The sequence below is a fragment of the Pseudomonas lurida genome (assembly GCF_013522705.1).
Lineage (GTDB): Bacteria > Pseudomonadota > Gammaproteobacteria > Pseudomonadales > Pseudomonadaceae > Aquipseudomonas > Aquipseudomonas quebecensis.
Map to the genome: position 1 here is coordinate 1 of NZ_JAAMRE010000026.1, position 54,666 is coordinate 54,666.

A 54,666-nucleotide genomic window follows, 5' to 3' on the forward strand; every position below is an offset into this window, starting at 1 on the left:
GCGCCAGCAACTGGTCAAACTCGGCCTGGGACAGATACCGCAGCCATTGCTCGGCATGGGCCACCGGGTCCGACAGCCACTGGAACAGTTGCTTGAGGTTGTCCCACAGCGAGTACAGCGCTTCGCCGAATCCGCGCGCGTAGGCGGCGTGGAGCGAGAGGTAGCGCTTAAGGAAGTTCGCCTCGGAGTAGCCCTGCCACAGCGGTTCGAAGGTGGCGGACCATTCGCTGCGCAGCCACGCCTCCAATGGGGTGATCAGCGCCTGGTAAGAGGCGTACAACGCCTTGAAATGCGCGGCGGATACATTCGGGTAGAAGTGGATGCGGTAGCGCTGGTTACGCTCGCATTCCTTGACTTCAAGAATGCCGCTGGACCCCATGGTTTTATGGATCGGCTCGCCCAGCAGCGTGCCGTCTGCATCGACGCGCTGGAGGATTACCGGTGTATTGCCGATGGGTACGAACCGTGAACTCTGGAACCGATGCACCAAGGTCAAGGTGCCGTCGGCCCGGCATGCTGCAACGGTCCTGCTGGGGAACAGCGAGCGGTTGATCGGCGCGACCCGCTCCGCTTCGTCCCCGGCCTTGAACACCTGCTCGATATTCAGCGCCGAAAAGCTGAGGACACTCTCGGCCCAGGCGTCGTAACTATTGAGGCATCCGCGAAAATCCCTGAGCACGGACTCGACGTCGCGGGTCTTTGCATCCAGGGCGGCGAGTACCAGAAAGCCAATGGCTTCGCTGGTCGCGCCTATCATGAGGCGGCCCTATCAATCAGGGCCATAACGAAAAAAACCATCTGCAATCCTTCGCACTGTGTGATCAGGCGAGGGACTTTGCAGAGGTTTATGGGGCAGGGGAGTAGAGCTTATCCGGCGCTTGCGTGGGATGTTTCGGCAGCTGTCACATCCGGTCGTAACGGACGAGCCTACCGAACCCACGAACCCTGGTTAGACTTACCTGTCGAAACGTGCAACTCACGGCCCGCCGTCACTCAAGGAATCTTCATGTATTCAAGCCGCCTGATCCTCTGCCTTTTGCCCTTGCTGGTACTGGCGGGTTGCTCCACCGCCCGAGGTCCGCAGCAACCGGAACGCAGCGAAGCCGAGGTCAAGGCGCAGATCGTGCGGTTGCTGCCGGCCAACGTTACGGACCGCAATGGCTGGGCCCAGGATATCTACACGGCCTTTGATACCCAGAAAATTTACCCGAGCACCGAAAATATCTGCGCGGTGCTGGCGGTGACCGAGCAGGAGTCCACCTTCCAGGTCGACCCGCCGGTGCCCAATATGGGCAAAATCGCCCAGGATGAAATCTTGCGCCGTGCCGGCAAGGTGCATGTGCCGGCCTTTGTGGTGCGCAGCGCATTGCAACTGAATTCGCCCACCGGCAAGAGCTACGCCGAGCGCCTGAGCGCCGCGCGCACGGAGAAAGACCTGAGCGGTATTTTCGATGACTTCATCAGCATGGTGCCGTTGGGCAAGACGCTGTTCGGCGGTTTCAACCCGGTTCACACGGCCGGACCGATGCAGGTGAGCATCGACTTTGCGCAGAAACAGGCGCGGAATTATCCCTACACCGTGGACGGTTCGATCCGACGCGAAGTGTTCACCCGTCGCGGCGGCATGTACTTTGGTATTGCCCATTTGCTGGGCTACCCGGTGAACTATGATCAGCCGCTGTACCGCTTCGCCGACTTTAACGCCGGCTGGTACGCCAGCCGCAATGCGGCGTTTCAGGCGGCGGTCAGTCGGGCTTCGGGGCTCGAACTGGCACTGGATGGGGATTTGATACGCTACGGCTCATTGCTGCCCGGCACCACTGAGCTGGCGGTGCGTTCGTTGGGCGCGAAGCTGGACATGCGCAACCCCAGCATCCGCAGCCAACTGGAGCAAGGTGAACAGTTGGATTTCGAGGAAACCACCCTGTACCAACGTGTGTTTGCGCTTGCCGACAAGGCCGCGGGCAAACCCATGCCGCGCGCGATTCTGCCGGGGATTGTGCTCAAAAGCCCGAAGATCACTCGCAACCTGACCACGGCGTGGTTTGCCAAGCGCGTGGATGAGCGTTATCAGCGCTGCATGAAGCGCTGAGGGCTGGTCATTTCAATCCCGTCAGGTGTTTTTGCGCTTCACCACAACCCGGCGCCACAGCCACACCCACAGCCATACCACCGGGAATGCCAGGATCAAGAACGGCAGCACATAGCTGGCGCGCTCCAGGGCGTCTGCGGTGCCGTCCACCAGGTTAGTGCCCAGGTTGCTGAACATTCGACTCAAGCGTGACGACTGGTTCGCGCCGTCGTAAGAGCGGAAGTTGAGAGTGACGCGGTTGGTGTCCAGGCGGCGCTGCTGGCCGGCGGCAACCTGGGCGAGTGCCTGCAGTTCGTTTTCAATGCTCGCCTGTTCCTTGCTCAAGGCGATCAGGTCGCTGACGCTGATGTCCTTGCGCTTGGCCAGTTCATCGAGGCGCTGTTGCTGGGCTTGCAGGCGATCCCGGCGGCGACCTACATCAGCCACCGCGTCGGCCAGATCTTCGGCCGTGGTGACGCGCTGTCCGAGCGTTCCACCTTCGGCGGCCAGCCTGACCATCGGTTCCACACCGGTCGGCGCGATCCGCAGGATGATTGCCCCGCCATTGCCGTCTTCGGTAATGCCGAGGATATTGCAGGCGCCGAACCGTGCCGATTCACAAGCCTCACGGGTGGCCTGCATGCGCGGCGCGAGCAGGGCGCCGGGCAAGGCCAGGGTCAATTCATGTTCGTAGGCCAGTTGTGCCCCGGCTTGGCCTTGTTCGCCATTGATGGCGGCGGCGCGGGAATGCTCCTTGGGCGAGCAGCCGACCAGTACCAGGCCAGCCAGCAGAATCAATAACGGGACGCGAAGCGGGCGAGGGTTGCCGTCCAGATGGCGCATTGCGGTTCCTTGGGGGAGTGCGGAGACGTTGGCGGCGATTAAAGCGGGTCCGGCGTATTAACGCAAAGCCTCGTGCAATAGGGCTGACGGTGATGGCTTGGAATGCGGAGTTCGCAGTGCCTCACCCTGACCAGCCATGACGATCTAATGTGGGAGGGGCAGCCCCTCCCACACGTGAGCTGCGCTGCGCTTTTATCAGCTGCGTTCGAGCGCCAGGGCTACGCCTTGGCCGCCACCGATGCACAGGGTCGCCAGGCCTTTCCTGGCATCGCGCTTGATCATTTCGTGCAGCAGGGTCACCAGCACACGGCAACCCGAGGCGCCGATCGGGTGGCCGATGGCGATGGCGCCGCCGTTGACGTTGACCTTGTCCGCATCCCACTCCAGCTCCTTGCCCACCGCCAGGGATTGCGCGGCGAAGGCTTCGTTGGCTTCGATCAGATCCAGGTCGCTGAGCTGCCAACCGGCCTTGTCCAGGCAACGGCGGGTGGCCGAGACCGGACCGATACCCATGATCGCCGGGTCCACGCCCGCATTGGCGTAGCTGGCGATTCGGGCCAATACCGGCAAGCCCAGGGCCTTGGCTTTGTCGGCACTCATCAACAGCACCGCAGCGGCGCCGTCGTTGAGACTGGAGGCGTTGCCCGCCGTAACGCTGCCGTCTTTCTTGAAGGCCGGCTTGAGCTTGGCCAGGGACTCGGCCGTGGTGCCGGCGCGCGGTTGCTCATCCACGGCGAAGGCAATCGGCTCGCCCTTGCGCTGAGGGATCAGGATCGGCGTGATCTCATCGACAAACCGCCCGGCCTCGATGGCGGCGGTGGCCTTTTGCTGCGAGGCGGCGGCAAAGGCGTCCTGGGCTTCGCGGCTGATACCGTATTTGTCCACCAGATTCTCGGCGGTAATGCCCATGTGATAATCGTTGAACGCGTCCCACAGGCCGTCGGTGATCATGCTGTCGATCATCTTGGCGTGGCCCATGCGCAAGCCCGTGCGCGCGGCAGGCAGTACGTAGGGGGCCAGGCTCATGTTCTCCATGCCGCCGGCGATGATGACGTCGGCGTCGCCGCAGCGGATGGCCTGGGCACCGAGATGCAGCGCCTTGAGGCCCGAGCCGCAGACCTTGTTCAAGGTCAGGCTCGGCACCGCGTGGGGCAGGCCGGCGAGTATCGAGGCCTGGCGTGCCGGGTTCTGGCCCGAACCTGCGGTGAGCACTTGGCCGAGGATCACTTCATCGACCTCGGCCGGGTCCAGGCCGGTCTGCTCCAACAGGCGACGGATCACGGCAGCGCCCAGTTCCGGAGCCGGGATGCTGGCCAGCGAACCTTGAAAGCTGCCCACGGCGGTGCGGGTGGCAGCAACAATCACGACGTCTTGCATGGAATCTGTCCTCACTGGAAGTGCATTTCTGGAACGTGGTCCGGGACGATCAGTTTACCGGCGGTCTTGCTCACAATCTCTTCAACGCTGACGCCAGGTGCGCGTTCCTTGAGGACAAAAGCGCCATTTTCGATTTCCAGGTACGCCAGGTCCGTTAGCACGCGCTTGATGCAGTGGGCACCGGTCAGCGGCAGGCTGCAACGATCGAGCAACTTGGATTCACCGTCCTTGGACGCGTGGGTCATGATCACAATGATGTTTTCCGCGCCGGCCACCAGGTCCATGGCGCCGCCCATGCCCTTGACCAGTTTGCCGGGGATCATCCACGACGCGATGTTTCCCTGCACGTCCACTTCAAACGCGCCGAGCACGGTGAGGTCGACATGGCCGCCGCGAATCATCGCGAAGGATTCGGCGGAAGAGAAAATCGACGCACCGATGCGCGCGGTGACGGTCTGTTTGCCGGCGTTGATCATGTCGGCGTCGATGGTGTCTTCGGTCGGAAACGGACCCATGCCGAGCAGGCCGTTTTCCGATTGCAGCATGACTTCCATGCCGTCTGGGATGTAGTTGGCTACCAGGGTCGGAATGCCGATACCGAGGTTGACGTAAAAGCCGTCCTGCATCTCGCGGGCGACGCGCTGGGCCATTTGTTCGCGGGTAAGAGCCATTTTGTGTGTCCTTATTGTTCGGGCTGGAGGCGGATTATTTGCGCACGGTGCGCTGTTCGATGCGCTTCTCGAAGGTGCCGCAGATGATCCGATCGACGTAGATGCCAGGAGTATGGATCTGCGCCGGGTCCAGCTCGCCCGGTTCGACGATTTCCTCGACTTCGACCACGGTGATCTTGCCGGCGGTAGCGGCCAGCGGGTTGAAGTTCTGAGCGGTGTGGCGGTAGATCACGTTACCGAAGTGGTCGGCTTTCCAGCCTTTGACGATGGCGAAGTCGCCGGTGATGGATTCTTCCATCAGGTAAGGGCGACCGTTGAACTCGCGGGTTTCCTTGCCTTCAGCCACTGGGGTGCCGACGCCGGTGGCGGTAAAGAACGCCGGGATACCGGCACCGCCTGCACGCATTTTTTCGGCGAGAGTGCCTTGGGGCGTCAGCACCACTTCGATTTCGCCGCTGAGCAACTGCTTCTCGAACAGCGCGTTTTCACCGACGTAGGACGCGATCACTTTGCGAATCTGTTTTTCTTCCAGCAGCACGCCCAGGCCAAAACCGTCGACGCCGCAGTTGTTGGAGACCACGGTCAGCTCACGGGTGCCTTTGCGCTTGATTTCGGCGATGAGATTTTCCGGGATGCCGCACAAGCCGAAGCCGCCGGCGAGTACCGTCATGCCATCTTCCAGGCCTGCCAGCGCCTCTTCATAGGACGCCACGCGTTTATCGAAACCTGCCATATGCACCTCTTTTATTGTTTGTGGGCCAGCCAATGGCCCGAGTGTTGCGCTGATGAATTGATTTGTTAAGTTGTTTTTTAAGGTTGATTGATTTAGAAAACAGCATAGTCGAAGCGTCGCTCGGAGAACCGTCATGACCGTGAAACAGCTGCGTGCCTTCCTCGCCGTGGCACAGAGCCTGAGTTTCGCTGCTGCCTGCGAGCGTCTGCACCTCTCCCAGTCGGCGCTGAGCCTGACCATCAAAGGCCTGGAAGAGGGTTTGGGCGGGCGATTGTTCAGCCGCAATACACGCAACGTGGCGTTGACCCCGGAGGGTGAATCGCTGCTGCCCCTGGCGCGCCGACTGATGGCCGATTGGGATAACGCCGAGGATGAGTTGCGCCAACGCTTCACGTTGCAGCGCGGGCGCGTCACAGTGGCGGCGATGCCGTCGTTTGCTGGCAACCTGTTGCCACCGATCCTGAAGATATTCCGCGCGCGTTACCCACAGGTGAACGTGACGGTGCACGACTTGATCAACGAGCAGGTATTGGAGATGGTGCGCGATCGCCAGGTTGAGCTGGGCGTGGCGTTCGAGCCGTCTGAAGGATCGTCGCTGGCTTTTACTCCGTTGTATCTGGATCGCTTCATTGCGGTCGTGCCTGGGGATTCGCCGTTGGCGCAGTGCGACGAGATCGGTTGGGAAACCTTGCTGGAACACCCCTTCATCACCTTGCAACGGCCGTCCACGGTCCGGGTGATGCTGGAGGAGCATTTGGGTGCGCTACGGATGAAACTGCCGGTCGCACTGGAAAGCCATCAATTGGCGACTGTGGGCAAAATGGTAGCCAGCGGCTTGGGCGTCAGTGCCGTGCCGGCGTTGTGCGCCAGGCAGATGGAGGAGGCCGGCGCGCATTGCATTACCTTGCGTGATCCGGTGATCGAACGACCGATTGGTGTGCTGACCAAGCCAGGGCATGAATTGTCGGCGGCGGCACAAGTGATGTTCGATATTTTTCGCGATGAGGCGGGCAAGGGCCGATTTCCAACGTTTTGACCCGCGGCGCAAACAAGTGTGGGAGATGGCTTGCCTGTTATAACACTTTAACTTCAACACTGTTGTTGAACGTTAATGGCTATCGCAGGCAAACCAGCTCCCACATTGAACGAGGTGTTTCTAGTAGTAGCGATCAATCACTTTTACTTGAGAACTGTCTTTGAAAGACTCCCAGGCATTGTTAAGTGTGTCGAATACTTGTTCGATAAAGTTGCGATCGGCAGCGGCCTTCTTGCCGACATAACCCTGGCCGCGGCGATACATCTTCAAGCGCGCCGCCAGTTCACGGTTGTTACGGTCGAACTCGGCTTCTTCGGTGTGGGGCGCCAGGCAGTCGATCTTGACTTCGCCCGATTTGCCAATCCACAGGATATGGTCGTCGAGTGTGTCTTTCTGCGCTGCGAACATCTCAGCCAATTCATCGATAGTTGGTTGGTTGTTCAGATTCATGTGTAAGCCCCTTGACCAGTTGGCGATCTATCAGTTGGTTCCGTTAAAACTGCTTAGTTGTCTCCGGCTTCAATAACCGGGCGTCAGTAACTGTCTGCCGAATACGGGCAGGGTCTTGAACCTGATGCATGTAGTCTTGCTGATGAACTGCTACGCAATGCTTTCATAACGAAGACAAGGAGCATTCGAGCTTCTTGTACCGTGCTCTTTCGAGGTCGGTCAGCTTCATCAATCTGCCTTGTGGGCAGTGCACATCCGGAAAAAACAGCTCGGCGGTCAGACGAGCTCTTTCAAAACGCTTGTTACCAACGCTCCCGATCCGGGAGACGCCTTGATCATGCAAGGACAAAAAGGTTACGTCAACGGTTATGTAGTGATTATTTTTTCTCACTACATAATTCGTCGTGGGGACGGGGAGATACGGCAGGGGCGTGACTCAAGCGTCATTTTTTGCGCTGGTCGGTCGCTGCGGTGGAGAAGGGGAGCTACTGCAAACGGTCCGCCAGCAAGGGGAGAAGCTGCTCGCACGAGCCTTCGATCTTTACCTGCAACAACTCATCGCCTCGGGTCTTACCCAGGTTGATGGCGATGACCGGTTTGCCTTGCTCGACCATGGCCTTGCACAAGCGAAACGCCGAATAGGCCATCAGCGAGGAGCCCACCACCAGCAATCCTTCAGCCTGTTCCACCGCCGCCATTGCCTTGGCGGCAGTAGGCGGGGCGACGTTCTCACCGAAAAACACCACGTCCGGTTTCAACCGTTCGCCGTTGCAATGCGGGCAGTGGGGCACCTCAAAGCGCGCTTCGAAGGCCGGGTCGAGCAGCGTGTCGCCATCGGGCGCCTGTACGGCATCGACGCCCGCCAGGTAGGGATTCTGGGTTTCCATCAGATGCTGGATCGCATCGCGCTGGCTGCGCTGCTGGCAGTCCAGGCACAGCACGCGGTGCAGGCTGCCGTGCAGTTCGATCACTTCCTGGCTGCCGGCCTGATCGTGCAGGGCGTCGACATTTTGCGTAATCAACCCGCTGATGCGCCGGCGTTGTTGTAGCGTCGCCAGCGCCCGATGCGCTGCATTCGGTTGTGCGACGCGTACGCGCGGCCAGCCCAGCATGGCGCGCGCCCAGTAACGCCGCCGCGCCTGCGGGGTGGCCAGGAATTCCTGGTACATCATCGGCGCCTTGCCTCGGCGCACGCCTTCGCGGTCGCGGTAGTCCGGGATGCCTGAGGGCGTGCTGATGCCTGCACCGGTCAACACCAGAAAGCGCCGATCGGCCATGGCCCGATACAGGGTGTCGAGGTGGTCCTGCTGATGCGCCAGGGATTCGAGCATGGTTTCTCCTATTCGCCGCGGATGTACTGCTCCAGTTGCCTGATCAGGTCAGCCTGCTCGGCGATGGCCTCCTTGACCAGATCACCGATAGAGAGCAGGCCCAGCAATTTGCCGTCTTCGACCACGGGCAGGTGACGCAGGTGACTGTCGGTCATGATGTTCATGCATTCTTCGACGCGTTTATGGGTATCCACCGTGATCACCGGCGCGCTCATCACCTCGTGCACCTTGGTGGTCAGCGACGACAGGCCCTTAAGCATGATTTTGCGCGCGTAGTCACGCTCGCTGATGATGCCCACCACTTCGTTGTCTCGGACGACCGGTAATGCCCCCACGTTTTTTTCCGACATCCGCATCAGGGCTTCAAACACAGTGTGATCCCATTGGATGGTGTGGACGTCCTGGTTTTTCTGGTCTTTGGCTTTCAGCAGCTGTGCAACGGTTTTCATGGCGGCCACTCCGGTGTTGTTGTTATCAGGAATTCAGTGCAACCCCTACAGAATCCTAGACGGCCTGCGTGCTAGCAAGGACCAATGCGGCGTTAAACCTGTCGAAAAACGTCACTGGCCCGCTTTTTTTGGTGTTTATCCGCTATTTACCGGTTTTTTTGCCCGTTTTGGGCTGGTCGATGTCTTGCGAGCGGCTGCCTTGCGTTTGTTTTTCCACGGCGTCGCTCCTCGGCCTGCCGGGCTGGCCGGGCCGGTGATGGTCATGCGCAGGCCATTGCAACGCGCCACCTGCTTGCTCATCCAGGCCGCCTGTTTGGCGACGAATTCCTCCAGACTCATTTCACCGCTTTGCACCATGTCCAACGCTTGTTCCCAGATGGCGGTGGTGCCGGGGTCGGCGATGGCGCGGGGCACCGCGTCGATCAGGCTGAATGCCGCTGGCGTGGCGGCCAGCGCCTTGCCGTTCTTGACCAGGTAACCGCGGTCGAGCAGCCCCTGGATAATACCGGCGCGAGTGGCTTCGGTGCCGATGCCGGTGGTGTCCTTGAGCTTTTGCTTGAGCAGCGGGTCCTCCACCAGTTTGGCCACGTTTTTCATCGCCTTGATCAGGTCGCCTTCGGTAAAGGGTTTGGGTGGCTGGGTCCACAGGTCCTTGAGCGTGACCTTGGCTATTGCGTAATCCTGGCCCTGCACCAGCGCCGGTAGGGCCTGGGGCGCTGGCGCTTCGCGGCCCTTGGTGGGTGCGAGTGCTTCGGGCAGGGCGCGTTTCCAGCCTGGCTCGATCACCACTTTGCCCACCGCGCGCAGGGCAAAACCGGCGCAGTCGAAATCCGCCTGAGTGCGATCGTATTCGTGGTTGGGCAGGAACTGCGCCAGATAGCGTGCGCGAATCAAGGTGTACACCGCGCGGTGCTTGCCGCTGAGCTGGCCCACATCCTTGCCGGCCCCGGTGGGAATGATGCCGTGGTGGGCGCTGACTTTGGCATCGTTCCATGCCCGCGAGCGTCGCTGGGGATCGATATGCGGCATCAGGTCGCCGACCGCCGGATCGGCACGTCCCAGCGCGGCGAGAATCTTCGGTGCCTCGCCGTGCTGGCTCAGCGGCAAGTAGCCGCAATCGCTGCGCGGGTAGGTGATGACCTTGTGGGTTTCGTAGAGGGATTGGGCAATGTCCAGAGTTTCCTGTGCGCCGAGGCCGAGTTTCTTCGAGCAGATTTCCTGCAGAGTGCCCAGGTCGAAAGGCAAGGGCGCCACCTCGCGCATGCGTTCGGTGCGCAGCTTTACCAGGCGCGCGCTGGTGGCGTTGCCCATGGCATCGGCGGCGGCCTGCGCCAGTTGCGAGTTGAGACAGCGGCCCTGGTCGTCGCAGGCATCCTCGGCGGCGCGCCATTGGGCCGTGAAGATCATGTGTGCGTGGCGCAGGTCCACATCGATGGCCCAGTAAGCCACCGGGACGAAATCGGCGATGCTGCGGTCGCGGTCCACCACCAGGCGCAAGGTGGGCGTTTGCACCCGGCCCACCGGCAACACGCCTTGATAACCGGACTGACGCCCCAGCAGCGTGAACAGACGACTCATGTTCATGCCGATCAGCCAGTCGGCGCGGGAGCGGCCCAGGGCCGAGTGGTACAGACTGAAGGTGTCGGCGCCGGGCTTGAGGGCGGCCAGCGCCTTGCGAATCGAAGCGTCGTCCAGCGCCGACAACCACAGCCGCTGGATCGGCCCCCGATAGCGGCAATGCTCCACCAGCTCGCGGGCGATCATCTCGCCCTCACGGTCGGCGTCGGTGGCGATCACCAGTTCCTGGGCTTCCCCCAGCAAGCGCTTGACCGCCTTGAACTGGCTGGCGGTCTTGGGTTTGACCAGCATCTTCCATTTGTCCGGCACGATCGGCAGGTCGGCCAGCACCCAGCGCTTGTACTTGGCGTCGTAGGCATCGGGCGGGGCGGTTTCCAGCAGGTGCCCAATGCACCAGGTGACGGTGACCCCATTGCCCAGCCAACACCCATCGCCACGACGACCGGCACCGAGCACCGCCGCAATGTCCTTGGCCTGGGAGGGTTTTTCACAAAGGTACAGCCGCATGGTCATCACATCAGATCGGGTTGATGCTTTGCAGGATGCTCAGTCGGATGGATTTGAGCAACCATTATCTGTATGGATGTACAGCTTTGAGTTTCAAGCTGCAAGCTGCAAGCGGCAAGAAAGAGCCGATTGGCTTTTACTTGCAGCTTGAAGCTTGCCGCTTGCCGCTTATTCAGTTGCTATCGATATCCACGTGCCGCGTTTCCTTAAGGCAGAACAACCCGACAATCAGGCTCACCCCCGTCACCACCACCGGGTACCACAGGCCGTAGAAGATATCGCCGGTGTATACCACCAGCGCAAACGATACGGTCGGCAGGAACCCGCCGAACCACCCGTTACCGATGTGGTAGGGCAGGGACATCGAGGTGTAGCGGATGCGTGTCGGGAAAAGCTCCACCATCAACGCCGCCAGCGGGCCGTAGCACATGGCCGCGATCAGGATCAGCAGCACGATCAGCGCCACCACCATGACTTTGTTGACCTGCGCCGCATCCGCCGAAGACGGGTAACCGGCCAGGGTCACGGCGCCACGCAGGGCCGCTTCGTCAAAACCGTCGATGCGCACATCGCCCACGCTCACCTGTACCGGGCTGCCGGCCGGCGCGGCGGCGCTGGTGTAAGGCAGGCCTTGTTTGACCAGAAAGGTCTTGACCTTGTCGCATGGGCTATCAAACCGCGCCTTGCCCACCGGGTCGAATTGGAAGGTGCAGGTGGCCGGGTCGGCCAGCACGGTGATCGGCGCCTGGCGGCTGGCCTGGTCCATCGCCGGGTTGGTGTAGTGCGCCAGGCCCTTGAAGATCGGGAAATACAGCGCAGTGGCAAGCAGCAGGCCGAGCATCAGCACCGGTTTGCGCCCGATTTTGTCCGACAGCCAGCCGAACAGGATGAAGAACGGCGCGCCAATTACCACGCTGATAATCAGCAGCATGTTGGCCAGGGCCGGGTCCATCCGCAGGAACTGGGTGAGGAAGAACAGCACGTAGAACTGCGCCGCGTAGAAGGTCACGGCCTGCCCGCCGTTGATGCTGAACAGCGCGATCAGCACCACTTTGAGGTTTTCCCATTTACCGAACGACTCGCGGATCGGCGCCTTGCTGGCCTTGCCTTCCTCTTTCATTTTCAGAAAGGCCGGCGACTCATGCAGGCTCATGCGGATCCAGGTGGAGATGCCCAGCAGCACGATGGAAAACAGGAACGGAATCCGCCAGCCCCAGACTTCGAACTGGTCGCCGGTGAAATAGCGGCATGCCAGTACCACCAACAGTGAAAGCAGCAGGCCGATGGTGGCGGTGGACTGGATCCAGCTGGTGTGGAACCCGCGCTTGCCGACCGGTGCGTGCTCGGCGACATACGTGGCGGCACCGCCGTATTCACCGCCCAGCGCCAGGCCCTGCAGCATGCGCAGCACGATCAGGATGATCGGCGCGGCAATGCCGATGCTGGCGTAGTTGGGCAACAGCCCGACGCAGAAGGTCGCCACGCCCATCAGGATGATGGTCACCAGGAACGTGTATTTGCGCCCGATCATGTCGCCCAGGCGGCCGAACACCAGTGCGCCGAACGGCCTCACCACAAAGCCGGCCGCGAAGGCCATCAAGGCAAAGATAAACGCCGTGGTGTCGTTGACCCCGGCAAAGAACTGTTTGCTGATCACCGCCGCGAGGGCGCCGTAGAGGAAAAAGTCATACCACTCGAACACCGTCCCCAGGGACGAGGCGAAGATGACTTTTTTGGAATCGTTGCCGGTGCTCGCGTTTATTGCCGAGCCCAGGGGTTGAGCGTGGTCTGACATCGGGTAGCCCTCACAGTGATTATTTATTGTTGTTCCACTGTCGGCGCCGGGTGTGGCGCCGCTATTCAGATTGCGTGAACCGGTTCTTTCTCCGGTGCGAAGCTCCTTGTGTTCGGCGAAAGGATCAGCTGCGCGGCTTTTTCCGCGATCATCAGCGTGGGTGAGCAGGTATTGCCGGAAGTGATGCGCGGCATGATCGAGGCATCGGCGACACGCAGGCCGGGGATGCCATGCACGCGCAATTGGGCGTCGACCACCGCGTCTTTATCGCTGCCCATGCGGCAAGTGCCCACCGGGTGGAAAATCGTCGTGCCGATGCGCGCGGCGGCTTCGTGCAGTTGCTCTTGGGTTTGCAGCGACTCGCCCGGCAAGTATTCCACCGGTTTGAACTGGCTCAAGGCCGGCGCCGCGACGATGCGCCGCGTCAGGCGGATGGCATCGGCGGCCACGCGCAGGTCTTCGGGGTGGCTGAGGTAGTTGGGCTGGATCAGTGGCGCGTCCGCCGGGTTGGCCGAGCGGATATCGACCCGGCCACGGCTGTGCGGGCGCAGATCGCACACCGAGGCGGTGAACGCGGGAAAGCCGTGCAACGGTTCGCCGAAGCGCTCCAGGGACAACGGCTGCACATGATATTCGAGGTTGGCCGAGGCCTGCTCCGGCCCCGAGCGCGCAAACGCGCCGAGCTGACTGGGCGCCATCGACAAGGGGCCGCTGCGGTCGTACAGGTAACGCAGGCCCATGCCCATCTTGCCCCACACGGTGCCGGCGATCTGGTTGAGGGTGCGCGCGTTTTCCAGTTTGTAGATCAGCCGCAGCTGCAAGTGATCCTGCAGGTTGCCGCCCACGCCGGGCAATTCGTGCAGCACATTGATGCCCAAGGGTTTGAGCACTTTGGACGGCCCGATTCCCGAACGTTGCAGGATGCCCGGCGAGCCCACCGAACCGGCGCACAGGATGATCTCCCGGCGGGCTTTCCAACTCACGGGCTGGCCGAGCCGGCGCCCGACCACTTGAGAGGCACGCCCGTTTTCCAGCAGCACGCGGTCGACTTCCACTTCGGTGATCACGGTGAGATTGGGGCGTTGGCGGACGGGTTTGAGGAACGCCTTGGCCGCATTCCAGCGCACCCCGGCCTTCTGATTGACCTGGAAGTAGCCGCAGCCTTCGTTATCGCCCTGGTTGAAATCGCTGACATTAGCGATGCCGCTTTGCGCTGCCGCTTCGCGAAAAGCATCCAGGATCGGCCATGACAGTCGTTGCTGTTCGACGCGCCATTCGCCGCCATTACTGTGAAATTCCGAGCCACCGGCAAAGTGGTTTTCGCTGTGCTTGAACAGCGGCAGTACGTCCTTCCACGCCCAGCCGGCGTTGCCTTCGGCGGCCCAGCCATCGTAGTCACGGGCCTGGCCGCGCATGTAGATCATGCCGTTGATGGAGGAGCAACCGCCCAGCACTTTGCCTCGCGGATAGCTCAACGCGCGCCCCTGCAGGCCCGGCTGGGCTTCGGTTTTGAAGCACCAGTCGGTGCGCGGGTTTCCGATGCAGAACAGATAGCCGACGGGGATGTGGATCCAGGGATAGTTGTCGCGGCCGCCGGCTTCCAACAGCAGTACGCGGTGGGCGGGGTTGGCGGACAGTCGATTGGCCAGCAGGCAACCGGCGGGGCCGGCGCCTACTACGACGTAATCATATTCAGCAGCTGCAGTGGGCATCTGAAGTCTCGCTTGTTTTTCTTATTGCCCCCATCCTAGTTGTTAGTTTTCGTCTTAAAAATGTTAGTTTTTACCCAGCTGCTGTGCGTTTATAAACAGCGCTGCGACGGCCCACGCACAGGAGGCGACATGTTCGACTGGAATGACTTGCGGTTTTTTCTCGAATTGCAACGCAGCGGTCGTCTGCTCACCGCCGCCCAGCGCCTGAAGACCACCCACGCCACGGTGGCGCGGCATATCGAGGCCATCGAGAAGAGCCTGGGCACCGCACTGTTCGTGCAGCACGCCCACGGTTACGAGTTGACCCCTTCCGGCGAAGCCCTGCTCAAGCACGCCGAAGCCATGGAAAACGTCGCGCTGCTGGCCGAAGACGAACTCACCCACACCGCCGCGCCCCTGGGCAAGATCCGCCTCGGTGTGGCTGAAGGCCTGGGTGTGATGTTCCTCGCCGGACGCATGGGCGGCCTGTTCGAACGTTATCCGGGGCTGGAAGTGGAACTGGTGGCTGTGCCGCGCTTCGTCAGCATCCTCAACCGCGAAGCGGAGATCAGCATCCACCTCGAACGCCCCAGCGTCGACCAACTCGTTACCCGCAAACTCACCGACTACCGCCTGGCCCTCTACGCCAGTCGCGCCTATCTGGACCGCCACCCGCCCATCGAAAAACGCGAAGACCTCGCCACCCATGCCTGGATCGATTACGTCGATGACCTGCTGTTCAGCCAGGAACTCAAACTGCTCAGCAGCTTTTGCCGCAACCCCAAAGTGGTGTTCCACAGCACCAGTGTCATTGCCCAACACCACGCCGCGCGCTCGGGGCTGGGGATTGCAGTGTTGCCGTGCTTTATGGCGGCGTCCGACCCGCAATTGGTGCCGTTGCTGCCGGGGGAGCGGATTCAGCGCAGCTACTGGATCAGCTCGCGTCGCGAGTTGCACAAGTCGGTGCGGCTGCGGGTGTTGTGGGATTACGTGGTGGAGCTGTGCGCGCGGGAGCAAAAGCTGTTGCTCGGTGAGTCCAATTGAGCGCCGGACTGCGAAGCGGCCCTGAAACTGAACGCTGACCCAACACAAAATCTCAGCGCCTGTATTGGGGCCGCTTCGCGGCCCAGCGCGGGCGGTGCGACGATTCGACAAGCCCCCTCACCACAACCACTGTGTGCGCCGTTCCCCCTGTGGTGAGCCGAGGTTAAAGAAACCAGCGGTATTCCCGCGCGTTGATTTCTTGTTGAAAGGCCAGATGATCCTGGCGCTTGTTCTCGCAATACACGTCGACAAATTCGGCGCCCAGCTTATCGCGCACGCTGGCGTGCTGCTGCATGGTGCGTACGGCGTCGAGCATGTCCAATGGGAAGTCGGCGCCGCTGTTGCGGTCTTCGTTCAGCGGGGCGATGGGTTCGCGCTGGGCGTCGAGGCCATGTTCCAGGCCGGCGAGGATCGCCGCCAGCACCAGATACGGGTTCGCATCGGCGCTGGCCAGACGGTGTTCGATCCGCAGGTTGCGCGGGTCGGAGTCGGGGATGCGAACGCACGCATCGCGGTCCTCGAAACCCCAGCAGGCGCGGGTGGCGGCGTTGACGGTGCCGCCCAGGCGGCGGAAGGCATTGTGGTTGGGCGAGAAGATCGGCATGCAATGGGGCAGCAATTCCAGGCACCCGGCCACCGCGTGGCGCAGCGGTTGCTGCTGATGCGCCGCCAGCAGGTTGTTGCCCGCGCCGTCATACAGGCTGACGTGCACGTGCATGCCGCTGCCAGGGTATTGCAAGTACGGCTTGGCCATGAAGCTGGCGCGGTAACCGTGCTTGAGGGCCACGCCGCGCGTGCTGCGGCAGAACAGCGCGGCCCAGTCGGCGGCGCGCAAGCCGTCGTCGAGGTGGCCGAAATTGATTTCGAACTGGCCGGGGCCGAGTTCGGCGGTAATCACCGTGATGTCGATGCCCTGGTCCTTGGCCGTCTGCGCCATGTCGTCCAGGACGCCTGAGAAGCGCGACAGTCGATCAATGTGCAGGGTGGGCTGGTCGTCGGCGTCGTCGCTCAGCGGGTCACGGGCAAATTGCGGCAGGCCATGATCGAGGGTTTTGTCGAACAGATAAAACTCCAGTTCGAACGCCACCACCGGATGGATGCCCTTGTGGTGCAGGCGCTGCAGCACCTTGGCCAGCACTTCGCGGGGTTCGAATTCGATAGGGGCTTCGGTGCCGTCGGAGGTGATCAGCATCTGGCCCAGGGGCTGCGATTCCCAGCTCACCGGCTTGAGCGTGCCCGGCACCAGACGCCGATTCGCGTCCGGGTCGCCATCGTGGAAGCAGTAGTCGCCAATCTTGAACAGGCCGCCTTGAGCGCCGAGCAGCACGGCATTCTGCGGCAGCTTCAACGGGCTGCCGGCGGCGACCTTTTCGAGCATCTCGATCGGGTAGCGTTTGCCATAGAAATGCCCCGGAATGTCCAGGGCGATCAAGTCGACATAACGCACGTCCGGATGATGCTGGCGAAAGGTCCGTACTTCGGCCAGCAGCGTGGCGGATTGGCTTTTCACGGGTAATGCTCCTAGTTGTAAACCCACAGCACGCGGGCGGGCAGGTCGGTGAGGTTGGCGTAGCGGCAATGGGCGAAACTGGCCAGGTGAAAGCTGTCGCCGGGGCCGAGCGTGACCGCGTCGTTTTCACCGTCTACCCACAGCGTCAATTCGCCTTCCAGCACAAAACCGGCCTGTTCGGCGCGGTCGCTCATGGTCTGTTCACCGCTGTTGGCGCCCGGCGCCAGCAGACTGTCGAGGATGGAAAAAGCGCCGCTCATGCTCGGCGACACCAGGATGTCGGTGATGCCATTGGCGTAATACACCGTGCGCCGCTCGCTGGGGCGGGTTACCCACTCAATCGCCTTGGGCTTGGGCTGGCTGTAAAAGTAGGTGGTGGGCACGTCGAGGGCGTGGCTGATGGCGGTCAGGTCGGCCACGGTCGGGCGCGACAAACCGCGTTCGACCTGAGAGAGAAAGCCTACCGAGCGCTCGATTTTCTGCGCCAGCTGGGCGAGGGTGAGCTTCTTGTGCTTGCGCAAGTCATGGATCAGCGCGGCAAGGGTGGCGAGTTGTTCTTGTGGGGTCATGAAATTTATTTCTTAAAATTTCATGAAAAATTACAGGATTAATTTCACGATGGCAATCGACGCATCGGTGGGCGATCGCCGGTGGCGAGGCCCGTGATGGAGTGCCCGTCAATCAGGTAAATAGGCAGAGAGAGCCACCTGTTCTAACCTCGACATGGCGAAACGTTAAGTTCTTGGCTAATTTTCCTACACATCACTCACGCAGTCGGGTCAGCGGTACCGCCCAGTCACAACGATCAGGCATATTGCTATGGACCCATTTTCGGCTGCCTCACCGTCGGTTATTCCGCCTTTTAAGGTGCGTGCGCTTCGTTGCCCATCTCCCATGCGCATAGATAACGCATTGGGGCGGGTGGTGAATGAACGACTGATGGAATGGATTGAACACATCGGCATTTTCCCTGGCAAGTGGGACAACATCCGCGCCTCGGATTTCGGTCGCTATGCCATGTTGTGTCATGTGGACACCGACGATCCCGACCGCCTGTTGTTGCAAGGCCAGTGCCTGGCGGCGCTGTTTGCCGTCGACGACCATTACTGCGATGACCGCTCACTGGGTTGCGACCCCGGTCAGGTCGCCCCGCGTTTATCGTTCGCGATTGCCGCCATGGACCCCGCTTACCTGCCCACGCCCTTCGATGCCCAACTGGAGATCCAGCTCAACGGCGATCCGGTACTGGTGGGGCTGCGCGCCTATATGCAGCGCGTCGGCCAGTTTTGCACGCCGTCCCAAGTCGCCAGGGTGCGTCAAATCAGTATCGCGATGTTTGTGGCAATGGCCGCCGAGGGGGCGTGGCGTGTTTATGACTCCCGGCCGACCGTCGCTGAGTACCTTGCCAGTCGGCATATCAACAGCTTCTGGCCGTGCCTGGTATTGATTGACGCCATCGGTGGCTATGAAGTCCCGGCTAATCTGTATTCGCAGCCGCAGGTCCACCGTGTCACTGCGCTGGCGTCGCTAGCGACCACATTAGTCAACGATTTGTACTCGGCCTATAAGGAGCATTTGAACGAGGTGGGTACGTTCAAACTGCCGTATCTGCTTGCGGCACAACACCAGTGCTCGCTTCAAGAGGCGATAGACAGGATTGCTGATATCCATGACGGCGTGATGCTGGAATACGAAGCGGCGGAGCGTGTACTGCTCAAAGAGGCAAGTCCGTTATTGAAGCGTTATCTCAACGGGCTCAAAGCCTGGATCGCGGGGAACCTGGAGTGGCACAAGCACAGTGCGCGATATCAAGCGGATTTCATGCGGTGAATGATTGCGCGCGCCAGGGGTCTGAACCTGGGTACGCATCATTCATTGAAGGAGCACCCATGAAATCCAAAATTCTAACCGCCTGCCTGCTGGTCGCCGCCAGCCTGTCCACCGCCAGCTTTGTCGCGCAGGCCGGTGATACTCCGCAGGAAACCGTGCAACCTTCCAACATTAACGCCCGTGATTTGAAAGAGGGCGATCGCGCGCCGGATATGCTGATGCGCAAGGAGTCGGCGGTCACCGACTGGAAAAAACGCGGCCTCAAGCAGCCAGAGGAAGAAAGCCAATGGACGCGTGTGGGCGACAAGTTTGTGCTGCTCAAAACCACCAACGGTACGATCCTCGAGATTACCCCCGTCAAGAAGTAACCCTCTGGTAACGTCAAGTGCCTCGGATAAAGGTAACCGGCCGCAAGGGCCGTGTTACCTGCCGCAGGAGAGCGGGTTTTATTACGTGGTCGATAAAGGGAGGTCGTCCAGCGTGAGCTTGCCCACATTGTTGCTTTGCAACTCGTAGCGCAGCTCTTCCACCATTTTTTTCACTTGCTCTTGGGTCTGCAGCCGGTTGGTGCTGATCCCGGTCACTACCAGGTCCACTCGGCCGGTTTCGGCGTCATAGACCTTGAGGGTCAATGAGGCATCCCGACACAGGGTAAATTCGCAGGTCAGTGGCGACAGGCCTTCTTCGATGCAATTTCGCAGTTGAGCGAGGGTGAACATGCAGTTTCCTTCAAGGCATGAAAAAGCGACGGCACAAGGTCAGAGCACCCTGTACCTACCGGCTGAAGGTTAAGGATTGTCGGCGCAGGCAATAAGGCGAATTCGCACTAGTGGCACTGGTGCATTTGCACTGTCAGCGTTTGTTTTTTACCCGTAGATCCCCTGCAAACAGCCCGCGTTCCCGCGCCCATACTATTGCCGCACTGCGGCTGTGCACCCCCAGCTTGGAGTACACCGTGGCCACATGATTACGCACGGTGTTGGGTGCCAGTTTCAGGCGAGAGGCGATCTCTTTGTCAGCCAAGCCTTCGCAGATCAGGCCCAGCACATCGCGCTCGCGGGCGGTGAGGTCGGTGAAGCTCACCGTTGGCAGGTTGGGGCTGTTGACGCTTTTGGCGTTGGCCAGTTTTTCGATGAGCGTCTGGCTGAACCACGACGCGTCCTGCATCACTTCCTCGATGGCCGCTACCAGCTCCAATTCTGAGCGCTTGCGCTCGGTGATGTTCATCATTACCAGCAGGTAGCAGGGCACGTCCTGGATGACCACGGTGTCGGCCGAGACCACGCAATCGATCACCTCATTACCTTTCTTACGCACCTTGAGGTCTTGGCCGTCCAGGTTGCCGGCCTTTTCCAAGGTGGCGAACAATTGCTCGGACGTCGCATTGCTATCGATGAAGCCGATCTCTTCGATGGATCTTCCGATCAGCTCTTCGCTGATATAGCCAGTGATGCTCATGAAGGCTTCGTTGACGTCCACCACATGGCGATTATCGGCGTTGCACACCAGGGTCGGCACCGGCGTCAGTCGAAACGACTTGGCGAAGCGTTCTTCGCTCTGGCGCAGAGCGATCTCCGCCTTGCGTCGAGGCTCAAGATCCATGAAGGAAAACAGCATGCAATCTTCTTCGTTCATGTCCAGCGGTTGGCCGGCGACCACCACCAACTTGCTGCCGCCTTTGGGGAGCTTCAGCTCAGCTTCCATCTGCGGGATGGTCGCGCCTTCGCCCAGGCGCTGAATGGCCAGGTCTTTGCGCTCGGCCTGTTCCAGCACGTCCAGCTCATACACCGAGCGGCCGATCACCTGATCGCGGCTGTAGCCGGTCATCTCCAGAAAACCCTGGTTGACCTTGATATAGCGCAGGTCGCTCAAGCGGCAGATCACCGCCGGCGCGGGGTTGGCGTTGAACGTTTTTTCGAAGCGTTGCTCGGCACTGGCCCATTGGGTGGCGTTGCTGAGGATCAGCACGAGCAGTTCAGGTTCGCCCCGTGAGTCGGTGATCACCAGGCTGCGCAGGCGGTGCACCCAGGTTTTGTCCGGGGCGGCGGTAGGCGTGACTTCCACAATCACGTCGCTGAATTCGTCACCGGCCGCCGCACGGGCCAACGGGTAGCTGTCGTCCTGCAATGGATGGTTATTGCGGTAGCGCAGAGAAAAACGCTCGGCGTACTGTTGCCCATTGGCGCCCAGCCCCATCACGTCGCCGACGCCATGCATGGTCAACGCCGCCTCATTGGCCCACAGGATGGTCTGGTCGACCTCGGCCAGAATCACACCGTCGGATAACCCGGAGATGATTTGCTGCAATTGGCGGCGGTTGGTTTCTTTGGCAAGGACGTCCTGGCTCATGCTGTCTCCTGAATAATGCGCATGAAATTCCGACAGCCTGGGTTCGCGATAGTGCGGAGAAAATGCATGAGAGGGCGGTACGAATGCACCTGGCGCACTGGTGCGTTTGGCCTACGAGCGTTTAATGAGCGTGGTGAGGGGCATGCCCTGACCACGCACATGTCAACTCGCCAACCAGCCGACGATGGGCACGATCATCAGCGTACTCAACGCCATTGAGATCACGTTGCCGATATAGGGGTGAAAATGCCCGGGTAGCCTCGACGCAATCGCAAAGGCCAGCGGTGGTGCGACCAGTGCGCCAAGCAGTGCACTGGCTCCCATTACCGTCCAGCTTCCGCCATGGGTCAACACAGCCGCCGGGACCACTGACACCAGCGGAACGTAGGTGGGATACCAGCCGTGCCGTATCCATTGCCGGCGCCATATCACCACCCCAGCTGCCGATGTCATTGCCTGTGCGCCGATCATGTACAAGAGCAGGCCCGAGCCATACGCCGGACTTATCGGGTTGAGCGCATAGGCGAGCAACGCACCCGCCAACAGACCGAGACTGGCCAGTTCATTGCCGAAAAATGGCGCTTCGGAAAAGTCGGCCAGCACTCGACGCACGCTCCAGACCACACCATAGCGAGCAGGCGCAACAGGGGCCGGCCTCTCTGGGGCGATGCAGTTCGAACGCACCAGCGAGGGCACCCGATGGCACAGTATAAATGCAAGGACGCTCCCGATTGCCATGCCCAGCACGTTGCCGATTACAGCGGGCAGGCCCATCGGTACGCACACCAGGTTCACGATCAGCAGGCACATGGGCGTAACCAGCAGCGCGCCCAGCACTGCGCCGTTGAGGGTGACCTTCCAGCCACCGCCAAACATCAGCACCATCGCTGCCGGCAATGAAACAAACGCCGCGAAGGTCGGCTGCCAAGTGTCTGCCGTGACACTCCAGCCCCACAGCAGGTTACTGAGCAATAGGCCGATCAATGAGCTGGTCACCAGCCAGGGCCATAAGCCAGTGCCATAAGAGATGGAAAAGCCCTGCCAGGCTTTGCCCTGTCGGCTTGCCCACCAGGCCAGATAAGCGCCGCTCAGCAGGCCCAGTGATGCCAGCTCATGCTTGTAGAACGCGACCTCGCTGATATCGCCTGTGACCCAGCGCAACCACGCCGCCGGATGCGGCAGGGCCGTGACCATGTCGCGGTAGCCAGGCCATGAGCCCTGGTGGTTGGAGACCACCCAGAGCATCAACAAGGTCGCAATGAGTCCCAGGGTCAGGACCGTTATATCCAGGCGTGAACGCGCGGACGTCTTCTTGGTCAGTAAAGGCTCCATGAATGGCCCTCCGCTCAGCGAGGCAGGGCAGGATGATGGGCATAGCCCAGCATCTGATCGTATAGATCATTGCGTCGGTCGCGTTGCAGGTCATTGAGGCTGTTCCAGATCGGCGCGCTGCGGGCGCTGGTGACGTCGATGTCGGCAAATAGAATTTCCTGGCGATTGGCCGACGCCACTTCACCGATCGGCCAGCCATTGGTTCCGGCAATCAACGAGCAGCCGAGGTAGCGTGCATCCCGCTCTTGGCCAATGCGGCTGGCGGCGGCGATAAACACGTTGTTCACATGCGCGGCGGTCATGGTCAGGTACGAGGCCATGCACTTGCCGGCTTCATCGAACAGCGGCGGCGGCGTCCACACCCAGTTGTTCAGGCTGCAGATAATATCGGCGCCTTGTTGGCTGAGGATACGTGGCACTTCCGGGAACCAGATGTCCCAGCAGATCAACAGGCCGATGCGGCCTATGGGCGTTTCAAACACCGGAAACCCGGTGTCGCCGGGTGTGAACCAGAGCTTTTCCAGGTTCCATAGATGGGCTTTGCGGTACTTGCCTATGAACCCATCGGGTCCCAGCAACACTGCTGTGTTGAACAGCTGACTGCCGTCTATCTCGTTCAGACCGGCTGCCAGGTACACCTGGTGCCTGCAGGCAAAGTCCGTCCATTCGCGAACGCTTGGTCCGTTCGGCACAGGCTCTGCGTGATCGAATGCGTCCTGCCGGCTGCTGAAGAAATATCCGCAATTGGACAATTCCGGCAGCACGATCAGATTGGCGCCACCGTTTGCCGCTTCGGCTGCGAGCGCGAGGCTTTGACGCAGGTTGTCTTCTCGATTGGCTATTCCAACCTGTGGGTCGAACTGAATGACGGCGACGCGGGCGGGGCTTATTGGAGAGTTCATGAGGTAAACCTCTTATTGTTATGCAACCGGAAGTGGTTGAATGTTCAGTAAGAGGCGGGCCGATAATTAAATGGAAGTCAGGTGATTCCTGTCACGTTGTAGCCCATTTCTTTTCTCTGTTTTTCTTAGATCTCTGGTAGTAATTATCAACGAGCAGCGGCGCTGCGCGTCGCAGTTTTGCTGCCAGCCCCAGGAGGCATGGAGCATGCTCCCGGGCCACTGGGGCTGGCGTTGTTTCAGCGCGGTTGTACATACTCCAGCGATCGATCCACCATCACGCTCGCCATGTCTATCAAGTGCATGACCGAAAGCACCAGCGTCCTCGATGTGCCATCCAGTTGCTCGCCCGCCGTCTGTGCCGCCACGGCTGCGCAACGCAGTACGCTGCTGGCGTGGGCCAGGGCATCTTCGAAACTGAGGTCCGGGGTTGTGGTGAAAAATGGCGGTTCTGAGGCCGGTGGGGCGGGGACAAGTTTGTCCATGGGTTCAACTCCTAATCTAAGTTAGAAAGCCACCACCATCGCTACCAAACGATTTTAAGGCGGTGACCGTACGCAGATTGGTAGACCGGTGATTAGGACCCGGCGCACCCGGGGGTGCCCTGCGCACGGCCACCATAACGCAGGGCCGAAAAAAAGCGCCTTACAGAAGGGGGCGCTTTGCGCCTAATCATTCGTGGTCTACCAAACCCGAGTCACTGAATTGGCAGTGACCGGCGAAGACTAGCCACGTGATTTGAGCGGCGCAAGCGGCTGGGATTCTCTCGGAAACGTCCTGCAAATTAAAGGGAAATGTCACGACTGCGACACTTCCTACACTTGCCAATCGCCCTCAATTCTGGGAAAACCCCAGCCTTTGTCCCAGCAACGAGCCCTCCATGAACTCCAACGAACTCCAGATCACTGACATCCGCCCAGGCTCCGGCAAGGCCGCGGTCAAAGGCGCGCTGATCACCACTCAATACACCGGCACGCTGGCGGACGGCACCGTGTTCGATTCCTCCTGGGAACGCGGCAAGCCCTTCCAGTGCGTGATCGGCACCGGGCGTGTGATCAAGGGTTGGGATCAGGGCCTGATGGGGATGCAGGTGGGTGGAGTGCGTAAATTGTTCGTGCCGGCGCACCTTGCCTATGGCGAGCGTTCGATGGGTGCGCATATCAATCCCAACAGTGATTTGTACTTTGAGATCGAGTTGCTGGAAGTGCTGACGCGGGATGATTGACGCCTACTCACCTAAGGGAGGTTGGGAAAGGGAGACCGACCGGATATCTCTGGATTGCGATTGTCCGCTGCCCAGGGGACGCTTCCTGAACCCATCCTGAAGAACTTTCTTATTCATCATGCGGAAACTTTCCTACGGTTTACTCGGCAGAAATCGGGGCGTAAGCTTCGCGCGTTTTCATCAATTGCGGAGACCCTCAGTGGGTACTTGTTCGAGTGACAGTAGTCGGCCGGTTCCGGTAACCGGCACATACTTGGCAAGGTAGCGCGCATTCTTTCGATGCCGTTGTCTCGCCATTAACGCGAGAAGCGGCATCCCGGCCGCAGCCCATTCCGGCTGTGCCTCGATCCTCTCTCTTCGACGCTGACCAGCACCCGACTCACCTCGGGCTGCGACGGACGCGCCTGCCTCTTACGGCGGGCGGGCCATGTTTGGCTGTGCCTGTTCCAGGGCGCGGTGCGGACGGGCCGTACCTGCACGACGGTTTCCTCGCGCAGGAGTAACAATCATGAACCTCGCTCTGCTTAAAGAGTTCTTCGCCGGCTTCCTGCGGACCCGGCACATAGCCCGGCACTTCCGTCGCCTGGCCATGCTCGAAACCGTGACCGACGCCAGCGTCAGCCGCGAAGTGCCACCGACTTTGGCGCAAACCCTGGTGGGGGCGGCCAACAGCAGCGCCGTGCCGTTGCTCGGCACGCTGGGCAGCCACACCGACGGCCTGACCACCGCCGAAGCCGACGCCCTGCGTGTGCAATACGGCCTCAACGAGGTCGAGCATGAGCAACCGCTGCCATGGTGGGTGCACCTGTGGCATTGCTATAAGAACCCGTTCAACCTGCTGCTGACCCTGTTGGCGGTGATCTCCTGGCTGACCGAGGACATGAAAGCCGCCACGGTGATCTTCTCCATGGTGGTGCTCTCGACCCTGCTGCGCTTCTGGCAGGAAGCCAAGTCCAACAAGGCCGCCGATGCGTTGAAAGCCATAGTCAGCAACACCGCCACGGTGCTGCGCCGGGATGACGGCAAGCGCATCGAACTGCCGATCAAGCAGCTGGTGCCGGGCGATGTGATCGTACTGTCGGCCGGTGACATGATCCCCGCCGATTGCCGCGTGCTCAGCGCCAAGGACCTGTTTGTCAGCCAGGCGGCGATGACCGGCGAATCGATGCCGGTGGAGAAATTCGCCCACCAGCAGGACGCCGCGACCCGTAACCCGCTGGACCTGGAAAACATTCTGTTCATGGGCACCAACGTGGTGTCCGGCGCGGCCACGGCGGTGATCCTCACCACCGGCAACAGCACCTATTTCGGCGCGCTGGCCCAACGGGTCACCGCCACCGATCGCGCCACCACTTCGTTCCAGCATGGGGTGAACAAGGTTAGTTGGTTGCTGATCCGCTTCATGTTCGTGATGGCGCCGCTGGTGCTGTTCATTAACGGCTTCACCAAAGGCGACTGGACCGAAGCGCTGCTGTTCGCATTGTCGATTGCCGTGGGCCTGACCCCGGAAATGCTGCCGATGATCGTCACTTCCACCCTGGCCAAGGGCGCGGTGTTTCTGTCGCGCAAAAAAGTCATCGTCAAGCGCCTGGACGCAATCCAGAACTTCGGCGCGATGGATGTATTGTGCACTGACAAGACCGGCACCCTGACCCAGGACAAGATTTTCCTGGCACGCCATGTCGACGTGTGGGGCGAAGAGTCCGACGACGTCTTGGAAATGGCCTACCTCAACAGCTACTACCAGACCGGCCTGAAAAACCTGCTGGACGTGGCGGTGCTCGAACACGTGGAAGTGCACCGTGAGCTGAAGGTGGGCACGGCGTTCCAGAAAGTCGATGAGATTCCCTTCGACTTCAACCGTCGGCGCATGTCGGTGGTGGTGGCCGAGCAAGGCTTGCCGCACCTGCTGATCTGCAAGGGCGCCGTGGAAGAGATCCTGTCGGTGTGCAACAGCGTGCGTCATGGAGAGACCAATGAAGCGCTGACCGATGAACTGCTGGCGCGCATCCGCCAGGTCACCGCCGCGTTCAATGAAGAAGGCCTGCGCGTGGTGGCCGTGGCCGCGCAACCGATGGCGGCGGGGCGCGATACCTACAGCCTGGCCGATGAAAACAACCTGACGCTGATCGGTTACGTGGCCTTTCTCGATCCGCCCAAGGAGAGCACCGCGCCGGCGCTCAAGGCGCTCAAGGCCCACGGTGTCGCGGTCAAAGTGCTGACCGGCGATAACGAACTGGTCACCGCCAAGATCTGCCGCGAAGTGGGCCTGGAGCAACAGGGCCTGCTGATGGGTAACGACATCGAAGCGATGACGGACGCCGAATTGGCCGCGGCGGTGGAGACCACCAATGTGTTCGCCAAGCTCACCCCGGCTCACAAGGAACGCATCGTGCGCCTGCTCAAGGCCAACGGGCATGTGGTGGGCTTTATGGGCGACGGCATCAACGATGCGCCGGCGCTGCGCACTGCGGATATCGGCATTTCGGTGGACAGCGCGGTGGACATCGCCAAGGAAGCGGCCGACATCATCCTGCTGGAAAAGAGCCTGATGATCCTGGAGGAGGGCGTGCTGGAAGGCCGGCGCACCTTCGCCAACATGCTCAAGTACATCAAGATGACCGCCAGCTCCAACTTCGGCAACGTTTTCTCGGTGCTGGTGGCCAGCGCGTTTATTCCGTTCCTGCCGATGCTGCCGATGCACCTGCTGGTGCAGAACCTGCTGTATGACATTTCGCAGATCGCCATTCCGTTCGACAACGTCGACGCGGACATGCTGGCCAAGCCGCAACGTTGGCAGCCAGGGGATGTGGGACGTTTCATGCTGTTTTTCGGGCCGATCAGTTCGATCTTCGACATCACCACGTTTGCACTCATGTGGTATGTGTTCGATGCCAACACACCGGACCATCAGACGCTGTTCCAGTCCGGCTGGTTCGTGGTGGGCCTGCTGACCCAGACACTGATCGTGCATATGATCCGCACCCCGAAGATCCCGTTCCTGCAAAGCCGCGCGGCGATGCCGTTGATGGTGATGACGGGCGTGATCATGGCGGTGGGCATCTTCCTGCCGATGGGGCCGCTGGCGCATTACTTCAAATTGCAGGCGCTGCCGTCGCTGTACTTTGTGTTCCTGCCGGTGATTCTGCTGGCGTACATGGGGCTGACCCAGGCGGTGAAGGGCTACTACATCCGTAAGTTCGGCTGGCAGTGAAACGGGACGATTTACCATGCAGGCAATCAACAACATCAACCTCGACTCCCTGGTCGATACCCTGGTCAGCCTGACCGCTGCGTTTATCCTCGGGGGCCTGATCGGCTTCGAGCGCCAGTACCGCCAGCGCACGGCGGGGCTGCGCACCAATGTGCTGGTGGCGGTGGGCGCGGCGATTTTCGTCGATATGGCCAACCGCCTCGGTGGTGCGGACGGTGCCGTGCGCGTGGTGGCGTACGTGGTATCGGGCATCGGTTTCCTGGGCGCCGGGGTGATCATGCGCGAGGAGGGTAACGTGCGCGGGCTCAACACCGCAGCCACGCTCTGGGCGTCGGCGGCGGTGGGAGCCTGCGCCGGCGCCGACCTGATTCTCGAGGCGCTGCTGGGGACCTTGTTCGTGCTGGCGGCCAACACGTTGCTACGGCCGATCGTCAACAACATCAACCGCCAGCCGCTGGATGTGGTGTCGGCGGAGGTCACCAATATCCTTTACGTCATCGCCCGGCGTACCCAGCAAAAGGCTGTGCTGGCTCTGCTCGAAGCCGAGCTGGCGCGCTGCAACTACCCGGCCAGCGACGTGGATGTGCGCCCGTTCGGCCCGGAGGAAGTCGAGATCGAGGCCACCCTGGCCGTGACATCGGTGGACGGCGATGAGTTGGATGCACTGGTGGCGCGTATCTCCCTGTCCACCCTGGTGGTGCAGGCGTTCTGGAGCCCCAGCACCACCGAATAGGGCCTTGGGGCCTACGCTTTCGCGCGCAAGGTCGACCCGGCCGTAGTGAGGAAAAATCCTACAAGCATTCGGGACTAACCCTTCATTTGCACACACGCTCCATTGCTATGGTTGCGCGCTTGCGCCTGCCCAGCCATTCAAGGCGCAGCTCTACGTTGTCACTGTGTTTCAAAGGAGGGGCCTGAATGGCCTGAAGGGGGCGCTGAGCAATCAGTACCGTCTGTCGGAACTGTTACTTTTCACAGGTAGATAGGCCCCGCGTGATATGTAAGCGTACTGATCTCCCAGGGGAGTCTTATGAGCAACAAAGCTTTAATTGTGGACGATCATCCTTTTATACGTGCCACCGTCAAATATCTGTTGAGGCAGGAAGGCTTCGACAAGATCTATCAGGCGGGCAATGGCGCCGATGCCATGCAGATCGCGCGCGAGGAACGCCCGGACTTGATTATTCTCGATCTTGCGATGCCCAAGCTTGGTGGGTTGGAGGTGATCAGTCGGATCAAGGCCCTGGAGCTGCCCTGCAAGATCCTGGTGCTGACCTCATACCTGGCAGTGTTCTTCTCAACGCGCTGCATGCGCGCCGGTGCAATGGGGTTTGTCTCCAAGACGGGTGAGCTTGATGAACTGCAAAAAGCCATCAGGGCGATCCGCTCCGGCTACAGTTGCTTTCCCAGCCTGCCTACCAGTTCGGTACGTCGCGACGATCTGCAGTCTTCCGAGCAGGAACTGGTGGACTCGTTGTCGGACCGCGAGCTGGCCGTGCTGCAAAAGCTGGCGTTGGGTCTGGGCAATAAGGAGATCGCCGAGGACATGCTGCTGAGCCACAAGACCATCAGCACTTACAAGACCCGCCTCAAGGAGAAACTGCGCATGTCTTCGGTGGTGCATTTGTCCAAGTTCGCCCAGCGCAACCACCTGATCTGAGATGAACACGTCCCGGCTGGTCACATTCACGGCCATCCTGCTGACAGGGCTGTTGCCTCTGACGACGATGGCCCTGGACGAGCCGCACCACCTGCGGCTGCTGGGTCACTCCACCCTCGAAAACCCTTCCGTGCCCCTGGACGAATCTGACTGGCGCTGGTTGCGCGAGCGGCGCACGTTGGTCATGGGAGTGTCCGGGCCGGATTACGCGCCGTTTGACCTGAGCAACAACAAGCACGAGCTGGAAGGCATCACGGCGGACTATGCCTCGCTGATCGCCATGGCACTGAACGTCAGTGTCGAGGTGCGTCGCTACGATACCCGCGATGAAGTGATTGAAGCCCTCAAGACCGGCGCCGTGGACTTCGTCGGATCGGCCAACGGCTACGAGGCGGCCGACCCGCAATTGGTGCTGTCGCGGTCCTATGCCAATGATCAGCCGGCCCTGGTTACGCGCGCCGGCGACAGCCACGCGCTCAGTGCCGACCTGGCGGGCAAGCGCGTGGCGATGCTCTACCACTATATGCAACCCGCCGCGGTCCAGGCTTTTTACCCGCATGCGCAGTTAATGCTGTTTGCCTCGACCTTCGAAGCCATCGGCGCGGTCGCGTTCGGCCAGGCGGATGTTTACCTCGGCGACGCTATCAGCGCGCGCTACCTGATCAACAAGAACCATCTGAATAACGTACGCCTGGCGGACTTTTCCGCGCTGGAGGTCAACCCGTTCGGGTTTGCCTTCGCCAAGGGCGACGCGCGGCTGCTCAATATCGTCAACACCGCCCTGGCCGCCGTGCCCGCCAACCAGCAGATGGAAATCCTGCGGCGCTGGAGCGCGGGCGGCAGCGGCTTCCTGGAAGCCGACCGGCTGCGCTTGAGCGAAAGCGAGCAGCGCTGGCTGGAAAAACACCCACGGGTCAAAGTGGCGGTCCTGGACAAATTCGTACCGCTGTCGTTTTTCAACGAGCAGGGGCAATTCGAAGGCTTGAGCGCCGAGGTGCTGACGCGCATCAGCCTGCGCACCGGCTTGAAGTTCGATATGGAGCGGGGCAGCTCGCTGCCGCGGCAGATCGACGAGGCCGGTACCGGGCGTGTGGACATGCTGGCGGTCGTCACACCGAGCGTGGAGCGGTCCGAGAAGATTCGCTTTACGCGACCCTATTTGTCCAACCCCTATGTGCTGGTGGTGGCCTCGGGCAATGAACCCTTGGTTACCCTGGAAGACATGCCGGACAAGCGTCTGGCGCTGATCGCCGGCGACGGCCTGGCTGCGCAGATCAGCCGCAACTACCCGCGGATCGGCTTTGTCGACGTGGAGAACCCCGAGCAGGCCCTGGCGCTGGTGGCCAACGGCAGCGTGGACGCTGCGGCGGTATCGCTGATCAGCGCGCGCTATATGATTGCGCGCCATTACCGTGACCGTCTGCGTATCACCAGCACTGTCGGCACCGAGCCTGCGCGCATTACGTTCGGCGTCAATCGTGGCCAGTTGGAGCTGTATTCGATCCTCGACAAGGCGCTGTTGAGTATTACCCCGGAAGAGATGGATGAGCTGACCAACCATTGGCGCAACGAAATCATCCTCGAAGACAGTTACTGGAGCCGTCATCGCAGTGTGATTATCCAAGGCTTCGGCCTGGCCGCTTTGCTGCTGCTGGTGACGCTGGGCTGGGTGTTCTACCTGCGTAACCTGATCCGCAAGCGCGCCCAGGCCGAACGGGCCTTGAGCGACCAGATGCGGTTCATGAGCGTGCTGATCGACGGCACGCCGCATCCAATTTACGTGCGTGATCGCCAGGGACGGCTGATGGCCTGCAACAATGCCTACCTGGATGTGTTCGGTTTTAAACTGGAGGACGTGATCGGCAAGACCGTGGTGGAAACCGACACCGGCAACCCTCCGCAGGCTCAGTCGTTCCACGCCGATTACCTGCATTTGATGGAGCGCGGCGAGCCGCAGGTCCACGACCGGGTGCTCAAGGTGCCCAGCGGCGAAGTGTTGACTATTTATCAGTGGATGCTGCCGTACCGTGACGGTGACGAAAAAGTCGTGGGCATGATCGCCGGCTGGGTCGACGTGAGCGAGCGCCAGCGCTTGCTGGGTCAGTTGCAGGAGGCCAAGGAGGACGCCGACGCCGCCAACCGTGCCAAGACCACGTTCCTGGCAACCATGAGTCATGAAATCCGCACGCCCATGAACGCCGTGATCGGCATGATCGAACTGGCCTTGAAGAACGCCGAGCAGGGCCGGGCCGACCTCGATGCGCTGCAGGTGGCGTCGGTGGCGTCGCGCAGCATGCTGGAGCTGATCGGCGATATTCTCGATATTGCGCGCATTGAATCCGGCCATTTATCCCTGGCCCTTGGCCCGGCCAACCTGCACGAATTGCTGACCTCGGTGGCACGGGTGTTCGAGGGGCTGGCGCGTGACAAAGGTCTGCTGTTGCACGTTGAGCTCGACCCCTTGATCGATTGCGCGGTGCTGATTGATCCGCTGCGTTTCAAGCAGGTGGTGTCGAACCTGCTGGGCAACGCGATCAAGTTCACCCCCCGTGGCGAGGTGCGCCTGGGGGCGCAGGGTACCGCGGCTGCTGACGGCCACTTGAACCTGCGGTTGTGGGTGGAAGACACAGGCATCGGCATCAGCGCCGAGGACCAGCAGCGTTTGTTCAATCCGTTCATCCAGGGCGGCAATCACGAGCAGTCGGCGCGCAGCGGTTCGGGCCTGGGCCTGGTGATCAGTCGCAACCTGTGCGAGATGATGGGCGGTCAGTTGCACCTGAGCAGCATGTTGGGCAAAGGCACACGGGTGGATGTGACGGTGACCGTGGCACTCACCACTGCCGCACCGGTTTCTTCACCCGTGGCGCACATCCCACCGGCCCGTGCGCTGAGCATCCTGGTGGTGGACGACTACCCGGCCAACCGCTTGTTGCTGGCGCGGCAGTTGAGCTTTCTGGGGCATCGTATTGTGACGGCCGATAACGGCGTCCAGGGGCTTGCGGTGTGGCAGGCCGGGCATTTCGATGGGGTGATTACTGATTGCAACATGCCGCTTAAGGATGGCTATGCGCTGGCGCGCGATATCCGCGCGCAGGAGCGCCAGCGCGGCCTGGTGCCGTGCCTGGTGCTGGGCTTCACTGCCAATGCCCAGCCCGACGAGGTCGAGCGTTGCCGCCAGGCCGGCATGGACGGCTGCCTGTTCAAGCCGACCGGCCTGGAGGACCTGCGCGCGGCCTTGGCGTCCCGGACGGCCTGTGCCACGGGGGGCGACCTCGACGCGCTGTACGACTTAAGTGCACTGACCGCACTTACGGGCGGTGACATCGATGAGCTGCGGGAATTGCTCGGGCCATTGCTCGACAGCCTCAAAGAGGATCGCGCCGAGCTGCCAAGCCTTTGCCAGCAGGCGAATTTTTCCAAGCTGCATGACCTTGCCCATCGGGTCAAAGGGGGCGCGCGCATGGTCAAGGCCCAGGCCCTCATCGCCTGTGCCGAGGCGCTGGAGAACGCCTGCGAATGCCAGGCGCGCGATGCCCTGGGCACGGCGGTCGACGCATTGGGCGCAGCCATCGACGCTTTGCAGCACAGCCTCGAGCGTTACTGCAATCAGGTATGACTGCGAGTCAGCGCCATTCGGTGGATTTGGGATAACTCCTACGCGAACCGGGAACATGCCTGATTTTGTCGTCGGAATATGTCTGGAGAATGGGCCAGGCTCAACGACGAGCGCTGCCTGCCCATGGGGGTCGCCATGCCGAACAAAGCACTGACTATCCTGATTGCCGATGAACAGCACCTGCAACGACTGTACATCGAGAAAATGCTCAATCAGTTGGGGTACCACCGGATTGTCCCGGTACAAACCTTTGACGAGGTCCAGATACTCACGGCCATCCCGGCCGAGCCGTTTGATGTGCTGATCATCAATGCGGGGCTGCTGGTGCAGGCGTGCGAGCCGCAACCGCAGGTGCGTCATGTACTGGTGTACGACCACCTGGACCCATGCGCGCCTGCCGGTGCCGCGCCCACGGTACTGGTGCGCCTGCCGGGCGTGCCGGACAACGTCAACCTCGAACACTTCATGGATATCATCGACCCACCCGCGGCCGCCACCGGCCTGCGAGTGTGGCCGTGGCTGCGCGAGCTATCCCGCCAGCCGGTGGCAGGCATCTAGTTCCCACTGCGCAGCGCTGCATGGCGCAGGATACGGCTGCAATACGCACTTGCCCGCGAGTTATGCCCGCGAGCAAGTTCGGTTGAGTCAGCGGGTCTGGCGCAAGCGTTGTGCTGCGCTGCGCAACAGATGCTCGGTAGTGTCCCAGCCCAGGCAACCGTCGGTGACCGACACGCCGTAGCGCATCGACGCGCCCAAGGGTTGGCAGCCTTCGAACAGGTGGCTTTCGAGCATCATGCCGATCAGCGACGTATCGCCCTGTAAACGTTGCTCCAGTACATCGTTGAACACCGCCGGCTGACGCAGTGGGTCCTTACCACTGTTGGCATGGCTGCAATCGACCATCACCTGTGCCGCTACCTTGGATTTGGCCAGGTCGTGTTTGACCTGCGCCACGCTTTGCGCATCGTAGTTGGGGCCACGGTGGCCGCCGCGCAGTACCAGGTGGGTGTCGGGGTTGCCTGGCGTCTGGATGATCGCCGGGTGCCCCTGGCCGTCGACGCCGAAGTGACGATGGGGGTGGGCCGCCGAACGCATGGCGTCACAGGCAATCGCGACACCGCCATCGGTGCCGTTCTTGAAGCCCACGGGCATGTCCAGGCCGCTGGCCATCTCGCGGTGAATCTGCGATTCGGTGGTGCGCGCGCCAATCGCTACCCAACTGAGCAGGTCATCGAAGTAGCCGGCGGCCATGGGCTGCAGCAGCTCGGTGGCGACCGGCAGGCCCAGGCGCAGCATTTCCCGCATCAACTGGCGCGACAGCGTGAGGCCTGCGGCCATGTCATCGCTGCCATCCAGATGAGGGTCATACGCCAGTCCTTTCCAGCCGATGGTGGTGCGCGGTTTCTCGACATAGGCACGGATCACCAGCAGCATTTGATCGCTGACTTCAAGGGCGAGTTTCTTCAACTTGCGTGCGTATTCCATGGCCGACTCGGGATCGTGGATCGAGCACGGGCCGACGATCACCAGCAGACGCGAATCGTCGCCATTAAGGATGGATCGCACGGCCTGGCGATGGGCGTGGACCTGTTCGACAAGGAATGGGCTGAGCGGCAACTGGTGCTTGAGCTCAAGGGCACTGGGCAGGCGCAGGGTCAGGGCTTCATTGGCGCTGATCAGGCTGGAAACGGGCAGGGCGGTGACGGAGGAGTTCATATTCAAGGCTTCCTGGGCAAGCGGCGGGCGATTCCCGCGCTCAGCCCTACTGGGGTGTTCGACAATTGGCCGTATCGGCGATGTGTGTAGGCTTGCCACCCATGGGCGACCGATCGGAGGCGGCAGGCTGTCCCGAGCGGAGCTGGCTAAATCGCCATGCAGTGAAGGTGTCGTAGCGGTAATAGGAGGCGGCGTTCATGGTGTGATTCCTGTTAAGTGTTGGTGATCAAGCAAAAAATGTAGGCCTGGAAAAACAAAACCCCCGGTCGGGGAGCCGACCGGGGGTTAGATTTCTCTGGCAGGCGACCCCTTGAGTAGTGGCCGCCGATTTCAGGTATCAGGCGCGCCAGTGGCTAAACCAATACCCAAAATAAAAGCTGACAGCTGCGCTCGAACCGCTCACACAGGTAGCCGACAGCGAGCGCTGGGCGCTTGCGGCAGGGCAAATCTGAGTGTGGGAAAGGCGCAGCATGTTGTGTCTCCAAAAGATGGAGCGAGCTTACTCGAGGCGCGCGGTTGGATTCAATCGGTAATTTCTATTGCGTGAAGGGACTTACGACTATGGGGCGAGTGCCGATATGCTGTTTACATGTTGATACGCGATGCCCGGACATCCTCATGACCGCCTTGACCCTTGCTGCCGCTCAAACGATTTCCATCCCCGGCGATGTGCCTGCCAATATTCAGCGACACTTGGCATTCATGCAGGCGGCAGCGCAGCAGGGCGTGCAGCTGTTGGTGTTTCCGGAGCTGTCGCTGACCGGCTATGAACCGTCACTCGCGGCGCGCCTGGCGATCACGCCAGACGCCGTGCAGTTGAGGCCATTGCGTGAGAAGGCCAGGGATCTGCGCTTGACTGCCGTGGTGGGGATGCCGATCCGACCGAGCCCCGACGCCGACGTGATGATTGGCGCGCTGGTGCTGGGGGCGGACGGTTCGCTGGCGGTCTATGCAAAGCAGCATCTGCACCCTGGCGAAGAGGTGGCATTCGTCGCGGGGCCGGGCGGCGAAGCCTTGAAGCTCGGCGGCGAGCAGATTGCGTTAGCGGTGTGCGCAGATTTTACCCATGCCAGCCATCCGCGCGCCGCCGCTCACGCAGGCGCGAGTGTGTATGCCGCCGGAGTGCTGATCAGCGAGGGTGGGTATGCCAAAGACTGCGCGCAGCTTCAAGGCTACGCCGCCGAGCATGGCTTGCTGGTGTTGATGGCCAATCACGGCGGCCCGTCGGGCGGCTGGGCCAGCGCCGGGCGCAGCGCGGTATGGGCCGCCGACGGTCAACTGCTCGCCGCTGTGCCCGGTGTGGGTGAGGCGTTATTAGTGGCGCGTTGTGACAACGGCGTATGGGCCGGTCAAGTGGTCGTGTTTTGATGACGTTCAGCCTGCGCGCGGCCGCCGACCTCGACCGAGCCTTCGCCCGAACCCTGACGTATGAGGCAATGCGCCATTACTACGTGCAGTACGGGTTACTGTGGTCCAGCGATGGCTTCGACGTGGCGTGGGGCGGACGAGAGAACTGGCTGATTTGCCAGGAAGCGGCGGTGCTCGGCTTTATCAGCCTGAGTCGCGACAGCAAGGCGCTCTATATTCGCGAATTGCATATGCTCGAGACGTTTCGCGGGCTTGGCGCTGGCAGTTGGGTGTTGCAGCAGATGGTCGTCAAAGCGCAATCACGCGGGCTTTTGCGATTGACTGTGTTCAAGACCAACCCGGCGCGCAGGCTCTACGAGCGTATGGGTTTTAACATCGTCGGTGAGGAGGACTGCTTCTGGCGCATGGAGCGGGTTTGCCGCCCAAGCTAAATCATGCGCAACAGTCTAATAAGCGCATACTGGTCTCAGGAGACAACTTCCTGATCGTTTTTTTGGCCATCAGCCTCGGAAAGGATGATCCCTTCTTTCATGCCCAGAAGGACCGCTACCTTATGGGCTTCTCCACGTCGTCCCTTTTTGCGCCCAGCGAGCACTTGATAGGTAGTTGCCGGATCGACGCCATGTTCACGGGCGAATGCTTGAACTGACTTTCCTTGATGTTCCAGCCAGGCTTTGGCTTGTGCAGCAGTGCGGATTCCGGGCATAGTTCAAAACCGTTCAAGTTCGTTTGACGAAGAGATGAGAGTGTCACCTCTTGGGGTGTGCCAACTAGGATCATACATCCAAATGAGTGGAATCGGTTCGCGTTTGAGGCAAGAAAGAGAGCGACTTGGCCTGTCGCAGAAAGTTTTCGGTGAAATAGGAGGCGTCGAAGCCAACGCGCAGGGTAAATACGAAAACGGCGGGCGGGCGCCTAAGGCCGACTATTTGTCACGCGTCGCCGCACGGGGCGTGGATGTGCTTTATGTGTTGACCGGCACGGCCACGCCGATTCAGCTCGACAATCTGAGCCAAATTGAAGAGAAAGTATTGGGTGACTACCGGGCGATGTTCAAGGAGGATCAGGATGCAATTCGTCGCCTCACCTCCACCCTGGCCGAACATTGCGCCTCAGTGAGCGGAAAACTCAAGGTTCAGCCTTCGGAATCCTGACCTTTCGCCCAGCAAATCCGGCCATCCGCCCCTAGGCGGATGGCGTCTGCTTATTCAAACTCCATATATATGACGCGTGCAGCTAGGTCTGCGCCTTGGTTTTTTGCTAAGGTGTTCAGCAACCTATAAGACCATATCGCGAGGTGTCTGCTTGATTAGGGTGCTAGTAGTCGATGACCATGATCTCGTTCGTACAGGCATTACACGAATGCTGGCTGACATCGACGGCCTGCAAGTAGTCGGTCAGGCCGAGTCAGGGGAAGAGTCCCTGATCAAGGCCCGGGAGTTGAAGCCCGATGTGGTTTTGATGGACGTCAAGATGCCCGGCATCGGCGGCCTGGGCGCGACCACCAAATTATTACGCAGCCATCCTGATATCAAGGTCGTGGTGGTTACGGTGTGCGAGGAAGATCCCTTCCCCACGCGTTTGCTGCAGGCGGGGGCGGCCGGTTACCTGACCAAGGGGGCCGGCCTTGCCGAGATGGTGCAGGCCATTCGCCTGGTGTTTGCCGGCCAGCGTTATATCAGCCCGCAGATTGCCCAGCAGTTGGCGATCAAATCGTTCCAGCCCACCAGCGACTCGCCCTTCGATGCCTTGTCCGAGCGGGAAATCCAGATCGCCCTGATGATCGTCGGTTGCCAGAAAGTGCAGGCGATTTCCGACAAGCTGTGCCTGTCGCCCAAGACCGTGAACACCTACCGCTATCGCATTTTCGAGAAGCTCGCCATCAGCAGTGATGTTGAATTGACCCTGCTCGCGGTGCGCCACGGCATGGTGGACGCCAGCGCCTGACATGACCACGCCGTTTGATCCCAGTGCCTTTCTCTCGACCTGCAGCGGCCGCCCCGGCGTATACCGCATGTTCGACAGCGAGGCGCGCCTGCTTTATGTGGGTAAAGCCAAGAACCTGAAGAACCGCCTGGCGAGCTACTTTCGCAAGAGCGGCCTCGCGCCGAAAACTGCTGCCCTGGTAGCCCGTATCGCCCAGGTCGAAACCACCATCACCGCTAATGAAACCGAGGCGCTGCTGCTTGAGCAGACACTGATCAAAGAGTGGCGGCCGCCCTATAACATCCTGCTTCGTGACGATAAATCCTATCCGTACGTATTTCTTTCCGACGGCAACTTCCCACGGCTGAGTATTCATCGTGGAGCAAAGAAGCAGAAGGGCAAGTACTTCGGGCCTTATCCCAGCGCGGGCGCGATTCGTGAAAGTCTGAGCCTGCTGCAAAAGACTTTCTTTGTGCGTCAGTGCGAAGACAGCTTTTTCAAGAATCGCACACGGCCCTGCCTGCAGTACCAGATCAAACGTTGCAAGGCGCCCTGCGTGGGACTCGTTGATCCTGCGGAGTATGCCGAAGATGTACGCCATTCGGTGATGTTCCTCGAAGGTCGCAGCAATGCGCTGACCGATGAGCTGTCCGGCGCCATGGAGCAGGCTGCCAGCACCCTGGATTTCGAGCGCGCGGCTGAACTGCGCGACCAGATCTCGCTGCTGCGTCGCGTGCAGGACCAGCAGAGCATGGAAGGCGGCAGCGGTGATGTCGATGTGATCGCCGCGTTCGTCAATCCGGGCGGCGCCTGCGTGCACCTGATCAGCGTGCGCGGCGGGCGCGTATTGGGCAGCAAGAACTTCTTCCCGCAGACGGGTATCGACGAGGAGGTGGCCGAAGTCATGGCGGCGTTCCTTGGCCAGTACTATGTCAGCAGTCCGGAGCGCGACCTGCCTTCGGAGTTGATCGTCAACGTAGTGCATGAAGACTTCCCGGCCTTGATCGAGGCGATTCACGAACTGCGCGGCCGCGAATTGGACATCAGCCACCGCGTGCGCGGCACCCGTGCGCGCTGGCAACAACTGGCCGTGACCAATGCCGAGCAGGCCCTGAGCGCGCGCCTGGCCAATCGACAGCACGTCGCCGCGCGCTTCGACGCCCTGGCTGAAGTGCTCAACCTGGACGAGCCGCCGCAACGTCTTGAATGCTATGACATCAGTCACTCCAGCGGTGAGGCCACGGTGGCTTCCTGCGTGGTATTCGGTCCGGAAGGGCCGATCAAATCCGATTACCGGCGTTACAACATCGAAGGCGTCACCGCAGGCGACGACTACGCCGCCATGCACCAGGCGCTTACCCGGCGCTTCAGCAAATTGAAGGACGGCGAGGGCAAGCTCCCGGACATCCTGCTGGTGGACGGTGGCAAGGGGCAGCTATCGATGGCCCGTGACGTACTCAACGAACTGGCGGTGCCCGACCTGATCCTGCTGGGCGTGGCGAAGGGCACCACGCGCAAGGCAGGCTTCGAAACGTTGTACTTGAATGATGCCGCCCATGAGTTCACCTTGAAGGGCGACTCGCCTGCCTTGCATTTGATTCAACAGATCCGCGATGAAGCCCACCGTTTCGCCATTACCGGCCATCGCGCCCGTCGTGGTAAAACGCGGCGAACCTCAACCCTGGAAGGCGTAGCGGGGGTGGGGCCGACGCGACGCCGCGACTTGCTTAAACATTTTGGTGGCTTGCAGGAGCTGTCCCGTGCCAGCATTGACGAGATAGCCAAAGCACCCGGTATCAGTAAAAAGCTCGCTGAGTTGATTTATGCGAATCTGCACAGCGAATAGAATGCCTTTCCACCTCGTAGCCAGTTGTGCCGATGAATATCCCTAATCTGATCACCGTTCTACGCGTCCTGCTCATCCCGATTTTCATTTTGTTGTTTTATTTGCCGTACCAGTGGAGCTATGTGGCCTCAAGTTCGGTGTTCGCGTTCGCGGCCGCGACCGACTGGCTCGACGGTTACCTGGCACGCCGCCTGGAGCAGAGCACGCCGTTTGGCGCATTCCTAGACCCCGTGGCCGATAAGCTCATGGTGGCCGTCGCCCTGGTCCTGCTGGTGCAGGAACATGGCAACCTCTGGCTTACGCTGCCAGCCGCGGTAATCATCGGTCGCGAGATCGTGGTGTCGGCACTGCGCGAATGGATGGCCGAAATCGGCGCCCGCGCCCATGTTGCTGTATCGAACATGGGCAAATGGAAAACCGCCGCACAGATGCTCGCCCTGGTGATCCTGCTGGCGAACCCGTCGGACTTCACGTTCTGGGTCCTGCTGGGCTACGCATTATTGCTCATCGCCGCCGGACTGACGCTGTGGTCAATGCTCCAGTACCTACGCGCCGCCTGGCCTCATCTGCGCACCACCGTTGAAAAGAAATAAAACTTTTTTGAATCAAGGGGTTGACGGGTGCTGGAGATTCTATAGAATGCGCACCACCAAGACGCGGGAATAGCTCAGTTGGTAGAGCACGACCTTGCCAAGGTCGGGGTCGCGAGTTCGAGTCTCGTTTCCCGCTCCAAACACAAAGAAAAAGCCACTCAATGAGTGGCTTTTTTTTGCCTGGAATTTAGGCTCACCACCCGACCTCACCGGCAATACATCACCACCATCACCTCGCCCGTCCTGCTGCCACCGACGGCCCATCAGTAAAGAAACTGCCGTCGCGAGGGCGGTGGGTGGCTATTTATTTCCTGGCTTGATGGATTCAGAGGGTGCCACCGAGTGTGCGCCCGTGCTTGGCGCAGGCGGCACCGCGCAGCGGCCGTCATGGCAGCGGCGGCTGCCATCCGGGTGTGGCAGCCACGCCAGATATGGGCGCGAGCGGGCGAACATACGATAGCCGAGATTGAACAACGGCCGAAGCGTACGCCATGACAGCGGTGCGGCCCAGATTCCCATCCCGGCAGCGCGCCAGCTCCAGAGTGTCGCGTCCAGGCCGGTGACCCAGGTGCCATCGCTGAACCGGGCGTGCAGGGCGGCGCCCATTGCGTCCAGGCTCACGCCCAGCGACTGCGCGTCAAAGGCAGGGTCACTGATATCTACGAACAACAGCCGCGCACAAGAGGCTCGGCGGCGTAGCAGCTTGATTTCTCGCGCGCAGAGTGGGCAATCGCCATCAAAATAAAGGGTCAGCGGCCATTGCTCATTCTTGTACATAGGGTTGTTGCCTGTATAAGTTTTTAACACCCTAGGCGTGAAACCGTCCGATGACAAGAGGCTTCGCGCCTTTCATGTCATGGGCGGACTTGGCTCTTGCCACGTCGGCAGCGCTCCGAGCAGTAACGCACCTGTTCCCAGCACCGCGCCCATTTCTTTCTCCAAGTGAACGGCAGGCCACACGTCACGCAGGTCTTGACTGGCAGTTCACTCTTTTTCACAAGCATGCCCTCGGTGCAAACGCTCAAGGCGTGATGGGGTCGCTGGCCGGAAACGTTCTTCCAGTGCTTCGTCGAGTCGGCCTCCATTGGCGGCGCAGTCCTCATTGTCCAAAGTAGGCTCAGGTTCCGTTTCGCTTGGCGGCAAGGGCATGACCACTGGTCGCCATACGCGCGTTGGTTTTGAAATTTTACAGTGCATTTTCGCTTCACATGCAGGGGAGGCGAGCATCAGTACAAGGGGCCCGTTCCGATGAGTTCCGGCTTGGCCAGCTCGCCTGCTTTTTTCTCATATTCAGGAGGATTAACACCATGGCGACACCACAAGAAAACGTACTTGACTGGTTGCGCGATGCCCACGCGATGGAGCAGCAGGCCGAAAAGATGCTCAAGGCACAATCCGAACGCCTGGAGCATTACCCGCAGCTCAAGGCACGTATCGACCAACATATCCAGGAAACCCTCGGCCAGCAGGCACTCATTGACCAGTGCCTGACCCGCCTGGGTGGTTCAGCTTCGACGCTCAAAGACATGGGAGGCAAGCTGATGGCCTTCGGGCAGGCCGTTGGTGGCTCTTTAATGAGCGACGAGGTGATCAAGGGGGCGATGGCCGGCTATGTCTTCGAGAACATGGAGATCGCCTCCTATACCGTGCTGATTGCAGCAGCGCGAGAGGCCGGAGACACCGAGACTCAGGCGGCGTGCGAGCAGATTCTGCCCCAGGAGATCGCCATGGCTCAGTGGTTGCTGGAGCATTTGCCGCAACTGACCCAGGCATTTCTGGAACGCTCCGCAGACCCGGATAAAGAAGCCAAGAAGTAACCCTGTTCCAGGTGCTCGGCGCGTAAAGCAGGGCACCTGCTCACCAAACGGTTGGCCAGGTGTGAGTTAAATGAACTTTGTCCGCGCTGGTCGCTTCCATTGTTAGACAACTTGCCTGCAGAGCCGCCCATGACCGAATCCAGTTTCAGCCCCGCTTCATCCGCCAAACCGTCGCTGCGCCGCGCCGTGACCGGGCCAATGCTGTTTTTGTTCATCCTTGGCGATGTCCTCGGTGCCGGCGTGTATGCGCTGGCCGGCACTATCGCAGGTCAGGTAGGCGGTGCGATTTGGGTGCCATTGCTGGTGGCATTGTTCTTCGCCATGCTCACGGCCGGCTCGTATGCGGAACTGGTAACCAAGTACCCCCATGCCGGCGCAGCGTCGGTGTTTGCCGAGAAGGCGTTCAAGTCGCCGCTGGTTTCGTTCCTGGTGGGCTTCAGCATGCTCGCGGCTGCGGTCACCAGTGCGGCGGGGCTTTCCCTGGCATTCACCGGCGACTACCTGGCGGCGTTTCTAAAGGTTCCACCGACCCTGGCTGCTCTGGTGTTCCTGACGGTCATTGCCCTGCTCAATGCACGCGGGATCAAGGAGTCATTGGGCGCGAATATGGTGATGACCTGCATCGAGCTCTCCGGATTGTTGCTGGTGGTGGTCGCTGCGGTGTGGTGTTTCCACGCGGGTGAGGCGAACCTTGGGCGTGCCGTGGAATTCAAAGCCGGCGTCAACCCGATGCTCGCGGTGCTGGGGGCCGCGTTATTGGCGTTCTATTCGTTCGTTGGCTTTGAGACATCGGCCAACCTGGCGGAAGAAATCCGTGGCGTACGCACGGTCTACCCGCGTGCGCTGTTCGGTGCGCTGATCACCGCCGGTGTCGTGTATATGGCGGTCGGTGTGGCCGCCTCCGTGGTGCTGCCGATGGATCAACTGATGGCGACCTCGGCGCCGTTGCTGGAAGTGGTACGGGCCTCGGGCCTGGATATTCCGCCGCAGTTGTTCGCCTTTATTGCCTTGGTGGCGGTGGCCAACGGCGCACTGTTGACCATGATCATGGCCAGTCGCCTGGCCTATGGCATGGCGCGCATGGGGCTGTTGCCGACTCCGCTGTCGCGGGTGCTGTCCAAACGCCGGACGCCGCTGTTTGCAATCATCGCCACCACCGGGGTGGCCATGGCGCTGACCCTTACCGGTACCCTCGCAGCCCTGGCCGAAACCGTGGTGCTGTTGCTGCTGTTCGTGTTTCTCAGCACCAACCTGGCGGTGCTGGTGCTGCGCCGCGACCCTGTCGACAAGGATCACTTCCGCGTCCCGACCTGGGTGCCGGTGCTGGCCATCGTGTCGTGCCTGATTCTGCTCAGCCAGCAGAGCCTCGACACTTGGCTGCGCGGTGGCGCGCTGATGCTGCTGGGTGTCGTGCTGTATGGCTGTAACCGCCTGGCGACCCCCGTGGCGGCGCCGAGTTAAAGGCCGCCGCCACGGTCTTGCGCATGCGCTAGACCGTGGCGGTGGTTAATGCGGCGTGCCACGCGGCGTAGGGCGTATTCGCGACCTTGTGCCGGTTAAAGTCATCAGCCCCGTCATCCCACCACACCGGGCCGCGCTCACCCAAGCCAACCTTGGCCCGCTGCACCTTGGAGCGCGCGTCTTTTAGCGCGTCGTCATCGCCGCTCGCCTTGGCGGCTTTTACCTGGCGACGCGCTGTCATCAGTTGCTTGACCAGATCCTGGCGGACCGTTTCCGGCAACTGCGGATTGCTGCAGCGCCACAGAATGCCTCTGATTACGAAATAGCGGCCATCGGGCGTGGTCGGGTAGCGGGAGGAGGCCTGGAGCGGGACGGTACGCTTACCCATGGCGCGTTTCAGGCGCGATCTCGACCCACACGGGCGCATGGTCGCTGGCATGTTCTTCGTTGCGTACCCATGCATCCACGCCCGCATTGCGCAGGCGCGGCGCGAGTATCGGGTTCAGCAATAGGTGGTCGATACGCAGCCCGGAATTTTTCTGCCAATGCTGGCGGAAATAGTCCCAGAATGTGTACACGCGTTCGTCCGGATACAGATGCCGTATCGAGTCGATCCAGCCTTGCTCCAGCAGCTTTTGGTAACACGCACGGCTTTCCGGCTGCAGGAGGGCGTCCTTGAGCCAGGAGCGTGTGCTGTAAATGTCCAGGTCGGTGGGCACCACGTTGTAGTCACCCGCCAGCACCACCGGGTGTTCGCTGGCCTGCAGGCGCTGCGCGTGCTGGATCAGCCGTTCGAACCATTGCAGCTTGTAGTCGAATTTCGGCCCAGGCTGCGGATTTCCGTTAGGCAGGTACAGGCAGCCGACCACCACCGCCAATACCGCCGCTTCCAGATAGCGCGACTGGGTGTCGTCCTCGGCGCCCGGCAGGCCTCGATGAATCAGCAGCGGTTCGGCGTCGCGGGCCAGAATGGCGACACCGTTCCAGGAGGCCTGACCGTGGTGCACAGACCCATAGTCCGCCGTTTCCAGAGCCTTGGCGGGGAACGCTTTGTCCGCCGCTTTCAGTTCCTGCAGGCAGACAATGTCCGGGCGTTCTTTCTCCAGCCAGCGCAACAGGTTCGGCAGGCGCGCGCCGATGCCGTTGACATTGAATGTGGCGATCTTGAGCGAGGGCATGGGGCGGTTCCTCAATCGGTAAATTCAGTGCTGATGGGGCGTGTTGGTCGGGTCCGCAATCTGGAACACGTTGCCATGGCGCCACGCATCCGCGCCCGGCGCCACAGTGGGGGTCGGTATGTCGGCACGGGCCTTGCGCTTCTGCGCGCTGTCGATGCCGAACCGACGATCGCGCTCGGCCACCTGTTGCGGGTTGGCCTGGCCATCGGCCGTGAAGCCCATCATCAATTGGGGCACGCCCAGAGGCAGGTCTTTATTGAGGTCGGTGTGCCAGGTGTGCCAGGTCTTGCCGTAGGTGTGCACGAGCTTTTCCATCAAGGCATGCTCGGCCACCTCGGGAATTCCAGGCGCGATCAACTGGCCGGATTTCACCTCGTGCACATGGCTGTGCCACAGCGCCTGTTCGGCCTTGGGCAGGCCGCTGAACAGGCGCTCGCTGATGATGTATTCCACGCCCATCAACTTGGCATCCTTGCGATTGCCGTCGTAAATCACGCACTGAATCACTTCTTCATTAAGAATCGCGCAGTAGTGGTGCGCCTCCATTTGGGCGTCCATGTGGCCGTTGTAGAAATGGAAACCGTCGAGGTACGCGTTCAACGCTTCAACCGGCGGGCGTGATTGCAACAGCGCCGCACCGGCCTCTAAAGAGCGCGTGGTGGGCGAGGGCGCATCGCCCGGTGCAACCACGTTGGAGGCTGAATTGTCGGCGGCGCAGGCGCCGAGCAGCAACGCCACTGCCGTAGCGCAGGCAGCTCTGACGCCAGGGATTGTATGAATTGCACCCATGCTGGAGTCCCTTCTGTTGGTGATCGAATGCCTCCTATGGATAGCTTGCGTGCCGGGAAAGTTTGTTTTTATCGCTCGATGGGCCGACGACAGGTGCCATACCCGTGCTTGCCGAGCACGTAGGTCAAAACGTTGGAACTTCAACGCAAACACTCAAATCCTAAGACAGTTGATTCAATCGCCCGGTCTGCAAGAGCACCCACATGGAGTCACTGATGCCCGACCCCTCTACGTCGTCCGCTCCAGCACCGTCGCGTCCCTGGCTGCACCGGGCCTCAAGCCTGGGATGGACCGGCGCATTGTTCTGGTCCTGCACAGTCGCGGTGACGCTGTGGTTGCTGGCCAGCGGCTACAACGCCGTCGTCGAGGGTGACACGACCCATTTGCACTACGCCCTGCTGGGCGGGTTCAGCGGTTTCGCTGCCACGGCCCTGGGCGCCATTGCGGCCATCGTGCTGCGTCAGATCAGCGCGCGGACTCAGGATGTCATGCTGGGTTTCGCGGCCGGCATGATGCTCGCGGCCAGCTCGTTTTCACTGATTCTGCCCGGTATAGAGGCCGCACAATCGATTACCGGCCATCAGTTGTCGGCTGCTTGCACCGTGGTGTTGGGGCTGGCGTTGGGCGTGGCGCTGATGGTCGGCCTGGATCGCTTCGTGCCCCACGAGCATTCAAAAAGTGGGCGTAAAGGCCCGCAGACTGAACGTTTCAATCGTGTCTGGCTGTTCGTGCTCGCCATCACCCTGCACAACCTGCCGGAAGGCATGGCCATCGGTGTCAGCTTTGCCGATGGCGACTTGCACGTCGGCATGCCACTGACCACCGCCATCGCCATCCAGGACATTCCCGAGGGCCTGGCGGTCGCTCTGGCGCTACGGGTCACCGGCGTCTCGGCGCTGCGTGCGATGCTGATCGCGGTGGGTTCGGGGCTGATGGAACCGCTGGGCGCCGTGGTGGGGCTGGGGATTTCCAGCGGCTTTGCCCTGGGTTATCCGATTGCATTGGGGCTGGCGGCAGGCGCGATGATCTTCGTCGTCTCCCACGAAGTGATTCCGGAAACCCACCGCAACGGCCACGAAACTCCGGCCACCCTCGGGCTGATGCTGGGTTTCGCGGTCATGATGTTTCTCGATACAGCCTTGGGCTGAGCCCCGTTTTATTCACCGACGAGCAGGTTTACCAAAGGAGGTTTGTTTGGATTTGATGGATTGGGTGCAGTGGCCTGCCATGGTGGTGACGGTGATTTCGGCCTGGTTTATCGGCTCGCAACGACCGCGTCGCCGCATGCTTGCCTTCTGGGGGTTCATCCTCAGTAATGCCTTGTGGATCGTGTGGGGCTGGCACACCCAGGCGTTCGCGCTGATCGTGCTGGAGGGCATTCTTTTGGGCATGAACGCGCGAGGATTTCGAAAAAACCAGCGCAGCCGGAACGCGGGGTGAAGCGTGCTTGCTAGCGATTCAGAAAGTTCTTCCTGAATCCGCGCAGGTTCATCAGGCACAGGCAGATTTGCAGCACGATCAGCGCGTAGGCCTGCGCGTACGCGCCCCAGATTACCCACAGCACGTTACTCGCGATAAAGCAGCAGAAACCCGTCATTCGTCGCGCCGGTCGTTGCGATCCAATCAGCCAGGCCGCGATTACCGTCACCACCATGGCAGGCCATTGGACCCAATTCAGCTCACTCAAGACCCCTCCTTCAACTACCTGCGGTTTGAAAAACAGAGGGCGCATCGGGCAAATAATTCAGATTTTCAACGCCGTGTTGCCGTCACCGCTCGTCAGGCCTGTGCCGAATTTGTTGAACGTATAGCCGGTGCTCCCGGCCAGACTAAACAAGGGCTGGCGCAGGCAACGCGCTGGCGTCGGGGCCATTTGCTTCATTACCTGGTGAACGATCATGAAAAAGTTATCGATGTGCCTGGGCTTGTGCAGCCTGTTCCTGCTGCACGGCTGCTTCGACAATTCGGACAACGCCACAAAAGGCAATAGCAGCTCCACCAAGTCCTCCGTGCAGATGCAGGAAGGCAAGGCGGATGAGCATAAGTGATATGCGAGGCACGGTGCTGGCTGGCATGAAGAGGGCCTGTAACGATGGAGAAAACCGACAAGGCAATGGCAATTCGAGGCTGGCACTTGCTGCTCGAGGACGACAGCTATCGCCTGGATCATCCCGATGACTTCCACCAGACCTTGATCAGCCGAGCCGATGAGCTAGTGCTGCGCGACGTCATCAGCCTTGAAGAGTGGCAACGACTCAAGGACGCCGCGGACGCCGTCCACGCAAAAACGTTGCAGAGTCTGGCGACCCTGCAACGTGACCGTCTAGATACCGTGGCGATTGATCTGTGCATCGACGCCGAGGCTCAAGCATAGGCCCCGGCCAGGCTATAGGACTCAGGCCTGCGCCTGATAACGCTCGGCGGCGTGCGCCTGGCGGATATCCGCGAGCAGCCCCTGGCGCGCCTGGTCCAGTTGGTCCCATCGGCCTTCGACGTGCAATGGCGGAATGGTCACCGGCTCGCGACGGTCGAAACCCAGCAGGGCCGCGTCCACCAGCTCATCCACGTCCATCACTTCCGGCAGCGCATTGATATCGATGCCGGCGCGTTCCCAGATTTCGGTGCGAGTGGCGGCGGGCAGGACGGCCTGGATGTACACGCCCTTGGCCGCCAATTCCACGCTCAGTCCCTGGGACAGGAACAGCACGAATGCCTTTGTCGCGCCGTACACCGACATGCCGAACTCGGGCGCAAAACCCACCACCGAGCCCAGGTTGATAATCGAACCACTGCCGGCCTGCGCAAAGCGCGGCGCCACGGCGGCAGCCAGGCGTGTCAGCGCCACGACGTTGAGGGCGATCAGTTGATCGACGGCTTCGGCGCTCTGTTGAACAAAGCCTCCGGACTGCGCCATGCCCGCGTTATTGATCAGGATGCCGATGCGTGCATCGTCGCGCAGGTGGGTTTCCACCGACGCGAGGTCGGCGGCCAGGGTCAGGTCGGCCTGGAACACCTCCACGGCCACACCGTTTTCCTCGCGTAACTGTACGGCCAATGCCTCCAGGCGCGCGTTGTCGCGAGCGACCAGCACCAAGTCATGGCCACGACGGGCGAAGCGCCTGGCATAGGTGGCGCCGATGCCGGAGGAGGCGCCAGTAATCAGAACAGTAGGGAGCATGGTCATGGTGAGTTTCCTGAAGAGTGTCGCGGGTGATGGAGAGGGTTTAATGATTACGACCGAAATCTAAAATGTCAATGTTTTGATGTTGGTCGACATCAATGTATGCTTGCGGCACGTATGTAAAAGATTCAGGTGGACCATGAAAGTCTCTAAACAACAGGCCCAGGCCAATCGCGCGCACATCGTGGAAACGGCCTCGGCGCTGTTTCGCGAGCGTGGGTATGACGGTGTGGGCATCGCTGACCTGATGGCGGCGGCAGGTTTTACCCAGGGCGGGTTCTACAAACACTTCGAGTCCAAGGCCGACCTCATGGCACAAGCATCAGCCTGTGGCCTGGCGCAGTCGGCTGCGCGCACGGCGGGGGCTTCGACCGAGGCGTTCGTAAACGTGTACCTGTCGCGCGAGCACCGCGATCAGCGCGCCACAGGTTGCACGCTGGCGGCGTTGTGCGGTGATGCCGCACGCAAGGAAGACGAGGTTCGCGTTGCATTTGCCGCCGGCATCGAAGCCCAACTGGGTGTGTTGCATGCGGCCAAAGCAGAGGCACAAGCGCAGGACCCGACCGCTTCGCGTGCCGGCACGCTTGCATTGATGGCACAGGTGCTGGGTGGGTTGATCATGTCCCGTGCATGCCCGGACGACTCGGCGTTGGCCGATGAAATCCTGGCCGCGTGTCGCGCCGCGATCCTGGGAGGCGAGGACAGGCCGCAGTGAGGCCTGCCCCCGTCGCCGTTGTTACGGCTGCTTCGAGGCACCCAAATCTGCGCCCGTCACCGGGTCGCTGAGCGGGTCGGACAGGGTGCGGGCTTTCATTTGATCCAGCCGGGCTTCGTCTTCGGCGCTCAGTTGCACGCTGGCAAGGCCGTCGCCGCCGTCCACGGCCGGGAGCGGGTTTTCCACAAACTCCCACGCGTCCCCTTCGTTCCATGGGCCGCGTTTATCCTCCGTGCCTTGCGACATATTGAAGTAGACGTGGCTGAACTCAGGCATGCCCGGCAGCTTGCCCTGGGGAAAGTTGGGTTGAATCGCATGCAAGGCTTTTTCGAAGGACAGTTGATGGGCGATTTCCCGCGTCATCAGAAAACCCAGTGCTTCTTTCACGCCAGGGTCGTCCGTGACGTTCATCAACCGCTCATACACAATCTTGGCCCGCGCTTCGGCGGCAATATTGGAACGCATGTCGGCCGTGGGTTCGCCGATGGTGTCGATATAAGCCGCCGTCCATGGCACGCCCGCCGAGTTGGTCAAGGGTGAACCGGCGCCGTACAACAGGCTGGTGATATGAGAGTCATTGCCCGCGCCATTGAGTGAGCGGTACAGCTCACCTTCTTCTTCGACGCCTTCGGCGATGCGACCCTTGGCGCCTTTGTTGAGCATGACGATGATCGAACCGATGACCTCCAGATGGCTGAGCTCCTCGGTGGCAATGTCCATCAGCAGGTCTTTGCGACCTGGATCGTCCTCGGCCAGCGCCTGGGTGAAGTAGCGCGAAGCCGCTGCCAACTCTCCCTGGGCACCGCCGAATTGTTCCAGCAGCAGGTTCGCCAGGCCCGGGTTGGGTTCGGCGACACGGACGGTGTATTGAAGTCGCTTGTTATGTAAAAACATCACACATCTCCTCAGGCAATGAACGGCAACGCGTACATCCAGGCCCCGTATGGGCAGGTCTGGCGCTGTGGGCGTGAGCCATCAGCAGCGTTAAAAAAACAGGGGAGCGGTGCCGCTCCCCTGCATCGGCGCCTCAACTGTTGCGCCCGCCACCATGGCTGTGCTCGCCGCCTTTGCGCCCGGCTTCCGAGGCTTTTTCGCGGTCGTTGGCAAAGTTTCCTCCACTGCTTTGCCCACCTTTGCTGCCCGCCTCGGCGGCGCGTCCGGGATCGTTCTTGAAGTTTCCACCACTGTTCTGACCCCCTTTGCTGCCGGCTTCGGCGGCGCGCTCAGGATCATTCTTAAAGTTGCCGCCACTGTTCTGGCCGCCTTTACTGCCAATCTCTTGATAAAACTCCTTATCATGGCTGGCGGAAGTTGCCTCGCCACCTTTTTTGCCCGCTTCGCTGACGCTCATTTGGCCTTGTTTATCTTGAGTGCTCATTGTCGCTTACCTCATGTTTATAAGGGTGACGCAACTTTCACTGAAGCGCTTAAGTTATCTGCGCTGCACGGCCTCACGCACAACCTGCGTCGAGCTGAGATGCGCGAACATTGCTTAAAAGTGTCACGAAAGTTGCGATTACATAGCGCTTTGATCCTGGCGCATTTACGACTTGCGGCCGCCGCCGTGGCTGTGCTGCCCGCCTTTACGCCCAGCCTCCGAGGCTTTATCGCGGTCGTTGGCAAAATTGCCGCCAGACGCCTGGCCGCCTTTGCGGCCTGCTTCGGATGCGCGTTCGTGGTCGTTGGCGAAGTTGCCGGGGTTTTTATTACTGGTAGGCATGATGCATCTCCACATTAATCAAGTTAGGTATGTGAATGCCCATTGCAACAACGGACACTTATTCCGATAACGCCAGTGGCGGAAATGCTTGAAGAAATTTTTAAAATGGCGATGAACGGTAATGAGTGGGAAAAACTTATACAAAATGCCGGTTGTTAACACCGCTTCGTATAAGTTTTGGCGCGCTGAAGTGCAGTGCTTGATATTAACTTGCTAGCTGTTTGCCGCTTCGCTTAGTTGCCGCTTCGCTTATCAGCAAAGTGAACCTCTGGACTTGGCGTGCAGCCTAACAGTGCATCACTCACTCTAGGAGGTGTCGTATGCAAACTACTTACTTCTGGGCAGGGCTGGCCGTGATCCTTGTGTTGCTCGACCTGTGGATCATCAACAGTGTCTGGCGCAGCAGCAAAACCTCGCGCACCAAGCTGGGATGGACCGCATTGGTGATCCTGCTGCCGTTTGTCGGCGCGGTGATCTGGAGCGTCGCCGGGCCGCGTGGCATAACCAAAGGGCCATCGTCACCGGAACACAGCAAGGGCTGAGTCCGATAGGGAGCGGTCCGGTACCGAATTTTTACCCGGCGCTCGCTTTCCAAGGAGTAGCGCACGCTGTCTATCCAGAGGAGGGAAGTGCATGTCAATCGCCGCAGCCACTGTTGATTGCCTGAAACAACATCGCCTGCTGCTCACCACCGCCGAGTCGTGCACGGCCGGCAAGATCATTTCGCTGTTGTCGCAAGTAGAGGGCAGTGGTGCGTGTATCGAGTGCGGGTACGTGGTGTATTCCGAAGAAGCCAAGCAACGCTTGTTGGGTGTCAGTGCCTACACCATCGCGACGTTCAACCTCACCAGCTGCGAAGTGGCCCGCGAAATGGCCCAGGGCGCCTTGCGCGATAGCCCTGCGCAGGTGGCCGTCGCCACCACTGGGCTGCTGGGACCTGACAGCATCGATGGCATCCCGCCGGGCACCGTGTGTTTTGCCTGGGCGTATCACCTCAATGGCGCAGTCAAGGTATTCAGCCGCAAGGAACGCTTCATCGGTTCGCGCGACCAGGTGCAGGTACTCGCCGCTGAATATGCGTTGAAAGGCGTGATGCGTTTTCTGGATGAGGCGGTTGGCCTTTAGGCGCGGCAGTGCTGCGGCCTTGGCGGGCAAGCTCTGCGTCTGCAGAGCTTGCCCGCTCGTTGGTTTGACGCCGCAGCTCAGCGCATCTGCAGGATGATCGGCGTGCTGCTCGCCGGATCGGTGTGCTCGCGCAGTTTGCCCACGTCCTTGGCCTCGACCGCGCTGCCGTGGTTGCCCCAGGTGCTGCGCACGTAGGTCAGCACTTCGGCGATGTCCTGGTCGGACAGTTGCTCGCGCAAGGCCGGCATACGATAGGCGTCCGGAACGCCGGCGGCTACTACGCGCTGGGCGCCGTTGAGGGTGATGTTAATGGCCGAGGCGGTTTCTGTGGCCAAGGCTGAGGTGGCCCCCGCCAGCGGCGGCATCCAGTCGGGCTGGCCTTTGCCGTCCGCGCCATGGCAGGACGCGCAGCGGGTGGCATAGGTGTGGGCGCCCGGAGCGTCCGTGCGGGCGTTGGCGGCAACGGCCTGGTAAGCCCAGGGTGCACCGTCGCGCTGTGGGTCGCCAGGCAAGGACTTGAGGTAGCGGGCGATGGCGGCCAGGTCGTCGTCGTTCATGAACTGAGTCGAGTTGTTGAACGCTTCCGTCATCGAACCGTACACCACCGCGTGCTGGTTGCGACCGGTCTTGAGGAACTGCACGATCTGCGCCTCGCTCCAGCGGCCCAGGCCGGTATTGGGGTCCTGGCGCAGGCTGGGAGCGTACCAGCCGTCGAGCAGCGCGCCGGCGAGGAACGGCGTACCGGCTTCGTCCAGGGCCTTTTCGTTGAAGGCCAGGCCGCGCGGCGTGTGGCAGCTGCCGCAATGGCCGGGACCCTGGACGATGTAGGCACCCCGGTTCCACAGCGCGTCCTGCGCGGGCTTGGTCGCATACGTGGCGTTCGGCGCGAACAGCCCGTTCCACAGCGCAATCGGCCAGCGCATGTTCAGTGGCCAGGGGATGTCGCTGGGGATGTTGGCCTGGTTCGCCGGTTGTACGCCCTTCATAAAGAATGCGTAGAGCGCGCGCACATCATCGTCACTGAGCTTGGCATAGGAGGGGTAGGGCATGGCCGGGTACAGACGCCGCCCGCCGGGCGCTACGCCGTGGCGTACCGCGCGGTCGAAGTCGGCGAGGCTGTAGCGGCCGATGCCGTGGGTGGGGTCCGGCGTCACGTTGGTGGCGTGGATATTGCCCAGCGGCGTGGCCATTTCCAGGCCGCCGGCGAACGGCGCCTTGCCGGGCAGGCTGTGACAGGCCACGCAGTCGCTCAGGCGCGCGACGTACTCGCCACGGCTGACCAGCGCAGGGTCGAACTCGGCAGCTTGCGGCTGCTCGAACGCGGTAACAGGCTGACGGGTGACGTACCACGCCAGCGCGCCGGCGGCGACCAGGCAGGGCACGGCCAACCAGCCGAGGGTTCTTGCGAATCGGTTGTTCATGGGCGGTCTCGGTCGGTCAGCTGAAAGTGTGTCGGCTCAATGGCAGGCTGCGCACGCGCTGGCCGGTCAGTTGCGCCACGGCGTTGACTACCGCCGGCGCCACGGCCGGCAGGGGTGGTTCGCCGATGCCGCCCATTTTTTCGCCGCTCTCGACGATCTTCACATGCACCTGGGCCATCCGCGAAGGTGGCAGGATCGGGTAAAGGTCGTAGTTGCGCGCCCGTGGCTTGCCGTCCACGTACACCGCTTCTTCCAGCAAGGTTTGCGACAGGCCCAGGGCCACGGCGCCGTTGACCTGCGCCTCTACGATGGCCGGATTGACGATGCTGCCGGGGTCGATGGCTTCCCAGATGTGATGCACCTTGACCTGGCCTTTATCGATCGACACCTCGGCGATCACCGCCGCATGCGAGCCAAACGGCGAGGCCATGGCCACGCCCCGCGCGCGGCGGGTGCCGTCTTCGGCGGTATAGGGGCCGCGCTTCCAGCCGCCGGACAACTCGGCCGCCGCCTTGAGCAGCGTGGTCAGCCGCGGGTTGTCGCGCAGCAGGTGCAGGCGCAGCTCGTACGGGTCGCGACCGCCTTTGTCGGCCAGCTCA

At 61.0% G+C, this 54,666-nt stretch carries 58 protein-coding genes, 1 tRNA gene and 2 pseudogenes (1 of these 61 only partly in view); 28 read left to right on the forward strand and 33 right to left on the reverse strand.

Going from position 1 to position 54,666, the window contains the following annotated elements:
* Positions 1–757 (reverse strand): annotated as a pseudogene (locus G7025_RS19525) (type IV secretion protein Rhs); the annotation flags it as partial.
* 249 nt (positions 758–1,006) lie between these two features.
* Here G7025_RS19525 and G7025_RS19530 point away from each other — a divergent pair.
* Positions 1,007–2,092, forward strand: coding sequence for a DUF1615 domain-containing protein (locus G7025_RS19530; protein WP_181080735.1), 1,086 nt, complete (start codon positions 1,007–1,009; stop codon positions 2,090–2,092).
* A gap of 21 nt (positions 2,093–2,113) precedes the next feature.
* Here G7025_RS19530 and G7025_RS19535 read toward each other — a convergent pair whose 3' ends face one another.
* The 4 genes from G7025_RS19535 to G7025_RS19550 form a co-directional block, all read right to left on the reverse strand.
* A complete protein-coding gene (locus G7025_RS19535) occupies positions 2,114–2,914 on the reverse strand; it encodes a DUF4349 domain-containing protein (RefSeq protein ID WP_181080736.1) in 801 nt (266 codons plus the stop codon).
* A gap of 195 nt (positions 2,915–3,109) precedes the next feature.
* Positions 3,110–4,291, reverse strand: a complete 1,182-nt coding sequence (locus G7025_RS19540; RefSeq protein WP_181080737.1) for an acetyl-CoA C-acetyltransferase — start codon at positions 4,289–4,291, stop codon at positions 3,110–3,112.
* 11 nt (positions 4,292–4,302) lie between these two features.
* Complete coding sequence (locus tag G7025_RS19545; protein ID WP_034097206.1) at positions 4,303–4,962, reverse strand: CoA transferase subunit B; 660 nt, start codon at positions 4,960–4,962, stop codon at positions 4,303–4,305.
* A 34-nt stretch (positions 4,963–4,996) separates the two neighbouring features.
* The gene (locus tag G7025_RS19550; protein ID WP_034097208.1) at positions 4,997–5,695 is read right to left on the reverse strand and encodes a CoA transferase subunit A; all 699 of its coding nucleotides are present in this window, start codon (positions 5,693–5,695) and stop codon (positions 4,997–4,999) included.
* Positions 5,696–5,828: 133 nt separating this feature from the next.
* Here G7025_RS19550 and G7025_RS19555 point away from each other — a divergent pair, with 133 nt between their 5' ends.
* Positions 5,829–6,731: a LysR family transcriptional regulator gene (locus G7025_RS19555; RefSeq protein WP_181080738.1), complete on the forward strand. Its 903-nt coding sequence runs from the start codon at positions 5,829–5,831 to the stop codon at positions 6,729–6,731.
* A gap of 120 nt (positions 6,732–6,851) precedes the next feature.
* Here G7025_RS19555 and G7025_RS19560 read toward each other — a convergent pair whose 3' ends face one another.
* The 4 genes from G7025_RS19560 to G7025_RS19575 form a co-directional block, all read right to left on the reverse strand.
* Positions 6,852–7,181 carry a hypothetical protein gene (locus G7025_RS19560; protein WP_034097212.1) on the reverse strand — a complete coding sequence of 110 codons (330 nt, stop codon included), beginning with the start codon at positions 7,179–7,181 and terminating at the stop codon, positions 6,852–6,854.
* 485 nt (positions 7,182–7,666) lie between these two features.
* Positions 7,667–8,512 (reverse strand): NAD-dependent protein deacetylase, encoded by an 846-nt coding sequence (locus tag G7025_RS19565; RefSeq protein ID WP_181080739.1) that lies wholly within the window; start codon positions 8,510–8,512, stop codon positions 7,667–7,669.
* Positions 8,513–8,520: 8 nt separating this feature from the next.
* Positions 8,521–8,961 carry a CBS domain-containing protein gene (locus tag G7025_RS19570; protein ID WP_181080740.1) on the reverse strand — a complete coding sequence of 147 codons (441 nt, stop codon included), beginning with the start codon at positions 8,959–8,961 and terminating at the stop codon, positions 8,521–8,523.
* Between the two features lie 135 nt (positions 8,962–9,096).
* Positions 9,097–11,046, reverse strand: a complete 1,950-nt coding sequence (locus G7025_RS19575) for a DNA topoisomerase III (protein ID WP_181080741.1) — start codon at positions 11,044–11,046, stop codon at positions 9,097–9,099.
* On the opposite strand from G7025_RS19575, the gene G7025_RS19580 reads away from it, so the two are divergent.
* A complete protein-coding gene (locus G7025_RS19580; RefSeq protein ID WP_181080742.1) occupies positions 11,045–11,197 on the forward strand; it encodes a hypothetical protein in 153 nt (50 codons plus the stop codon). The two genes, G7025_RS19575 and G7025_RS19580, sit on opposite strands and share 2 nt — an antisense overlap.
* A gap of 21 nt (positions 11,198–11,218) precedes the next feature.
* Here G7025_RS19580 and G7025_RS19585 read toward each other — a convergent pair whose 3' ends face one another.
* The gene (locus G7025_RS19585; RefSeq protein WP_181080743.1) at positions 11,219–12,841 is read right to left on the reverse strand and encodes an MFS transporter; all 1,623 of its coding nucleotides are present in this window, start codon (positions 12,839–12,841) and stop codon (positions 11,219–11,221) included.
* 65 nt (positions 12,842–12,906) lie between these two features.
* Positions 12,907–14,553: a GMC family oxidoreductase gene (locus G7025_RS19590; protein ID WP_181080744.1), complete on the reverse strand. Its 1,647-nt coding sequence runs from the start codon at positions 14,551–14,553 to the stop codon at positions 12,907–12,909.
* 129 nt (positions 14,554–14,682) lie between these two features.
* Here G7025_RS19590 and G7025_RS19595 point away from each other — a divergent pair, with 129 nt between their 5' ends.
* Positions 14,683–15,576 carry a LysR family transcriptional regulator gene (locus G7025_RS19595; protein ID WP_181080745.1) on the forward strand — a complete coding sequence of 298 codons (894 nt, stop codon included), beginning with the start codon at positions 14,683–14,685 and terminating at the stop codon, positions 15,574–15,576.
* A 163-nt stretch (positions 15,577–15,739) separates the two neighbouring features.
* Here the strand turns inward: G7025_RS19595 and G7025_RS19600 are convergent, their stop codons facing one another.
* Together G7025_RS19600 and G7025_RS19605 are read right to left on the reverse strand one after the other, a co-directional pair.
* Positions 15,740–17,086 (reverse strand): glutamine synthetase family protein, encoded by a 1,347-nt coding sequence (locus tag G7025_RS19600; protein ID WP_181080746.1) that lies wholly within the window; start codon positions 17,084–17,086, stop codon positions 15,740–15,742.
* An 11-nt stretch (positions 17,087–17,097) separates the two neighbouring features.
* The gene (locus tag G7025_RS19605) at positions 17,098–17,655 is read right to left on the reverse strand and encodes a helix-turn-helix domain-containing protein (protein WP_181080747.1); all 558 of its coding nucleotides are present in this window, start codon (positions 17,653–17,655) and stop codon (positions 17,098–17,100) included.
* Between the two features lie 370 nt (positions 17,656–18,025).
* Here G7025_RS19605 and G7025_RS19610 point away from each other — a divergent pair, with 370 nt between their 5' ends.
* Both G7025_RS19610 and G7025_RS19615 read left to right on the forward strand, forming a co-directional pair.
* A complete protein-coding gene (locus G7025_RS19610; RefSeq protein WP_181080748.1) occupies positions 18,026–18,916 on the forward strand; it encodes a terpene synthase family protein in 891 nt (296 codons plus the stop codon).
* A 59-nt stretch (positions 18,917–18,975) separates the two neighbouring features.
* A complete protein-coding gene (locus G7025_RS19615; RefSeq protein ID WP_181080749.1) occupies positions 18,976–19,284 on the forward strand; it encodes an RcnB family protein in 309 nt (102 codons plus the stop codon).
* An 81-nt stretch (positions 19,285–19,365) separates the two neighbouring features.
* Here G7025_RS19615 and G7025_RS19620 read toward each other — a convergent pair whose 3' ends face one another.
* The 5 genes from G7025_RS19620 to G7025_RS19640 form a co-directional block, all read right to left on the reverse strand.
* A complete protein-coding gene (locus G7025_RS19620) occupies positions 19,366–19,635 on the reverse strand; it encodes a DUF1652 domain-containing protein (RefSeq protein WP_181080750.1) in 270 nt (89 codons plus the stop codon).
* Positions 19,636–19,768: 133 nt separating this feature from the next.
* A complete protein-coding gene (locus G7025_RS19625) occupies positions 19,769–21,265 on the reverse strand; it encodes a helix-turn-helix transcriptional regulator (RefSeq protein ID WP_181080751.1) in 1,497 nt (498 codons plus the stop codon).
* 162 nt (positions 21,266–21,427) lie between these two features.
* Positions 21,428–22,597, reverse strand: a complete 1,170-nt coding sequence (locus G7025_RS19630) for a hypothetical protein (protein WP_181080752.1) — start codon at positions 22,595–22,597, stop codon at positions 21,428–21,430.
* Positions 22,598–22,611: 14 nt separating this feature from the next.
* Positions 22,612–23,499: a nitrilase family protein gene (locus G7025_RS19635; protein ID WP_181080753.1), complete on the reverse strand. Its 888-nt coding sequence runs from the start codon at positions 23,497–23,499 to the stop codon at positions 22,612–22,614.
* Positions 23,500–23,735: 236 nt separating this feature from the next.
* Positions 23,736–23,981 carry a DUF6124 family protein gene (locus G7025_RS19640; RefSeq protein ID WP_181080754.1) on the reverse strand — a complete coding sequence of 82 codons (246 nt, stop codon included), beginning with the start codon at positions 23,979–23,981 and terminating at the stop codon, positions 23,736–23,738.
* Between the two features lie 395 nt (positions 23,982–24,376).
* Here G7025_RS19640 and G7025_RS19645 point away from each other — a divergent pair, with 395 nt between their 5' ends.
* From G7025_RS19645 to G7025_RS19670, 6 genes are all read left to right on the forward strand, one after another.
* On the forward strand, positions 24,377–24,721 hold the full coding sequence (locus tag G7025_RS19645; RefSeq protein ID WP_181080755.1) for an FKBP-type peptidyl-prolyl cis-trans isomerase: 345 nt from the start codon (positions 24,377–24,379) through the stop codon (positions 24,719–24,721).
* A gap of 508 nt (positions 24,722–25,229) precedes the next feature.
* The gene (gene mgtA, locus G7025_RS19650) at positions 25,230–27,935 is read left to right on the forward strand and encodes a magnesium-translocating P-type ATPase (RefSeq protein ID WP_181080756.1); all 2,706 of its coding nucleotides are present in this window, start codon (positions 25,230–25,232) and stop codon (positions 27,933–27,935) included.
* A gap of 16 nt (positions 27,936–27,951) precedes the next feature.
* The gene (locus G7025_RS19655) at positions 27,952–28,668 is read left to right on the forward strand and encodes an MgtC/SapB family protein (protein ID WP_181080757.1); all 717 of its coding nucleotides are present in this window, start codon (positions 27,952–27,954) and stop codon (positions 28,666–28,668) included.
* 297 nt (positions 28,669–28,965) lie between these two features.
* A complete protein-coding gene (locus tag G7025_RS19660; RefSeq protein WP_181080758.1) occupies positions 28,966–29,595 on the forward strand; it encodes a response regulator transcription factor in 630 nt (209 codons plus the stop codon).
* 1 nt (position 29,596) lies between these two features.
* The gene (locus G7025_RS19665) at positions 29,597–33,211 is read left to right on the forward strand and encodes a transporter substrate-binding domain-containing protein (RefSeq protein WP_181080759.1); all 3,615 of its coding nucleotides are present in this window, start codon (positions 29,597–29,599) and stop codon (positions 33,209–33,211) included.
* Between the two features lie 135 nt (positions 33,212–33,346).
* Positions 33,347–33,769, forward strand: coding sequence for a chemotaxis protein CheY (locus G7025_RS19670; protein ID WP_181080829.1), 423 nt, complete (start codon positions 33,347–33,349; stop codon positions 33,767–33,769).
* Between the two features lie 87 nt (positions 33,770–33,856).
* Here G7025_RS19670 and G7025_RS19675 read toward each other — a convergent pair whose 3' ends face one another.
* Positions 33,857–34,927, reverse strand: coding sequence for a 3-deoxy-7-phosphoheptulonate synthase (locus tag G7025_RS19675; protein ID WP_181080760.1), 1,071 nt, complete (start codon positions 34,925–34,927; stop codon positions 33,857–33,859).
* 618 nt (positions 34,928–35,545) lie between these two features.
* Here G7025_RS19675 and G7025_RS19680 point away from each other — a divergent pair.
* Together G7025_RS19680 and G7025_RS19685 are read left to right on the forward strand one after the other, a co-directional pair.
* Entirely contained in the window at positions 35,546–36,295 is a 750-nt protein-coding gene (locus G7025_RS19680; RefSeq protein ID WP_181080761.1) for a carbon-nitrogen hydrolase family protein, read from the forward strand.
* Positions 36,295–36,726 carry a GNAT family N-acetyltransferase gene (locus tag G7025_RS19685; RefSeq protein ID WP_181080762.1) on the forward strand — a complete coding sequence of 144 codons (432 nt, stop codon included), beginning with the start codon at positions 36,295–36,297 and terminating at the stop codon, positions 36,724–36,726. The genes G7025_RS19680 and G7025_RS19685 overlap by 1 nt, the downstream gene beginning before the upstream one ends.
* Before the next feature lie 35 nt (positions 36,727–36,761).
* Here G7025_RS19685 and G7025_RS19690 read toward each other — a convergent pair whose 3' ends face one another.
* Positions 36,762–37,001 (reverse strand): DNA-binding protein, encoded by a 240-nt coding sequence (locus G7025_RS19690; RefSeq protein ID WP_181080763.1) that lies wholly within the window; start codon positions 36,999–37,001, stop codon positions 36,762–36,764.
* A gap of 82 nt (positions 37,002–37,083) precedes the next feature.
* Here G7025_RS19690 and G7025_RS19695 point away from each other — a divergent pair, with 82 nt between their 5' ends.
* The 5 genes from G7025_RS19695 to G7025_RS19715 all read left to right on the forward strand — a co-directional run bounded on the left by G7025_RS19695 (position 37,084) and on the right by G7025_RS19715 (position 40,799).
* Positions 37,084–37,449: a helix-turn-helix domain-containing protein gene (locus G7025_RS19695; protein ID WP_181080764.1), complete on the forward strand. Its 366-nt coding sequence runs from the start codon at positions 37,084–37,086 to the stop codon at positions 37,447–37,449.
* A 151-nt stretch (positions 37,450–37,600) separates the two neighbouring features.
* Positions 37,601–38,242 (forward strand): response regulator transcription factor GacA, encoded by a 642-nt coding sequence (gacA, locus tag G7025_RS19700; protein WP_010566015.1) that lies wholly within the window; start codon positions 37,601–37,603, stop codon positions 38,240–38,242.
* A gap of 1 nt (position 38,243) precedes the next feature.
* Positions 38,244–40,067, forward strand: coding sequence for an excinuclease ABC subunit UvrC (gene uvrC / locus G7025_RS19705; RefSeq protein ID WP_181080765.1), 1,824 nt, complete (start codon positions 38,244–38,246; stop codon positions 40,065–40,067).
* Between the two features lie 32 nt (positions 40,068–40,099).
* Positions 40,100–40,660, forward strand: coding sequence for a CDP-diacylglycerol--glycerol-3-phosphate 3-phosphatidyltransferase (pgsA, locus tag G7025_RS19710; protein ID WP_181080766.1), 561 nt, complete (start codon positions 40,100–40,102; stop codon positions 40,658–40,660).
* 63 nt (positions 40,661–40,723) lie between these two features.
* A tRNA-Gly gene (locus G7025_RS19715) sits at positions 40,724–40,799 on the forward strand.
* Between the two features lie 161 nt (positions 40,800–40,960).
* On the opposite strand, the gene G7025_RS19720 is transcribed toward G7025_RS19715, so the two are convergent.
* Both G7025_RS19720 and G7025_RS19725 read right to left on the reverse strand, forming a co-directional pair.
* Positions 40,961–41,437: a thiol-disulfide oxidoreductase DCC family protein gene (locus tag G7025_RS19720; RefSeq protein WP_181080767.1), complete on the reverse strand. Its 477-nt coding sequence runs from the start codon at positions 41,435–41,437 to the stop codon at positions 40,961–40,963.
* 77 nt (positions 41,438–41,514) lie between these two features.
* Complete coding sequence (locus G7025_RS19725) at positions 41,515–41,658, reverse strand: DUF2256 domain-containing protein (protein ID WP_181080830.1); 144 nt, start codon at positions 41,656–41,658, stop codon at positions 41,515–41,517.
* A 309-nt stretch (positions 41,659–41,967) separates the two neighbouring features.
* On the opposite strand from G7025_RS19725, the gene G7025_RS19730 reads away from it, so the two are divergent.
* Positions 41,968–42,477, forward strand: coding sequence for a ferritin-like domain-containing protein (locus G7025_RS19730; RefSeq protein WP_181080768.1), 510 nt, complete (start codon positions 41,968–41,970; stop codon positions 42,475–42,477).
* Between the two features lie 129 nt (positions 42,478–42,606).
* Positions 42,607–43,938, forward strand: a complete 1,332-nt coding sequence (locus G7025_RS19735; RefSeq protein ID WP_181080769.1) for an APC family permease — start codon at positions 42,607–42,609, stop codon at positions 43,936–43,938.
* Between the two features lie 28 nt (positions 43,939–43,966).
* Here the strand turns inward: G7025_RS19735 and G7025_RS19740 are convergent, their stop codons facing one another.
* From G7025_RS19740 to G7025_RS19750, 3 genes are read right to left on the reverse strand one after another with little or no spacing between them, the layout of a single operon-like run.
* A complete protein-coding gene (locus tag G7025_RS19740) occupies positions 43,967–44,326 on the reverse strand; it encodes a hypothetical protein (protein WP_181080770.1) in 360 nt (119 codons plus the stop codon).
* Positions 44,319–45,116 carry an exodeoxyribonuclease III gene (gene xth, locus G7025_RS19745; RefSeq protein WP_181080771.1) on the reverse strand — a complete coding sequence of 266 codons (798 nt, stop codon included), beginning with the start codon at positions 45,114–45,116 and terminating at the stop codon, positions 44,319–44,321. The genes G7025_RS19740 and xth overlap by 8 nt, the downstream gene beginning before the upstream one ends.
* Positions 45,117–45,140: 24 nt before the next feature.
* A complete protein-coding gene (locus tag G7025_RS19750) occupies positions 45,141–45,905 on the reverse strand; it encodes an OBAP family protein (protein ID WP_181080772.1) in 765 nt (254 codons plus the stop codon).
* Positions 45,906–46,120: 215 nt separating this feature from the next.
* Here G7025_RS19750 and G7025_RS19755 point away from each other — a divergent pair, with 215 nt between their 5' ends.
* Both G7025_RS19755 and G7025_RS19760 read left to right on the forward strand, forming a co-directional pair.
* Positions 46,121–47,053: a ZIP family metal transporter gene (locus G7025_RS19755; RefSeq protein WP_181080773.1), complete on the forward strand. Its 933-nt coding sequence runs from the start codon at positions 46,121–46,123 to the stop codon at positions 47,051–47,053.
* Between the two features lie 46 nt (positions 47,054–47,099).
* Positions 47,100–47,345 carry a hypothetical protein gene (locus G7025_RS19760; protein ID WP_181080774.1) on the forward strand — a complete coding sequence of 82 codons (246 nt, stop codon included), beginning with the start codon at positions 47,100–47,102 and terminating at the stop codon, positions 47,343–47,345.
* 10 nt (positions 47,346–47,355) lie between these two features.
* Here the strand turns inward: G7025_RS19760 and G7025_RS19765 are convergent, their stop codons facing one another.
* Both G7025_RS19765 and G7025_RS19770 read right to left on the reverse strand, forming a co-directional pair.
* Positions 47,356–47,592 (reverse strand): hypothetical protein, encoded by a 237-nt coding sequence (locus tag G7025_RS19765; protein WP_181080775.1) that lies wholly within the window; start codon positions 47,590–47,592, stop codon positions 47,356–47,358.
* Positions 47,593–47,649: 57 nt separating this feature from the next.
* Entirely contained in the window at positions 47,650–47,805 is a 156-nt protein-coding gene (locus G7025_RS19770; protein ID WP_181080776.1) for a hypothetical protein, read from the reverse strand.
* Here G7025_RS19770 and G7025_RS19775 point away from each other — a divergent pair.
* Both G7025_RS19775 and G7025_RS19780 read left to right on the forward strand, forming a co-directional pair.
* The gene (locus G7025_RS19775) at positions 47,804–47,953 is read left to right on the forward strand and encodes a hypothetical protein (protein ID WP_181080777.1); all 150 of its coding nucleotides are present in this window, start codon (positions 47,804–47,806) and stop codon (positions 47,951–47,953) included. The genes G7025_RS19770 and G7025_RS19775 overlap by 2 nt on opposite strands.
* A gap of 44 nt (positions 47,954–47,997) precedes the next feature.
* Positions 47,998–48,279: a hypothetical protein gene (locus G7025_RS19780; protein WP_181080778.1), complete on the forward strand. Its 282-nt coding sequence runs from the start codon at positions 47,998–48,000 to the stop codon at positions 48,277–48,279.
* A 21-nt stretch (positions 48,280–48,300) separates the two neighbouring features.
* On the opposite strand, the gene G7025_RS19785 is transcribed toward G7025_RS19780, so the two are convergent.
* On the reverse strand, positions 48,301–49,089 hold the full coding sequence (locus tag G7025_RS19785; RefSeq protein WP_181080779.1) for an SDR family NAD(P)-dependent oxidoreductase: 789 nt from the start codon (positions 49,087–49,089) through the stop codon (positions 48,301–48,303).
* Between the two features lie 136 nt (positions 49,090–49,225).
* Here G7025_RS19785 and G7025_RS19790 point away from each other — a divergent pair, with 136 nt between their 5' ends.
* A complete protein-coding gene (locus G7025_RS19790; RefSeq protein ID WP_181080780.1) occupies positions 49,226–49,801 on the forward strand; it encodes a TetR family transcriptional regulator in 576 nt (191 codons plus the stop codon).
* A 21-nt stretch (positions 49,802–49,822) separates the two neighbouring features.
* On the opposite strand, the gene G7025_RS19795 is transcribed toward G7025_RS19790, so the two are convergent.
* The 3 genes and pseudogenes from G7025_RS19795 to G7025_RS19805 form a co-directional block, all read right to left on the reverse strand.
* Complete coding sequence (locus G7025_RS19795) at positions 49,823–50,695, reverse strand: manganese catalase family protein (protein ID WP_181080781.1); 873 nt, start codon at positions 50,693–50,695, stop codon at positions 49,823–49,825.
* Between the two features lie 133 nt (positions 50,696–50,828).
* Positions 50,829–51,179 carry a con-10 family general stress protein gene (locus tag G7025_RS19800; RefSeq protein WP_181080782.1) on the reverse strand — a complete coding sequence of 117 codons (351 nt, stop codon included), beginning with the start codon at positions 51,177–51,179 and terminating at the stop codon, positions 50,829–50,831.
* Positions 51,180–51,344: 165 nt separating this feature from the next.
* Positions 51,345–51,497: pseudogene (locus G7025_RS19805) on the reverse strand (general stress protein); the annotation flags it as partial.
* A 344-nt stretch (positions 51,498–51,841) separates the two neighbouring features.
* Here G7025_RS19805 and G7025_RS19810 point away from each other — a divergent pair.
* Positions 51,842–52,063: a PLD nuclease N-terminal domain-containing protein gene (locus G7025_RS19810; protein ID WP_181080784.1), complete on the forward strand. Its 222-nt coding sequence runs from the start codon at positions 51,842–51,844 to the stop codon at positions 52,061–52,063.
* A 91-nt stretch (positions 52,064–52,154) separates the two neighbouring features.
* Positions 52,155–52,646 (forward strand): CinA family protein, encoded by a 492-nt coding sequence (locus G7025_RS19815; protein WP_181080785.1) that lies wholly within the window; start codon positions 52,155–52,157, stop codon positions 52,644–52,646.
* 77 nt (positions 52,647–52,723) lie between these two features.
* On the opposite strand, the gene G7025_RS19820 is transcribed toward G7025_RS19815, so the two are convergent.
* A complete protein-coding gene (locus G7025_RS19820) occupies positions 52,724–54,067 on the reverse strand; it encodes a c-type cytochrome (protein ID WP_181080786.1) in 1,344 nt (447 codons plus the stop codon).
* Positions 54,068–54,083: 16 nt separating this feature from the next.
* A protein-coding gene (locus G7025_RS19825; RefSeq protein ID WP_181080787.1) for a xanthine dehydrogenase family protein molybdopterin-binding subunit crosses the window boundary here: on the reverse strand, positions 54,084–54,666 show its final stretch. The gene runs 1,655 nt beyond the window's last position; 583 of the gene's 2,238 nt are visible here — the last part of the coding sequence; the start codon falls outside the window, past its right edge; the stop codon is at positions 54,084–54,086.

Bases quoted from the DNA above. Each gene is read 5' to 3' on its own strand.
- G7025_RS19530 (WP_181080735.1), top strand. From the start codon at position 1,007: ATGTATTCAAGCCGCCTGATCCTCTGCCTTTTGCCCTTGCTGGTACTG.
- G7025_RS19535 (WP_181080736.1), bottom strand. From the start codon at position 2,914: ATGCGCCATCTGGACGGCAACCCTCGCCCGCTTCGCGTCCCGTTATTG.
- G7025_RS19540 (WP_181080737.1), bottom strand. From the start codon at position 4,291: ATGCAAGACGTCGTGATTGTTGCTGCCACCCGCACCGCCGTGGGCAGC.
- G7025_RS19545 (WP_034097206.1), bottom strand. From the start codon at position 4,962: ATGGCTCTTACCCGCGAACAAATGGCCCAGCGCGTCGCCCGCGAGATG.
- G7025_RS19550 (WP_034097208.1), bottom strand. From the start codon at position 5,695: ATGGCAGGTTTCGATAAACGCGTGGCGTCCTATGAAGAGGCGCTGGCA.
- G7025_RS19555 (WP_181080738.1), top strand. From the start codon at position 5,829: ATGACCGTGAAACAGCTGCGTGCCTTCCTCGCCGTGGCACAGAGCCTG.
- G7025_RS19560 (WP_034097212.1), bottom strand. From the start codon at position 7,181: ATGAATCTGAACAACCAACCAACTATCGATGAATTGGCTGAGATGTTC.
- G7025_RS19565 (WP_181080739.1), bottom strand. From the start codon at position 8,512: ATGCTCGAATCCCTGGCGCATCAGCAGGACCACCTCGACACCCTGTAT.
- G7025_RS19570 (WP_181080740.1), bottom strand. From the start codon at position 8,961: ATGAAAACCGTTGCACAGCTGCTGAAAGCCAAAGACCAGAAAAACCAG.
- G7025_RS19580 (WP_181080742.1), top strand. From the start codon at position 11,045: ATGGTCATCACATCAGATCGGGTTGATGCTTTGCAGGATGCTCAGTCG.
- G7025_RS19575 (WP_181080741.1), bottom strand. From the start codon at position 11,046: ATGCGGCTGTACCTTTGTGAAAAACCCTCCCAGGCCAAGGACATTGCG.
- G7025_RS19585 (WP_181080743.1), bottom strand. From the start codon at position 12,841: ATGTCAGACCACGCTCAACCCCTGGGCTCGGCAATAAACGCGAGCACC.
- G7025_RS19590 (WP_181080744.1), bottom strand. From the start codon at position 14,553: ATGCCCACTGCAGCTGCTGAATATGATTACGTCGTAGTAGGCGCCGGC.
- G7025_RS19595 (WP_181080745.1), top strand. From the start codon at position 14,683: ATGTTCGACTGGAATGACTTGCGGTTTTTTCTCGAATTGCAACGCAGC.
- G7025_RS19605 (WP_181080747.1), bottom strand. From the start codon at position 17,655: ATGACCCCACAAGAACAACTCGCCACCCTTGCCGCGCTGATCCATGAC.
- G7025_RS19610 (WP_181080748.1), top strand. From the start codon at position 18,026: ATGGAATGGATTGAACACATCGGCATTTTCCCTGGCAAGTGGGACAAC.
- G7025_RS19615 (WP_181080749.1), top strand. From the start codon at position 18,976: ATGAAATCCAAAATTCTAACCGCCTGCCTGCTGGTCGCCGCCAGCCTG.
- G7025_RS19620 (WP_181080750.1), bottom strand. From the start codon at position 19,635: ATGTTCACCCTCGCTCAACTGCGAAATTGCATCGAAGAAGGCCTGTCG.
- G7025_RS19625 (WP_181080751.1), bottom strand. From the start codon at position 21,265: ATGAGCCAGGACGTCCTTGCCAAAGAAACCAACCGCCGCCAATTGCAG.
- G7025_RS19630 (WP_181080752.1), bottom strand. From the start codon at position 22,597: ATGGAGCCTTTACTGACCAAGAAGACGTCCGCGCGTTCACGCCTGGAT.
- G7025_RS19635 (WP_181080753.1), bottom strand. From the start codon at position 23,499: ATGAACTCTCCAATAAGCCCCGCCCGCGTCGCCGTCATTCAGTTCGAC.
- G7025_RS19640 (WP_181080754.1), bottom strand. From the start codon at position 23,981: ATGGACAAACTTGTCCCCGCCCCACCGGCCTCAGAACCGCCATTTTTC.
- G7025_RS19645 (WP_181080755.1), top strand. From the start codon at position 24,377: ATGAACTCCAACGAACTCCAGATCACTGACATCCGCCCAGGCTCCGGC.
- mgtA (WP_181080756.1), top strand. From the start codon at position 25,230: ATGAACCTCGCTCTGCTTAAAGAGTTCTTCGCCGGCTTCCTGCGGACC.
- G7025_RS19655 (WP_181080757.1), top strand. From the start codon at position 27,952: ATGCAGGCAATCAACAACATCAACCTCGACTCCCTGGTCGATACCCTG.
- G7025_RS19660 (WP_181080758.1), top strand. From the start codon at position 28,966: ATGAGCAACAAAGCTTTAATTGTGGACGATCATCCTTTTATACGTGCC.
- G7025_RS19665 (WP_181080759.1), top strand. From the start codon at position 29,597: ATGAACACGTCCCGGCTGGTCACATTCACGGCCATCCTGCTGACAGGG.
- G7025_RS19670 (WP_181080829.1), top strand. From the start codon at position 33,347: ATGCCGAACAAAGCACTGACTATCCTGATTGCCGATGAACAGCACCTG.
- G7025_RS19675 (WP_181080760.1), bottom strand. From the start codon at position 34,927: ATGAACTCCTCCGTCACCGCCCTGCCCGTTTCCAGCCTGATCAGCGCC.
- G7025_RS19680 (WP_181080761.1), top strand. From the start codon at position 35,546: ATGACCGCCTTGACCCTTGCTGCCGCTCAAACGATTTCCATCCCCGGC.
- G7025_RS19685 (WP_181080762.1), top strand. From the start codon at position 36,295: ATGACGTTCAGCCTGCGCGCGGCCGCCGACCTCGACCGAGCCTTCGCC.
- G7025_RS19690 (WP_181080763.1), bottom strand. From the start codon at position 37,001: ATGCCCGGAATCCGCACTGCTGCACAAGCCAAAGCCTGGCTGGAACAT.
- G7025_RS19695 (WP_181080764.1), top strand. From the start codon at position 37,084: ATGAGTGGAATCGGTTCGCGTTTGAGGCAAGAAAGAGAGCGACTTGGC.
- uvrC (WP_181080765.1), top strand. From the start codon at position 38,244: ATGACCACGCCGTTTGATCCCAGTGCCTTTCTCTCGACCTGCAGCGGC.
- pgsA (WP_181080766.1), top strand. From the start codon at position 40,100: ATGAATATCCCTAATCTGATCACCGTTCTACGCGTCCTGCTCATCCCG.
- G7025_RS19720 (WP_181080767.1), bottom strand. From the start codon at position 41,437: ATGTACAAGAATGAGCAATGGCCGCTGACCCTTTATTTTGATGGCGAT.
- G7025_RS19730 (WP_181080768.1), top strand. From the start codon at position 41,968: ATGGCGACACCACAAGAAAACGTACTTGACTGGTTGCGCGATGCCCAC.
- G7025_RS19735 (WP_181080769.1), top strand. From the start codon at position 42,607: ATGACCGAATCCAGTTTCAGCCCCGCTTCATCCGCCAAACCGTCGCTG.
- G7025_RS19740 (WP_181080770.1), bottom strand. From the start codon at position 44,326: ATGGGTAAGCGTACCGTCCCGCTCCAGGCCTCCTCCCGCTACCCGACC.
- xth (WP_181080771.1), bottom strand. From the start codon at position 45,116: ATGCCCTCGCTCAAGATCGCCACATTCAATGTCAACGGCATCGGCGCG.
- G7025_RS19750 (WP_181080772.1), bottom strand. From the start codon at position 45,905: ATGGGTGCAATTCATACAATCCCTGGCGTCAGAGCTGCCTGCGCTACG.
- G7025_RS19755 (WP_181080773.1), top strand. From the start codon at position 46,121: ATGCCCGACCCCTCTACGTCGTCCGCTCCAGCACCGTCGCGTCCCTGG.
- G7025_RS19775 (WP_181080777.1), top strand. From the start codon at position 47,804: ATGAAAAAGTTATCGATGTGCCTGGGCTTGTGCAGCCTGTTCCTGCTG.
- G7025_RS19770 (WP_181080776.1), bottom strand. From the start codon at position 47,805: ATGATCGTTCACCAGGTAATGAAGCAAATGGCCCCGACGCCAGCGCGT.
- G7025_RS19780 (WP_181080778.1), top strand. From the start codon at position 47,998: ATGGAGAAAACCGACAAGGCAATGGCAATTCGAGGCTGGCACTTGCTG.
- G7025_RS19785 (WP_181080779.1), bottom strand. From the start codon at position 49,089: ATGACCATGCTCCCTACTGTTCTGATTACTGGCGCCTCCTCCGGCATC.
- G7025_RS19790 (WP_181080780.1), top strand. From the start codon at position 49,226: ATGAAAGTCTCTAAACAACAGGCCCAGGCCAATCGCGCGCACATCGTG.
- G7025_RS19795 (WP_181080781.1), bottom strand. From the start codon at position 50,695: ATGTTTTTACATAACAAGCGACTTCAATACACCGTCCGTGTCGCCGAA.
- G7025_RS19800 (WP_181080782.1), bottom strand. From the start codon at position 51,179: ATGAGCACTCAAGATAAACAAGGCCAAATGAGCGTCAGCGAAGCGGGC.
- G7025_RS19810 (WP_181080784.1), top strand. From the start codon at position 51,842: ATGCAAACTACTTACTTCTGGGCAGGGCTGGCCGTGATCCTTGTGTTG.
- G7025_RS19815 (WP_181080785.1), top strand. From the start codon at position 52,155: ATGTCAATCGCCGCAGCCACTGTTGATTGCCTGAAACAACATCGCCTG.
- G7025_RS19820 (WP_181080786.1), bottom strand. From the start codon at position 54,067: ATGAACAACCGATTCGCAAGAACCCTCGGCTGGTTGGCCGTGCCCTGC.